This is a genomic window from Bradyrhizobium ingae, assembly GCF_055791185.1.
Map to the genome: position 1 here is coordinate 115,344 of NZ_JBVUBB010000007.1, position 55,910 is coordinate 171,253.

A 55,910-nucleotide genomic window follows, 5' to 3' on the forward strand; every position below is an offset into this window, starting at 1 on the left:
GTTGAGAACCACCTGCTGAAGCTGGACCCGGTCCGCCTGGACGGGCGGCAAGGCTTCGGTGAGCTGCGTCCGCACCGTGACGCCGTTTTTCAGAACTTCGCTGCGGGTCAGTGTCATGACTTCGCGCACCAGCTGATTGATCTCCAGCTCCTCTTTCTGCGGCGGTGCATTCTTGATGAGAGCGCGGATCCGGCCGATGATTTCGCTGGCGCGCATGCCGTCGCTGATGATCCAGCCCAGCGTCTGCTCGACCTCCTCGAAATTCGGCGGCCGGGCGCCGAGCCAGTTCAATCCGGCCCGCGCGTTCGCAACGGTGGCGGCGATCGGCTGGCTGATTTCATGAGCGATCGAGGCGGTCAGCTCGCCCATTGTCGTGACGCGGTTGGTGTGTGCGAGCTCCATCAGCGCCTCGCGATAGCGCCGCTCGTTCTCACGTGCCTCGGCCTCCACCCGCTTGAGCTCGCTCAGATCGAGAACGAAGCCGACGCCCTGACTTCGGCTTTCTTCCATCATCGCCCCGCCGATCAGGACCGCAACGCGGCTGCCATCCTTGCGGAAGTATTCCTTCTCGAACGGCTGCACGGTTCCGATCCTCTCGAGCTCGGCGACGGTGTGCAGATCGTGGCCATGCCATTCCGACGGCGTCAGGGTCGTGCGATGCAGGCGACCTGCAGCGAGGTCTTCGCGATCGTATCCGACGATGCGAAGAAATGCGTCATTGGCCTCGAAGATGAGCCCGTCGATATCCCAGATGATGATGCCGATGATGTTGGAATCGAACAGACGCCGGATCTTCCTGTCGCGCGCGAGCAGATCGCCCTGAAGCTTGACGTTCTCCTCGGTCGCCATCCGCCGCCGCTTCGCCTCGATGCGCGCCAGCACCAGCGCGGCGCCGGCCAGGGCGATGACGAAAACGACGGCCGCGATGGTGAGCCTGGTCCTGCGCTGCTCGAGCTCGTCGGCGGATTTGTCGAGGTCCACCTGACGGAGCCGTTCGTGATCGACCATCAGGTCTATTTGCGACCGGATGTCCTCCATGCCGCGGATCATCGCCAGCGCCGCCAGCCCGGATTCGCGCGCAGCCGTCTTGACGATGTCGTCGATCTCCTTGAGTTTCGCCGAAAGGGTCAGGGCAAGATGTTCCGCGCGCAGGCTCTGCAACGGGTCCTTCGCGACGAGCGCCTGGAGTGCCTCGGCCTGGCGTCGCACGCTTTCATCCGAGACGCCGTAGGCCTTCAGATAAGCGGGATCGAGGGTGAGAAGATACCCGTGCCGCTCGGCCTCCAGATCGGCGATGATCGCTTTGAGACGATCGAGCGTCTCGAACACGTTGCGGCTGTGCGAGAGCGAAACGTTGAGCGCCTGCCGATCGCGCCAGTAATGCAGGCCGAGAATCCCGGTCACTGCGAGCAGAATGACGAGCCCCGCAACCACTGGGGTCAGCGGCCGCGCAAACCACCGCAAGGTATGGCCCGAAGCAAGGATTGACATTGGCGTTAAGTCTTCCATGCTCGCAGGCGCATTTTCTGGTGCCAATGCCAGGGCATGGCTAGAATATTAGCATGAACCGGCCCGTATTGGGGAGCCGGAAACTCAATATTCTCCGCATGTTACTCCGGCTGTGGAGCTGATCATTCGGCTTTGACGAAGCCGGCGCGCGTCACAGGTTGCGGGTTGTGAACGACCGACCACAACGAGGAGCATCAACATGGCGCCAAACGAAAAACCGCCAATTGAAAAACAGCGACGTGAAAGCTCACGTAACGGGCAAGCGCCGACCAGCCGGCGCGGCTTCATCAAGACATTGGGCGTGGCAGGAGTCGTCATGCCGGCCCTCGCGACGTGGCCGCGGAGCGGCCTCGCCGAGGAGGTCGGCGCGGACTTTGCCAACGCCAAGATCGACTGGAAGCAGTTCGCGGGCCAGACGATCACGCTGATGGGCGCGCTCCATCCGTGGTCGAGCGCGATCACGCCACTGCTGCCGGAATTCACCAAGCTCACAGGCATCAAGGTCGTCACCGACTTCCAGCTTGAAACCACCTATTTGAGCGCGATTCCCGTTCTGCTTGCACGCGGCGGCAATACGCCCGACGTTTTCATGTTCACGACCTACGGCCAGGGCATCTCGGGCGGATGGCTCGAGCCGCTCAACGCCCATTACGCCAACAAGTCCCTGACCGATCTCGCCTGGTACGACGAGAGCGATCTCCTGAAGACCGCGCGTGCCTTTCCGGTGTGGTCCGACGGCGAGCGCTACGCCGTGCCGATCACCTCCGAGGCGATGACCCTGTTCATCAACACCGATGCACTGGCAGCCAAGAACCTGCCGGTGCCGCAGACCTTCGACGAGCTGCTTGCCACCGCCAAGGCGGTCAAGAGCAGCGACATGGCGGGAATTGCGATGCGGGCCCAGGCCGGCGGCAATTCGACCCCGCCGGCGATGGGCTTCGTGTTCTCCTACGGCGGATCCATGGTCAACAAGGACGGCACGGTCGCCTTCGGCAGTCCCGAGGCGATCGAGGCCATCGACATGTATGCGCGGCTGCTCAGCCAAGCAGGACCTGCCAATGTAGGCACCTATGAATGGTATCAGGTGCTCGACGATTTCCTGCAAGCGAGAACCGCAATGGCGATCGACAGCAGCAACTTCGCCACCGACATCTCAAACCCGGGGAAAAGCCGCGTCGCCAAGCAGGCGGGGTTTGCACCCTTCCCGCACCTGCCCGGCAAAACGCCCGTGCCTTTCATGTCGCACTGGCAGGCCTGCGTGAACTCCAAATCGCAGAACAAGCGCGCCGCATTCCTGTTCCTGCTCTGGGCGACGAGCAGGCCGACCTCGCTGCAGTCTGCTGCGGCGGGTCTTGCGACGACACGCGTCTCGGCCTGGTCGAGCAAAGGCTTCAAGGACGCCTTCGGCGCGCAGGCCGCCGAGGCGGCGCTGGCGAACCTGCAAAGCGCCGACGTCGAGCGTGCCAAGGCGATCCTGTTCCATCCGCAGCAGCGGCGGATCCTCGACGCCTTCATGATCGGCGTCAATGAAGTGGTCTCCGGTAACAAGACGGCGAACGTGGTGATGCCCGCCGCCGCCGAACGCGCGAATGCTGCGATCCGCGGGTAGCCGTTGGCAATCATGACGACCGCAATGCGCGGCTAGAGCGCGATGAGGATTAAGCATGATCTCTTCGGAAACCACGCTTTTCCGGATCATCCTTTAGATCTCGCGCGCGTCGCGACGTCGATACACCAGCAGCATTAGCGGCGCGAGCCTGCGCATCAGGCCGTGCGCCGGAATCGGCACTGGATTGGTGAACGGCAGCGCCAACTCGCTGTCCGGCACGCCGCGCACGGCCTTGGCGAGCTGATCGCCCAGCGGGATCGTCAGCGCCACGGCGCGGCCGTTGCAGCCGGTCCAGCCATAGGCATTCGGCCCGAGCTTGTGAATCCGCGGAAGGAAATCCGAGGTCATGCCGACATAGCCGTTCCAGACATAATCGAAACCGACCTCGCCGATCTGCGGCCAGAGCCGCTGCAAACGCGTGGTGACGCGCGCCTTCAGCCGCTCCGCCCTGTTGCCGGGTCCGATCACGGCACCGCCGGTGACGAGACGATTGCGCGCATCGTAGCGGGCGAAATAGAGCTCGCCATGGGTGTCCGACATAGCCTGCCGCGCCGGAATGATCGTCTTCCTGACATCGTCCGACAGAGGCTGCGTCGCCATCTGCCAGGACAGCACCGGCATCACCTCATGCGCGATATCGGGCACAAGCTGCTTGGAAAACTCGGCGCTATACGCATTGGTCGCCATCACCAGCGCACGGCCGGAGATCTCGCCCTTCTCCGTCTTGACCACCCATCTGTCGTTGCGCCGCTCAAAACTCACCGCCGGTGAGCGTTCGTAGATGCGAGCGCCGAGGCCAAGCACGCTGCGCGCCAGTCCGCGCGCCAGCGCCAGCGGATTGATGTGCCCGCCGGTGGTGTTCCAGAAGCCGCCGTACCAAGCGTCCGAGCCGAGCATTTCTCTCAGCTGCTCGCGCGACAGCAGCTCGACGGACGCACCGAATTTCGACCATTGCCGCACGCGCCGCTCCGCAATCTTGATGCGGCCCGGCGAATGCACCGGCTGCACCCAGCCCGCCTGCTCCTGCTCGGCATCAATGCCATAACGCCGCGCCGTGTCGAACAGCGTTGATGCGCTGTCGCGCAACAGCTCAACGAAGCGCTCGCCCACCGCGCCATGGCGCGCGATGATGTCCTCGGGATCGGGGCGCGACAAGGTCGGGATCACCTGACCGTTGTTGCGGCCGGAGGCGCCCCAGCCCGGCTCGGCCGCTTCGACGATTGCGACGTCGACGCCGGCTTCACGCAGGTGCAGCGCTGTCGACAGCCCCGTGAAGCCGCCGCCGACCACGACCACATCGGCCTTCTCGGCTCCAACGAGCTGCGGCAATTTCGGCCCCTGCGGCGTGACAGCAGCCCATAGCGAATTCGGCCAGGTGACGGTTGATTCACTCATCGTCGAACGTCCCAAATTGCCCCAGGCGTCACGAGATACCGCATCTGCGGCTGTCGCAGTTGACAGCCGCATGCAGGTGCGTTGTCGTGCCTTGCAGCCTAATCCACCCATTCATGCCGGGGAAATCAAGTGGCCCTCAAAAACGTCATCGGAATCGACCACGCGGTGGTCATGGTGAAGGATCTCGACAAGGCCGCTGAAAACTACAAGCGGCTCGGCTTCACCATCTCGCCGCGCGGCACCCACAGCGCGCATATGGGATCGGGCAATTACACCATCATGTTCGACCCTGACTACATGGAATTGCTCGGCGTATTGGCGCCGACAGAACATAATGCCCCGGCGCGCGCCTTTCTCGAGAAGCACGGCGAGGGCATCGAGCGCATCGCCTTCACCGCGGTCGATTCGACGGCAGGTGCGGAGGAGATCCGCGCGCACGGATTTCCGCCGGGCGGTCCGGTCGATTTCGAACGGCCGGTGACGCTGCCAAACGGCACCGTGTCGGCGGCGAAATTCCGCGTCTTCCATTGGCCGGTCGCGGAGGCGCCAGGCGGCGTGCGCATCTTCGCCTGCCAGCACAAGACGCGCGAGACGGTATGGATTCCCGAGCTCATGACGCACGCCAACGGCGCGAAGCGGCTGAAGCAGATCCTGATCGCGAGCCCCGAGCCGGCAAAGGAAGCCGCGCACCTGTCACGCCTGATCGATCGCGAGGCAAAAGAGCAATCCGACGGCGCCGTCATGGTGCCCTCCGGCGGCGACCGCGCCGATTTCGTATTCCTCACGCTCGACCAACTCGGCAAGCGCTATCCCGGCGTCTCACTCGGAGGCCTTGCCGAGCGTGGTGGTGCGGCACTCGTGCTGGTGAGCCGCGATCTCGCCGCGACCGAGAAGGCGCTCGGTACAGCGGCTTCGCGCAGCGGTGCTGCAATCTGCGTGGCGCCGGCCACCGCGAACGGCACGTTGCTGGCCTTCGTTGCCGCCTGATTTTAGCTAATTTTTTAACGGGCATTTACCCCTTCGCCATAGGATCCCGGGCAGACCAAGTCTGCCTGGGGCCGAATGCATGTTCAGAGAAAGCTCGCCGATCGCGTATGACGCGCCGGCCGAACTGAAGAAGTGGCCCTCGCTGAAGGGCCAGCGCCTCAAGGACAGAGGTCCGCCCTATCTCGTCTACAACGGCACCCTCGCCGAATGCGTTCGCGAGCTGATGGCAAAACCGATCAAGGGCATCTCGCTCTACGATATCATGACGAAACCGCAGCCGGCCTTCGACCAGACCGTGCTGTCGCCGGGCGACGCCGCCGAGATCGCAATGCGCAAGGACTTTCCCCAGGGCTAACCGCGCGCCTGTCCGAAGACGACGATCATCTTGCAGGCAAGCTACATTCGCGAGCTCTTTGCGATCGGCCGGTTCTGCGCGGGCGCCACCCCTTCTCCCGGCCGATCCAGGAACATCACCGGCGTTCCTCGCTTGAGGTTCGCGCCGAGTACCAGCGCATCCCAGTTGGTCAGGCGGACGCAACCGTGCGAGGCCGACTTGCTCACCTTGCCGGGATCGGGAGTCCCGTGAATGCCATAGCCTTCGGCTGACAGGTTGATCCAGATGGAGCCGACAGGGTTGTTCGGACCAGGCCTGATCGTGAACGGTCGTCTCGATTTGACGCCCTTGAACCTGTATTCGGGGTTGTAACGATAGGTCGGGTTCTGGTGGACGGCCGTCACTTTCAACGTTCCGCTAGGCGTCGGCTTCTCTGAACTGCCGACCGTCGCGGGATAGAACGCGAGGAGCTTTCCGTCAGCATCGAACGCCTTCAGCGTCTGCCGTGCCTTGTCGATTTCGACGCGCGCGATCGGCATCGCATTCTGCGGCCCATTGACGTTTGCAACGGCGATTGTCTCGCCCGCCTTGTCGAACGTCTTTCCGGGATTGATCGCGCTGAGCAACGACTCACTCATGTGGAATTTCTCGGCGAGCGCTTCGCGCGGGCTGGTGTAACTCAGCGCCTCCAGGCTCTTCATATCCTCCATCTTCGCGGGCAGCTTCCTGAGGAACGGCCCCTTCACGTCCGCATCCGTGATCTTGTAATCGACGATGACCGGACCTTCGCTCGTAGCCGCGAGCTTATCCCAGAGATCCGGCGTGATCGCCTTGTCGAGATTCAGCTCATTTGCTTCGGCAAACGCAGACAAGGCCTTTTGCGCATTCTCGCCGAGCTTGCCGTCGATCTCGCCTGGTGAGAAGCGCGCGCGGTCAAGCAGAATCTGAAGCTTGACGATGGAGCCGCTGAGCTTGTCGGATCCCGTCGGCTTCGCGGGCATCGCCGCATCATTGATGGCAGCGGCGTCGAGGCCGGCTGCGGTGACAGGCGTCACCGCAAGAAACGAGAGCACCACGGCGGCAAGAGTTCGCAACATGCAACAGCCTCAGCCCGAATATTCTCCGTAAAGTCACGGGACGCGACGAAGTTCCACGGCGATGAAAATACGGTGTTCCTGCAGGGAACACCAAAGATCGCAGCTTCGCCGCAATCGACTCGTCAAAAAGTCCCTATCGGAAGCGCATTTGCAGCCAACTCACCCACAATTGAGGCTCACACAAGCAATGCGATTCGTCTTCGCGGCGCTCGCCGCGTTCCTCGTCCTGATGCTCGACCTCGATGGACCCGTCAGTCCGGCATCGAGCGCCAACAATCTTCTCCTCGCAGCCAGCCCATCCGAGAAAATCTCTTCCGCCTTCGCGGCGCTGTTTGAAAGCGCCAAGGCCAACGAACAGTCGAACGCGACGCCCACACAAGATAGCCCTCCCCCGTCAGACGCGCCGGCGGAGACCACCACCGAACATAAGGCGGAGGAGTCGCCGCACGACGCTTTCTGCCACGCTCTCCGCGAGGCCGCCGAGAACAGCGAGATCCCGGTCGCCTTCTTTGCACGGCTGATCTGGCAGGAGAGCCGCTTCCGCTCCAATGAGGTCAGCCATGCCGGCGCGCGAGGTGTCGCGCAATTCATGCCGGAAACCGCAGCCGAAGTCGGGCTCGACGATCCCTTCGATCCGTTCAAGGCGCTGCCCGCGTCCGCCAAGCTGCTGCGCAAGCTGCGTGATGACTTCGGCAATCTCGGCCTCGCTGCAGCCGCCTACAATGCCGGCAGCGGCCGCATTCAGAAATGGCTGGCGAAGCAGAGCACACTTCCGCGCGAGACACGCGATTACGTCCGGATCATCACCGGCACCAAGGCGGAAGACTGGATCGAGGACGCCGACATGCTCGCGATCCGCATTGATCTGCCAAGCGAAGCGCCGTGCGAAGGCGTCGGCGGACTCTCAAAGACCAAGGAGATCGCGTTCGTCTCGGCCGCGCCTGCGGCAAGCGTCACAGCGCTGATTCAGAAGGCGCAGGCCGCGGAAGCCACGGTAAAGCTCGCCGCGCACCGCGTGCGCAAGCGGCTGGCTCTGCTGATCAAGAGGAGCACGTCGTCAGCTGCCGCGCGGACCGGCAAGGCACGCAGCATGATCGCAGCGCGCGCGGCCAGGGGCGCAAAGGCGCGCGGGGTTCGCGTCGCATCGCGTTAGCTAGCGGTCGTCGAACTGAGACGTGAACCGGGAAGCCGCTCGATGGAACGGCTCCCGGTCATCTTTTGCCGGGTCCCGGCCTGTGCTGAAATGCACTCGATACGGGTGCGGCACGAAACCAGCGGAACCTGCGATGCCATTGATGAGCGCCGGGATCATCGCTTATCGGACGCGGCCATCGGGCATCGAGATCCTGCTCGTGCATCCCGGCGGGCCATTCTGGCGCAACAAGGATCTCGGCGCGTGGTCCATCCCGAAGGGCGAATATCCCGAACGACAGGACGCCGAGGCAGCCGCGCGTCGGGAATTTGCCGAGGAGGTCGGGTTCGAGCTGACGGTGCCGCTGATCGAGGTGGGTCAGGTCAAGCAACGCGGCGGCAAGATTGTCACGGCCTTCGCCGCCGAGATCGACATCGATCCGCGGTCCATTTCCAGCAACATGTTCGAGATCGAATGGCCGCCGCATAGCGGCAAGCGGCAAAGCTTTCCCGAGGTCGGTCGCGCCGAATGGTTCACGCTCGATGCGGCGCGGGAGAAGATCAATCAAGGCCAGCGTCCGTTGCTCGATCGGTTGGCGCGGCTCGTCGGCGGCGACGGATAGATCGCGAACGTCGCGCTCGCCTATTCAAAACTCTCGAAAACAACCCCATGCACAGTAGCGGGTAACCGCCTGCGGTGCACGGCAAGACGCGGTGCCGCATGCACGGCGACGCAGAGGGATCGGGTGCCCCACGAGGAAATCGCAATGCACGGAAGCATGGGCTGTTCACGAAGAAGGGCATCACCGAGCGGAAGCAAATTCGAGACTTGCTGGGCGAGGCGCGGAGACTGCTCAGGGAGCCGAAGTAGTGCTGCCTTCCTGGTGGCCCGCTTTCAGGCCGGGCCCCCTTTTCTATGTGACCTAGATCATACTCTGTGTCAGCCAAGCAGATTACATTGGTTATCGGTTGAGCGTTCGCTCGCTTTGCCGCGCCCGACGGGCGTTTCCTCCCTGGACTTGGCCGATCGCTTCGAACAAGCGGAGCGATCGGCCCGTTTTGTCATGCGCGGAGCGTTATGGCGGCCTGCCGCTCCCGTGAAGATCGCGGCGGTCAGCAGGGACGACCCCAAATGCGCCTGTCTCGATCCCTATTGCTCAGAAGCGGTAGACCAGCGCGGTGCTGATGGTCTGCACCCAAGGCTTGAACAGGATGTTCGTGCCGGTCGTCCCCGCGACATGGCAGCCAACAACGGTACAGAACGGCGACAAGGTTACACGGTCGTAGAAGGCGGACCGATATTCGGTCTTCATTGTCCAGCCCGGTGCATGGATTCCGAAGATGTCCAGATTGTTCTCGACGCCGCCGCCGACGAAAAAGCCGTCGCGGTGGAACGAAGGTGTCGTCTGCCGAGCAGCACCGTGCACGAAGTTCGGAAGCGTGAGGTCTGGCAGACTGCTGCCGGACCACTCGGATCCTGAATATCCGGCATTCGCATAGGACAGCACGTTCGGCGCAACCAGCCATCCCAGTCGCACGCCGGCGGCGTAGCTCGTGCGCAGCGTCTCCTCGCCCATATCCAGCAAGAAGGTGTTGTCCAGCGATCCGCGGATCTCTCCGGACTGCCCATCGGCAAAGACGCCGGCCACCCAGCGGTTGAACTGCCAGTCATAGCCGAGACCCACAGTGCCGAACCAGCCGCTGCCACCCTGGCGTATGTTGTCAGTCAAAGGAGTCCCTGCGGGCCCATTGGCGGGAAAGCCGCCGGCGAGGCCATCGCTCTCAGTCGAATTGTCCGCAGCCCACAGACCGCCGCCGCCACCACCGAAGACGTAGAATCCGGTCCAGTTCGCGATCGGTAGCGGTGCCGCCTTCGCGTACGCCCTGTCCGCAAAGGCCGATGCAACTGCCGCATCCGCAGGGCCGGTCGAATTGAACCGGTAGACCAGCGAGGCGCTGACGGTCTGGACCCAGGGTTTGAAGTTGATCGCCGTACCGGTCGGCCCGGCCGAGCCGCACAGGATGGTGCAGTCCACAAGCAAGTTGACCCGGCTGTAGAAGGCAGACCGATATTCGGTCTTCATGAACCAGCCCGGAGCATTGATGCCGAAACTGTTCAGATCGTTCTCGACGCCGCCACCGACGAAAAAGCCATCCCGATGAAAGGAACGCGTTGTAAGAACGGTTCCCGCTCCAATGGTCGTTGCGTCCGTCATGTTGCTGCCGGACCACTCCGAACCGGAATACCCTGCGTTCACATAGGAGAGAACATTGGGCGCGACCAACCACCCCAGTCGCGCGCCGGCCGCGTAGCTGGTGCGAAGCGTCTCCGTGCCCTCCGCAAAGACGGCGAATTGCGAGCCGCGAATCTCTCCGAACTGCGCGTCAGCGAAGACGCCAGCCACCCAGCGGCCACCAAACCGCCAATCGTAGCCGAGGCCCACAGTGCCGAACCAGCCCCTGCCGCCGAGACGCTTGTTGCGACTCAAGGGAGCGCCTGCACCCAAGGCGACAGTATCTAAACCGAGATCGAGAGCGAACACGCCAGGCACACCTGTGCTTTCGGCGGAATTTTCAGCAGCCCATAGTCCGCCGCCGCCACCGCCGAAGACATAGAAGCCGGTCCAGTTTGCGGCCGGCGCCCCCGGAGCCTTGGTCGAGGGACCCGCTCCCAGGTCTGCTGCCGAAGCGGCGCCCGTGATCGCCATGGCTGTGGTCACAGCGAGTATCGATGTCTTCATTGCTTAATTCCCGTAGTCCCTGGATGCGTCGTTCTGGAAAATCGTGCTGTCTCAAGCCTCACGCCGAGACGCCTTCAGCTCGATTGTTGATCAATGGATTTGGTAGTTCAGCCCGACGCGCGCGACGTTGAGATTGGTGCGTCCGAAATTTGCATTGAATGACGAAGGCGAAGCGCCCGGCGTGGGACCCAACACGGTCTCGGTTGTCGAGCCGCCGCCCAGGCTCACGTAAAGATATTCAGCCTTGAGCGTCCAATCGTGCGACCAGGCATATTCAAGCCCGCCGCCGACGCTCCACCCCGTGGCAACGCTGCTCGACGATCCGGCAAAGCACGAGGAATTGGTACCCAGGCAATTGACGGTATAGCCGAGACCACCGAACGCGAACGGTGTGTTCGTGTCCCAGCTTCCGCTACGGACGACGCGGCCATAGGCGAATCCCGCAGTGGCAAAGGCAAGGAGATTGTCCGCCGGCAGATAGCCAAGCCTGGCTCTCACGGTGCCGAACCAATCGATCCGCTGCTCAACCGGCGCGTTGAACGGCGCCGTGTAATAGGGCGCGTAGACTCCACTGGTCGAGGCGAAGCCGCGAACGCCGGAGCCATCAAAATCCGCCTCCGCTCCGATAAGCCAATTGCTGTTCAGTTGACGATTGTAACCAGTCTGAACTCCGCCCAGAATGCCGGAATAAGTGAGCGAGGCAGGAGGCGGTTTGCCGTTGCCGTCGCGCACGTCGAACAAGGAGCGCGTCATTGGATCATTCGGCGTGTAGTCGACGCCGTTCCGATCCCAGCCGCCACCGACGTTCGCCCCGATGTAGAAGCCAGTCCAGTTGCCGACCGGCGCCTCGGCCGCGTGAGCCGGCGCTCCAAGGAATACAGCGACGGTGACAGCACATTTTGTCAGCTTATTCATGACGTCCTCTGAAAACAGGCGATCCAACCCCTCGACGATCTCGCCGTACGAGGTCGGCTCGAATCCCTGCTGGGGCATGTGCGGCTCATTGTTCGGCCGACCAGTTTGATCGTCGCATCAGTACCTCGCGACGACCGGGCCGCCGCCAAGGCTGTAGTTGATGCCGACCCTGGCCAGGTCCGTCCTGAAGCTCGCGCGGCTCGTCGACCCTATGGGCGCAAAATTGGTGACAGCCGTGAAACCGATGTTGCCGAAATCAGTGTGCAGATATTCGAGTTTAGCGCTCCAACGCGGAGCAACCGCGTACTCAAAGCCGGCGCCGGCGACCCAGCCCGTCTTCGTCGCGCTCGCGCTGCCCGCGCCGGTGAACCCCTGCCCAAAGGTGGCGGTTTGAGCAAAGCTGACGTCAGAGACGGCGACGCCACCCGTCGCGTAGACAAGGAACCGGTCAAACGCGACGCCGACACGAGGCCTGACCGTCGCCATCCAATTCGACTTCACCGACGTTGCGAAGAAATAGGGAGCAACCCCCGGGAAATTCAGAATGGGCGTGATGTAGGAGCTTTTCAGATCGAGGTATTCGACGTCGGCCTCGAGACCAAATACGAACTGGGAGACCTGCCAATTGTAGCCGGCCTGGCCTCCTGCGGTGGCCCCTGCCGGATGGAAGCTCCGGGAGCCGTCGCTGGCGGCCTGCGCGGGGAAGCCGGCGGGTGCAGCGATGTATTGCGGATTGTAAGCGACCGGATCATTGCCCCAGCCGCCGCCCGCATTTGCGCCGACATAGAAACCCGTCCAATCATAGATAGCGACCGGAGCCGGCGGAGCTTTCATCGGCAGGTCGGCGGCGGAAGCCGCCGTCATCGCGCCCGCCCCGATCGTAGCGGCCAGCAGGGACAACGTGTAAATGCGCATATCTCGATTCCCAACCCTTGAGGTGGGAAGAATCTAGCGAGCCCGACACATCCGGTCGTCAACCGACTGATCTAACCTGCGACAGAATTTATCAACCGATCGGTTGAGGAACGCAAAATGAACAGCTCCAGCTCGAAGAGCGGCACCCGCGCGCTGATCCTTGCGCTGATCGCGCTCGCCTGCGGGCACATGCTCTCGACCCTGCTGCGCACGATTCCAGCGGTCAGCCTCGACTTGATGGCGACCGATTTCCGCATCGAATCCCAAGCGCTGGCGAGCCTTACCTCGGTCTATCATTTCGCCTTTGCCGCGGCACAAATCCCGGTCGGCGCGGCGATGGATCGCTTTGGCGTACGTCCGGTCTCGCTCGGCCTGCTCGCGGGGACCGTGATCGGCGCGGTCGCGTCGGGCTTCGCGACGGGGCCGGAAAGTTTTGCGTTCGGGCAATTGCTGCTCGGCGTTGCCACCTCAGGCATGCTGATGTGCCCGATGACGCTGGCTGCCAAGCAATTGTCGGCCGCGCGGTTCGGCCTGTGGTCCGGAGCGATCCTGTCGATCGGCAATATCGGCATGCTGTTGTCGTCGAGCCCGCTCGCCTTCGTGGTCGATCATTACGGCTGGCGCGCCGGGTTCTGGATCTCGGGCCTCGCAGGCGTCCTGGTGGCGCTCGCCGTCTTCGCGCTGGTGCCGAACCAGCCGGCCGAGCACAAGGACGATTCCTCACCCCTGTCGCAGATGATCGAGGTGCTGCGGCTCGGCTTCTCACGTCCGCTCCGCGGCCTGATTGCGCTCGCGCTCGTGTCGCTTGCGACCTCGCTGGTGTTGCGCGGCCTATGGGGCGGGCCGTGGCTGATGCAAGTCAAGGGATTGTCGCGGGTCGAGGCCGGCAATCAACTCGGCGCGTTCACGATCGCGATGATCGTAGGCCCGCTTTGCATCGGCATGATCGATCGCAGGCTCGGCCAACGCCGCGAGCTGGTTGCCGGCGCGCATCTCATCGCGGCAATTCTGCTCGCGCTGATGGCGCTCGGCGCGCCGCATTATGCGGTTTCCCGGCTGCTCGGCGTTCCCATGATGCCACCGCAATACGACCTCGCGCTGTTCGTGCTCATCGGCCTTGCAACCTCCGCGCAACCGCTGCTGTTCGGCATGTCACGGCAACTGGTCGACGCGCAGGTTGCAGGCAAGGCACTCGCCGCAGTGAACCTCGCCTTCTTCCTCGGAGCGGCCCTGATGCAGTCGACCACCGGCGCAGTGGCGGCGCTCGCGGGTTTGCCGGCAGTGCTGCTGTTCATGGCCGCGGCGCTCCTCATCGGCACGCTGGTTTTTCTGGCCTATACGTCGCCAAGCGCATCATCGCCGCGAACGACTTGACGGGTCACATGGGAGAACACGCCGGAGCTTTCGTATCCGGCTGCCCACGATCCAAAAGCGCGCGCTGGCACACAAACCTTCCTGGCGCAGCTTTGCATGTTTTCGGCGAGACGAATTGTCGCGGGCGTTGGCAAATTCGCTGCTGCATGTGAAATCGCTCACAGTGGGACCTGCCGCTGCGAGCTAGGATCGTTGACGGAAGTCCGCTTGCGAAATTTTCTGCGCAGGAGATTTCCATCAGAAAACTGTCTGGATCGGTGCTATCGCGGTTGCCGTCGACGTAACCGTCGCAGCGGCTGCGCCTGCTTGCCTCAGACAGAAATGTTGGCTGCGCGCTCCCGAATGATAGCGAAGCCGACCATGTTTCGATTACAGCCGATTTTGAAGACTGCCCGCTAGCGAGGCGGCGGCGGCGATGCGCGGGCCGGCCGAATTTGGAATCCGGAGATTGCGCCATGAGCACGACCTACAATGCAACACGACTGGACCGACGGCTCGCTTCCGCCCGGCGCGTCGTCAGATTCCTGGAGAGATATTGGGAGGCGTTTCAGGAGCGGCGCAAACGCGCGCGGCTGCACACCGCCTTGTGCGATCTGAGCGACCGGGAACTGATCGACATCGGCATTTCGCGCGGAGAGATCGACTACGTCGCCTCGAACCCGAATATCGACCCGCGCGGCGTTCGATCGATCCCGCCGACGATTTGACATCCACAGCGTACGATCGCGCGGTCGTGCGTAGCCGAGCGAGCATGGAGTTGTTCGTGCTGCTGCCGTTGAGGCTCTGGCGAGTTCCCGCAACTACGGCATTGCCGGGCGGCGCCCGACGGCCTAGCCTGCAAAGAAAAATGCGGGATGGACGCATGGCACGCATCGCAACGACGGAGACAGGGCTCTACCGGATCCCACTCCCCGTCACCCTTTCCGACAGCACGCATGGCGAGATCAGGGCGTTCGAGCTCGTGACCTGCCGCGTGCGCGACGCCGATGGCGCGGAAGGAGCAGGCTACACCTACACCGTGGGCCGCAATGGCGGCGCGATCGCCGATATCTTGCAGCGCGAAGTCCCTGCACTGATCGAAGGCTTTGAGGCCGACGACACCGAAGCGATCTGGCATCACGTCTGGTGGGGCTTGCATTATGGCGGCCGCGGCGGCGCCGCGGTGCTCGCGCTCTCCGCGCTCGACATCGCGCTGTGGGACCTGAAGGCACGACGCGCGAACCTGCCGCTATTCCGCCTGCTCGGCGGCTTCGATGCCCGCGTGCCCTGCTACGCAGGCGGCATCGACCTCGATCTTTCGATCGAGGCGCTTCTCAAGCAGACCGACGACAATCTCGCCAAGGGTTTTCGCGCCATCAAGATGAAAGTCGGCCGGCCCGATCTCAAATCCGACGTTCCGCGCGTCGCGGCGATCCGCAAGCATCTCGGCGACGGCTTTCCGTTGATGGCGGACGCCAACATGAAATGGAGCGTCGAGGAGGCGATTCGCGCCGCTCGTGCATTTCAGCCGTACGATCTCACCTGGCTCGAAGAGCCGATCATCCCCGACGACGTCGCCGGCCATGCCCGCATCCTCAGCACCGGCGGCGTTCCGATTGCAGCTGGCGAGAATTTGCGTTCGCTGTGGGAGTTCAAGAACTACATCGCCGCGGGCGCGGTGTCCTATCCCGAGCCCGACGTCACCAATTGCGGTGGCGTCACCGCCTTCATGAAGATCGCGCGGCTGGCGGAGGCCTTCAACCTCCCCATCACCAGCCATGGCGCGCACGACATCACCGTGCACCTGCTCGCGGCCTGCCCGAACCGCTCCTATCTCGAGGCGCACGGTTTCGGGCTCGACCGCTATATCGAGAATCCGCTGGTGCTCGATCAGGGCATGGCGCTGGCGCCAGTGCGCCCCGGTCACGGCATCTCCTTCGACTGGAAGGGGCTGGCACAGCTTTCGCCCTAGTGGAAAGCGCTTTGTTGCACGCGAGCCATTCCCGCGCGCCGGATGTGCGATGCTCAAATTCGGTTATGGTGGCGAGGCCGGCACCATCCGAAAGACGTGAACTTGACACCTGAACTTCACCAGAAACTGACCGCATGGCGCCAACACCTGCATGCCCATCCCGAGCTGTCCCTGCAGGAGAAAGCAACGTCGGCCTTCGTGCAGGAGAAGCTTGCCGAGCTCGGTATCCCCTTCGAGGCGGGCATCGGCGGCCACGGCATCGTCGCGACACTGACGCGCGGAGCTGCGCAAGGGCGCGTCGGCCTGCGCGCCGACATGGATGCGCTGCCGATCCATGAGGAGACGGGGCTGGCCTACGCATCGCGCCAGCGTGGCGTCATGCATGCCTGCGGACATGACGGCCACACGGCTTCGCTGCTCGGCGCGGCGGCGCTGCTTGCTGGGGATACGAGCTGGAGCGGCACGATCGATTTCATCTTTCAACCGGCCGAGGAAGGTTTTGGCGGCTCGCGCGCGATGGTCGCGGAGGGCCTCTTCGAGCGCTTTCCGATGACGCGGATTTTCGGTTTCCACAACTGGCCCGGGCTGAACGCCGGCACCATCGCGGTCCATGACGGCGTCGTCATGGCTTCGGGCGGCCGCGTCACGCTCACGATCGACGGGCATGCCGGACACGCCGGCATGCCGCATCTGACGCGCGATCCGCTCGTCGCCGCCGGCCACCTCATCGTGGCACTGCAATCGATCGTGGCGCGCAACATCGACCCGCTCGACACCGCCGTGCTCTCGCTATGCACGATCGAGGGCGGCACGGCGGCGAACCAGATTGCCGGGCGCGTGGTGATCCGCGGCACGCTGCGCCATCATCGCGGCGCGGTGCGCAATACCATCGTCGAAGGCATCGAGCGGACCTGCGCCGGGATCGCGACCAGCTTTGGCGTCAAGGTCACGCCCGACATCACCTTCGGCGTTGGCGCGGTCGTCAATACGCCGGCGGAGGCGGGCCTTGCGCGCATCGCTGCCGAGAAAGCCCAGGCCCCCCTGCGCCGCGACCTCGCCCCCAGCATGGCCGGCGAGGATTTCGCCTTCTATCTCCAGCATCGCCCCGGCGCCTTCGTCTGGATCGGCAACGGGCCCCTGCGCGACGGCGCCGAGCTTCACAGCCCGCGCTACGATTTCAACGACGCGATCTTGCCGGTGGCATCAAGCTGGATGGCCGAGGTCGCCAAGATGGCGCTGTCCGCAAATTAGCAATCGACGGCTGACAGGACCCGTTAAATGATCCCACCTTGCCGAAGCGCCGCTATCCCAGCCGTGTCATAGCCGAGTTCAGCCAGGACAAGGTCGGTATGCTCGCCGAGCGTCGGCGGACGCGTCGCGATTTCACCCGGCGTTTCCGACAACCGAACGGCGGCTCGTGCGACCGGTGCGCGTTTCGGCAAGCCCGGGTAATCGACGTCCTGCATGAAGCCGGCGGCCCGAATGTGCGGATGATCCAGCGCCTGTTGCGGGCTCAGGACAGGCCCGGCCGGAATCATCGCACTCCCCAGCGTATCGACGGCCTCCTGTGTGGTGCGTTCGGCGCACCAGCGCGCCATCCGCTCGCTGATGATGGGGCCGTTATTGCCGCGGCTGATATCGTCGGCAAAGCGCGGATCGTTCAGCCACTGGTCCGCCTCGCCCATCAGCTTCGCCCAGCGCTTGAACAGCGGATGGCCCGTGACCTGGCACAGCACCCAGCCGTCCCTGGTGCGGTAGATGTCGGCGGGCGCTGCGGTCTGGCCGAGATTGCCGGTCGGCACGCGATTGACATCGATGACGGCCTGCTCGATCAGCGTCGCGTTCGTGAAGGACAGCGCGGTCGCGAGCAGCGCGCCCTCGACGATCTGCCCGCGCCCGGATTTGCCGCGCTCGATCAGCGCGGCGAGAGTTCCGAACGCGCAGTGCAGGGCCGTTCAGAAGTCGACCCAGTTCACCGCGGCCCGGTAGGGCGGATCGCCGGCGCCCGTCATGTACACCGAACCCGACATGACCTGTCCGACCCCGTCGAAGCCGACGCGGTCGGACCAGGGTCCCGGCCCGCCGAACGCGGTTGCCGTCGTCAGGATGATATCGGGCTTGATCGCCTTCAACGAGTCGTAGTCGAGCTTCATCGCGCGCAGGGTTTGTGGAGGCAGGTTGGCGACGACAACGTCCGCTGTCGCAATCAGGCGGCGCATCACCTCCTGCCCTTCGCCCTTCATCGGATCGAGCGTGACGCACTTCTTGTTGCGGTTGATCTGCAGAAACAGCGCGCCTTCGCCGCCTTCGCCGACCGGTGCCACGAAGCGATCCTCGCTGCCATCGCGCTTTTCCACGCGAATGACCTCGGCGCCGAATTCGGCCAGCAATGTCGCGCAATACGGTCCCGCGATATAGCGCCCGAAATCGAGGACGCGCACGCCCTGCAGAACTCCTCCCATCGATTTCTTTCCTTGTCGTCTTTTGCCCCGAGTTTTTGCCAGATTACAGGGACTGGCTGCGGCGGCAAGGTCGCAACGTGCACCGCGCTTGCTCTTAAGATGTGATCGGCTGACAGTTTCGGCCGGCGGAAATTCTGCTCTAGTATGGCCTGTCCGTCCCCCAAGCCAGAGCGCGATCCATGCCTCAACAATTCGATCGATCCACCGAAGATCTCGGCAACGCCATTCATCTCGAGCACGTCAACGTGCAGGTGCCGGATCAGCGCCTCGCCACGTTGTTTTACGTCACGGGGCTCGGGCTCACCCGCGACCCCTATCTGATGGTGTCCGACACCAACATGTGGATCAATGCCGGTCAGAGCCAGTTTCACCTGCCGAGCGGCAGGCCGCAGGTGCTGCGCGGTCACATCGGGCTGGTCATCGCGGGCCGCGAGGCGCTGCTGCAGCGCCTCGCAGCAGTCGCCAAAAAGCTCGAGGGCACGGCGTTCGCCTACGCCGAGCACAACGACTACGTCGAGGCGACCTGTCCGTGGGGCAACCGCCTGCGCTGCCATGAACCGGATGCCGCGCGCTTCGGGCGCATCGCGCTCGGTATCCCCTATGTCGAATTCGATGTGCCGGTCGGAGCCGCACCTGGAATTAGCGCCTTCTATCCCGAGATCATGGGCATGCCCGCTAGCTTGCGGAGCGGCGACGGCCAGGTTGCTGCCGTGAAGACGGGCCGCGGCCAGCATCTGTTGTTCCGCGAGACCGATCGCCCTCAGGGCGACTATGACGGCCACCATGTGCAGATGTACATCACGGATTTCTCCGGGCCTTACCGAAGACTGTCGGCGCGCAAGCTGATCTCCCGCGAGGACAATCAATACCAGTACCGGTTTTGCGACATCGTCGATCTCGGCAGCGGCAAGCATCTCTTCACGGTCGAGCACGAGGTGCGCAGCGCGACCCATCCGATGTTCATGCGGCCGATGGTCAACCGCAATCCGGCGCTGACCAATCGCAACTATGCGTTCGGCCACGATCAATCGCTCTGGGCGATGGGGCCTGACCAATACGAGGGATGATGTACACGCGCGGAGACCACCCGTAGATTTCCCAAGTGCTGGCCACTTCGCACACCGGTTAACTGGTGCCGGTCGAGATCCGCACCATGAAAGCACCCAAGCCAAAGCAGTGGACCGAGCAGGAAATCCGGCAAATGGTCAGGCTCGCCCGCCAGGGCGTTAGCGCATCGAAGATCGCCGCCGAACTGGGCCGTCACGCCGGCTCGGTGAGGCGAATGGCGCGGACAGTGGGAATACTGTTGAAGAAGTAGCTGCCTTAACGCAGGCGCGAAGGTTCTGGTGCGCGACGAGCTTGGTCGCCCGTCTGCACGTGCGAATGTGCCGGGCGCAGATGTGCTGGCGGGATTCGGGTCGAAGGGGCGCGCTCGTCCAAAGCCATTCGACACCGAAAGAACGCGCGATCTGTTGCGGCGCAGCGCCACGTCAAGCACCGCTAACTCTTTATATCCATGGCTTTCTCACCGCAAAGGCTCAGACTGCCGGAAGCCAATTCCTTCTGGCGGAGGCCCCATGAGTCGCTCACCCTCTATCGTGCCGCATGCCTCAGTCCACCATGACATCTATCTCGTGCTTGAAGACTTCGGCGGCCGACTCGGGTGTGCCTGGTGCGAGACTGCCGAAGAGGACGCAAATCGCGCGACGCTTCTGCGGCACCTGGTCGAGGGCCAATACGAACATCCCATCCGCATCGTTGCCTTCAATCCGATAGAAGGATGGTCACGCGACGTGACGACGGACATCGCTGATGAGATCCGCCGCCGTTTCGTCGAACTCGACGACGTGGCGCCATCTCTGCTGGAGTTTCTGGATAGAGCGGCCGGCCACTGATCCGTGAGTCCGCGCGTCTGCAATCCAGCGTAGCACCGAACCGCCGGGCGACGGCATCGGGTGCACCAAGCCGAGCGCCCCAAGAGCGGTCCGCGATTTGGTTCAGACAACCCGCGCCGCACGACTTGATCAAACCTCTTGCCGCGCTCGCGAACTTGTCAAACAAGAATCGTGCATGCGGACTTCCTCAAGAGCCGTGGAGCGGTATACTGACCCAATTGGCAGTATCATTTTTCTGTAGGGGGCAATCATGTTGGACGATGAATTCAACAAGCAGCGCGCGAAGATATTGCGTGATCTCGCCGACCAAGCCGATCCCTTCATCAAGAGACGTCTTCTGAAGTTGGTGGAGCGCTACGAGCCCAAGCGTCGCGGCGCGCCAATTGATCAACAATTTCAAGCCAGGCTTCAGTGGGATACCGAACATCGCGACATCACTTCTGACTGATATTGAGGTCGCTCTCTCTTGAAGCCGGTCAAGAAAGAACTGGCTTTCGAGCGCGAGAGGGTAGACACTGCGATCGACCAGCATCACGTCAGCCGTAAATTGGAAAGTCGCGATTTCGCCATCCACGCGCTGGAGCAGCGTCATGCGATATGCTTTTGGGCAGACCGTCTCTCTTCAGGACCAGCTTTCGAAAGTCGCGCAGGAGAGCCGTAAGCAGGCAAAAACGATGCCTGCCGGCAAGGAGAGAGAGGAGCTTGAGAGAACGGCCAGCCAGGCCGACACGGCAGCCCGCATAGATGAGTGGATCAATTCTCCCGGACTCCGACGCCCAACTTAGCAAGATCCAGATCGTACCACGTCTGCCGGCCGCTGGCGTCTAAAGGCCCCCGCCATTGCCGGAGCCTTTTGCGCGATCAAGGACGTGAGCTTATTGGCCACGCGGATAGCGATGCCGAGCGGGAATGGATTGCTCAGGCGTAGGAAAGCGACCTTCCTCACATAGCCCTCGACATGCCATTTGGCGTGCGCCCCCTTGCGGAAGTGGATCACGTCACCGACGCCATATCGCTTTGGCGGCATACCCTTGCCTTCAAGCACGATCGATCCTTCCAGAATCACGATGGTCTCGTCGAGATCATAGTACCAGTTGAACTTTCCTTCGGTGCACGACCAGATCATGGTCCTGGCAGTGTTGCACGCACTCATCGACAGCATGCGCGAGCGGGCTTCCGGATTGCCTTCGATAACCCAAGATGCCTCGATCGGCGACGGATCGAGGTCTACTTCGCAATGAGCCGTCTCAATAAGTTCACGCAACATTGGTCCATCTCCAACAAAACAATTTCGTACGCTTTGACGAGCATCCTGGTCGCGCCCGTGCGTCACTCTTCTCTTGAAGCGGCATCATCAAATCGTCGTCGACAGGCGTGAAGATGCTAGATTGTCGCAAGAGGGACTTAGCCGCCACTTTGAAGTGGTACTCCTTTCGGGACGCGAAACGGCAGCAAGTTACAACTTGTGTACCGGCGTCCGCTCTGAGCTGAAAAGCCGACACGGTCGTATCGATGAAATCAAAGAGGCCGCCAAATTGATCGGCGCACGCTTTGCGATCCGAAGCGGCGTGATCATCATTCTCAAAAAAGGACCGACGTCGGGCGAAACGCGAACGATCCCGGGACCTGAGCCGGGCTCTGCCACGAGACCGACATCATCAATGCGGTCTAGAAGTTCAACGATCGTCGCAGGTTACAGACCGCCGCCGATCCAAGGCCGCTCAAGGCTGGTTGTTCGGCGGCCTTTCGATGAACCTGCGACTGCCGTTGAGAAGCTCGAGATTATTGGCAATGACGGGGTTACCTGGATCGAGCGAATAGGCCTTCTCGAACTTCCGCCGCGCCGCGCTGAGATTGCCGCGCAGCATGTAGGAATATCCCTGATCGTTCAGGACCTGAACCGTTTCGCCTCCAAGCTTGATCGCCTGGGCATAAGCCTGGTCCGCAAGATCGAACCGGCGGATCCGATCATAGCTCGCGGCGAGCCCGATCCAGGCCGTCAAGTCCTTCGGCGATTTCTCGACTGCGTCCTTGAAATAGCGCTGGGCGAGTCCGTAGCTGCCGCGGTTGAAATGCTCGAGCCCCACCCGGACGGGCTCATCCGACGGATAATATTTGACGTCGGTCGGCTCCTGCACGGGGTCCCCGCCCGGCGGATCCACGGGGGCCACGATTGCAGCCTCCCTCGTTGTGTAGTCACAACCCGCTAGGCCTGGCGCCAACCAGCAACAGGTCAGCATTACAATGGCACGTCGCATAACCCTTGTCCCCCGCCCGGCCCGACGGTCTCACCGCACCGAGCGCAAAATATCGTCGCTTAGTCTCACTTACCAAAAACTGCTACCTGGCCCCCGCCGCTGGCGCGCCGACCGGCACCGATACTCCGGCGTTCGCTCCAGGCGGCAATCCTTCGATGTTGACATTCTGGGTGACGGGAGGCCGCTGGCCCATTTGTCTCGTCGGATCGCCCATGTCAGGAAGCTGATCCACCTGCTGCGTCGTGTTGCCATAGCGTGTCACGGCGGCGCCCACGCGCCTTGCGTCATATGCGATCCTGCGATCACCGACGTAGCGCGGCCAGGGATGGATTGTGTGAGTGACGGCGTTGACCTCTTTGGCATCGCCGGCGCTCGTCGTGATGGTATCGGACCGCTGGAAGTAGCGGTCCACCTCGTCATGACCGGCGAGCCCGTAACATCCGCCGAGCAGCAAGGGTGCGAACAGAGCCAGATACCTGACGGTCATCTCTCGCTTCCTCTAGTTGAGGGTTTTCACGACCGGCTGGTCGACAGCAGCGGCCGGAGCCACAACGGGCGCCCTAACTTCAGGAGCGATGATGTGGCCGTAAGGACCCTTCACGTCGCCACCCGAATTGACATAATCATCGTAACGCTTGCGGACTTCCATCTGGCCGTTGAGGAAGAAATCGACGTCGTTGGCCGGCAGACGCGAATCGAGCGGCGACGCCAGTCGCTGGCCGGGTGCAGCCGGCGCGACCAGACGCGGCGTGACGATAATCACCAGATCGGTTTCCTGCTGCTGGTACGACTTGCTGCTGAACAAGCTTCCGATCACCGGCACGGAGCCGATCCAGGGCAATTGCGAAACATCCTGCCGGTTGCGCGTCTGGAGCAGGCCGGCAATCGCAAAGCTCTGGCCGTCACGCAGTTCGACTGTGGTCCGCGCGTCGCGGCGGGTCAACGCCGGAATGACCGTCCCCGCGATCTGCACCGCATTGGAGAAATCGAGCTCGCTGACCGACGGCTCGACGCGAAGGTTGATTACGCCTCGTGACAACACGGTAGGAACGAAAGCCAGCTCGACACCGAATTTCTTGAACTCGATGGTCACTGTCGGTACGAGGCCAGCGGTACCGGCCGTGGACGCTACAGGCACCGGAAATTCACCGCCGGCCAGGAAGCGAGCGGCATCGCCGGACAGCGTGGTCAAGTTCGGCTCCGCCAACCGGCGAGCCAATCCTTTGGTTTCCAATGCAGAGATCAGCAGATCGATCGAGCCGCCGTTGGACGTCCGAACGATGCTGGTCAACAAGCTTCCGAACGGCGCAGGCGCCAGACCACCCGCGGTGCCGACGAGCGTCCCTAAAGTTCCGAGGACCGGCAGGCTCCCCGATCCCGTGGGCGTGCCGATCGGTGTTCGACCGGCCGCGGTGACTACGCCTACCCCGGTATTCCCAACATTCGTCCCATTGGCATTCGCCGCATAAAGGTTGACGCCCAGGTCACGACCGGCATCTCGATTCACCTCGAGGAAGCGCACCTCCAGCATCACCTGCTGCGGCGCCGCGACGCTCATGGCGTTGACGACGACGCCCCCTTTCGCAACGGTGCTGGTGGCGATCGCCATGGCCCGTTCGGCCGCGACCGCGTCGGTCGCGGTTCCGCTGAGGACCACCTGTCCCTCGGAGGCCGAGACGCGAATCCCCTGCATGCCGGTGCTGGACCGGATGTTCTGCTGCAGATTGCCGGTATCGATCACGACCTCGACGTCGAGGATCCCGATCTGCTGCATCGTCGAATCAAACAGGATCACGTTGGTGGTGCCGGTCTGCTTGCCCTGGACATAGATCAGACGGTCGCTCAGCGACTTGACGTCGACGATGTCGGGCGAGCCCGCGACAATCGTCGAAAAAGGCTTGTCGACCTTGAAGGTGCGTGACTTGTTGACGACTACCTTGACCCGTTGGACGTCGTTCATTTCGCTGACAAACACGCCACCGCCGGAGGAACTCCGATCTGCAGCTTTCGCGCGGTCAGCGGACCCGCACAAGGCGAGCGCCGCGCCCAGGCCCATCGCACCGAACGCGAGTAGCTTCCCTACCCTATTACCCGAAACGCGACCGCCACCCATTCGAGTCCCCCCGCTGCGATCCACGGCTATCCCGCGAATCTACGCACTCGATGTCCCCAAGAGTTCCCCTCTGCGCACCACGTCGCAGAGTTTACAATCCGTCCCACTACAAATCGTTACTTCGTATTTCCAACATCATCCTCCCTCATGCGGCCTCCTTGCAAGAAGAGACGCTTACTGCACCGCGGCAAGTACAGAGAAAACTTTGCAATGTTGCCAGCGAGCACCACTTCTCCGCCTGCCTGGAACTATCCTGCAGCGGAACCGCGCACGAGTTCTTGCACCCACTCCGCCCCAGCGAGCTCTCTATCGATTTTCGGAAAATCTGTTTGGACAAACCGGAGCTCGCCCCTCCCGTTTGGCGAAATCCAGAACGCAGTCCGAAATGGTTGCCTGTTACCCCTAGAATGGAATCGTGGTGGACGCGCTGGGCGCGTTCAATGTCGTGCCCCATATCGGCATCACCATGGTGAAGCCAGCCTGAGAAGCCGTCACAGTCAGTGCAGATGCTCCTGCAGAGGTGCTGACGGTCGGTGCGGAACTGCCATTTCTGTACAGGAAGGGGGCAGCAGCCTGCTTCTGCGTGGCAGACAGGTAGTCGCCGGTGCAACTCGAGGGAGACGCGTTAGGCGTCAAACCAGTGACGGCGGGCGCGTAGCATTGGATCATCATCGCCCGCGCGCTGGCGCCCGAAAGCGTGCGCAACGACTGCATGGTGATCGCATAGCGCGCTAAATCGAAAATAGCGAAGATCAATGTGAAAAGCGGCACGAACACGAGGATCAATTCGAACGACGCCATGCCGCGATTGTCGAGCTTTTTCATCACGGCACCAAAGTGACAACTTGGGTGTAGGCGATGGTAGAGGGGACACATGAATCCGTACTCAAGTATGCACTGCCGGTCATGTTGAGCGTCTTGGCAATCATCTGCGAGCAAGTCGTATTGGTGGGCTGGGTTGTCCCGCCGAACGACACATCTGCTTTAGGGAAGTACATCGCGCCCCCAAGCTGAACCGTGCCGTTGCCGTTGATAGTGATGTTCCCGGTCGCTTGAGGCGCGTCGATCAGAACGCCATTCAGAGCAGAAGAGAAAGTATTTGTCGTAGGGGCGGAAAGGCTGACCGTACCGCCAGTGATTTTCAGGCTCGTAGACCCGAGCAATACGAGGGTTACGTCTGTGCCTTTGATTTGTCCGCCGGTAATTTGTATCGTTCCCGCATTATAGAAAATGTATGTGCCTGGGTCCAAAACGTACTTGTCCGAACCGTTCACGTTAGGAAAATTACCATAGGCTCCAGTCCCACTGCTGTTAGGCGTGCAATGCTTCCACCCGTCCGCCTGAACAGGGCATGACGGGTTGGTGTTTCCGGTCCTTGTGTTGAAGGACGCATTCTGCAACCCACGCAGTGGATCCGTCGCGGGGGGCATGAAGTAGTTGTGCGTTGCGCTTACGTTGTTGCAGGTGTTGGTTGGACTGCAGCCAGTTGCACCATAGACGCCCCACCCCGAACCGGTGAACGATGGAGTACTAGCCAACTGGACAGTCCCATCTGACATCAGGGGGCAACCCGTTCCGTTGTTTGTGACGTTACCGCCGATTTTTAGCGCGCCCCCACCGTTCGGATCGGGTCCAAGCGCCAAGCCGCAAACTTTGCTCGGGTTCTGAACCATAGCGATGGCCTGAGCGGGGATTGGGATGGGGCTGCCTATACCCAGTACTGCCGCCAGGTAGGCCGGCTGTTGCTGGCTGACCCTGACGCGAACGGCGTTGCCGGTGCCGACAGCCGGCGTCGTGAACGTGCCCCCGCTGAAGTCCCCGCTGTAATTGCCGACATCGACCTGCACGGTTCGCGAGACCTGGCTCGGAAGGCTGGCCGCACAGCCTGCATAGCTGTCGCCGGCGTTGCAGAACGCGTTCTGCGCCGCGAATACCCTGCTCTGATTATCCACTGACGTAGGGCAGTTCGCCGCACCAGCAATATCGCATGAGAGCCGCAAGGCGCCCGCGTAGGCCGCTGCGTCGGCGGCGTTCTGCCCTTGCTGCCTGGTGACGTACCACGATCCGGCCTCGGCCCCGAGCGCAACCGCTCCTATGAGCGGCACGAGGGCGATGACTGTTGCGAATGCGGCCGAGCCTCGTTGGGAACGGAGCAGACTACGCATGGGCACACCTACTGGAAGCGTTCTGAGTAAGACAGCGTGTACGTACAAGAGTTGGGACAGAGTACCGGTCTCCACACGATCGGAGCCAGAGTGACAGTCGTCGAAAATGTGAAGTACTTGGGAATCTGGGTAAGGTTGCTGGAGGAGCACACACTGCTTCCGCACCAAACCTGGATGTTGCTGATCGTATAACCGTTGACTGTTGTTTGTAGGCCAGCCCCCCAGCTCACGGTGCCGTCGGGACCAAGCGGAGTCTTGTACTGGATGTATTGCCCGAAGGAACGCAACGCCGACCACCCGGCGATAAAGCCGAAGCCCGCGGCGGCCACGTCGGCAAGAGGCATCAGCAGAAACGCTATCATCAAGGCATAGACGAACATTGTCTCGAACGCGACGGCGCCGCGTTGGTCGGCGATGACAGATTTTTTATGGCTCGCGCGCACGCCTCGACGGACACTCACCACGTCCGGATGCCGTCTCCGAGCCCGAGCAATTTGCACAACGTCCATGACAGTTCGGCCACGCATAGCTGCTCACCAAACATAAGGAGCCAATCTCCACCGCGAGGCTTCGTAATTGGAATATTCTGGGCAAGTGCGCCGAAGCAGGTCTTCTTCGTATAGGATTCGGCACACCTGAACGCCCATATGCAGGATCAGCACGATCACCGTGAGCGGTGTCAGATATTGCAGCACCACGCCCACGATCACGATCTCTTCCGCCAAATAGAGCGGATGCTTGATCCAGCGATAAGGACCGGTTTGCACCACTGAACGCGCCTGCGGCACCAGGCTGAACGACCGCCCCAGGTGCCGGATGGTAACAAGCATCATGGCCAGGCCGATCAGCACGCAGGCGGTCGACAGCAAGTTCGGTAACGCCTCGTCGGTCTTGCCGAAGAAGGAGATCGTCCACGGCAAATAGGAGCCAATGAACGCAGCTATTCTCGGCATGACCCCGTCCGCATGCGCCTTTGCCGGTGATCTGCTCAGGATCAACACCGCCAGAAGCATGTAGAAGATGGCAAGACAAAAACTCGACAGAAGCGACGGCCAGGGATCGGTAAATGACCCAATTCTGACGGCGACGCAAAGTGCCAACAACAAGAACCACATGCTGCCGAGCAGCTGCATCATCCATTCGTAAGACCGGCTTTTCGACAGGGCAATCGTATTCATGGCCTACTTCACGCTAATGCTGGAGAATGTACGCACGAGGTGCAGAAACGGACTTCCGCCCAAAATGATGAACATGGCTGGAAGCATGAACAACACCATCGGAATGGTCAGCTTGGCGCCCAGTTTGTGCGCTCTTTCTTCCAGGTTGGTAATACGTTCTCGCCGGAGATCGATAGCGATGCTGCGCAGTGCCTGGCTCAGTGGCGTGCCATATTGCAGGCTTTGACTGACCATGGTGCCGAACCGGCGAAGGCCCTCTGACGTCGATCCCAGTTTCTCAAAAGCCTCGCTGCGATTCGGCAATATCCGGAGATCATCGAGAAGGCCGTACAAAACACGGGCCATGGCGGGATTCGTCTGGGTCATTTCCTCCGCTACCCGTTCCAGCGCGCTCTCCAGACCCATTCCCGCTTCGCTGCAGACGACCAGCAGATCGATCATGTCCGGCGTGCCAAGTCGGATGGCGGCGTTGAAGCGCCGTGCTAGCACCAACAAGATCAGCCGCGGCCCCATAATTCCAATCACCACGCCAACGAGGCTGAAGACCAGTACGTCGGTCAGTGGCTTCCCAAGAAGCTGCGCAACAAACAGGGCAATGATCGGGAACAGGAACATGCTGACGGTTTTGACACCGATCCAGATCGACAAGGCTCGATGAGGATTCAAACCCGACGATTGAACGATCGTTCGAAGCTGGTCCAGATTCTCCGAGGAGTAGAAGCGCCGATACCTTGCGCCAAGCGACGATAGCCAGCCGGTGATGTTCTGGAGAGGCGCGGACCGGCCAGGAACGCCCAACACCGCGTTTGACACCCGCACATTCAACGCACGAATGTGCAGTTCGTGGATAATCAACACGAAAGTCGCAGTCGCAAGTGCTATGGCAAGGGCGACCAAGCTGAGACCAAAAGTCATAGCGCGGTTTCCCTTCTGACCATCCAACGTATCACGAGCGACCCGACAATCACCGAGGCAACTGCGTAAGCCAGGAGCCTGTTTCCGGTCGGATCATAGAGCAGCAGATCGACCGTCTGCGCATTGATCAGATAGAGCAACCCACCGACGATAACGGGCGACACTGAAAGCGCGCGTGAGGAAAAGATCACCTCTCCGGCCAGGGCCTTCGCGCGAGCCGCGAGCGCAACCCGCTGCCTCACGGTATCTCCCAATGTTTGCAAGGTTTCGGTCAAACTGCCACCCGACTTCAGCTGGACTGCAAGTGTGACCGCAAAGATCCCATACTCTGCCACTTGCGTTCGCCGATAGACAGCTTCGACGGCCTCCTCCGGAGGTCTCCCCATACTCACTTCGGTGCACACGATGGCAAACTGCCCGGCTGTTGGTTCCGGCATCTCGCGCGCTATGGTGCGAAATGCTTCGGTCACTGGTAGCCCGGATCGAACGGTGCTCGTCACCAGTTGGATCGCGTCGGGCAGCTGCCGAAAAAGTTGACTGGAGAGACGATGCCGCTGCCATCCAAACAGACCCCGCACCACCAGGATTGCTACAATTGCAGCCACCGGACAGGCATAGACGTTGGAGAATTGCAGCACGCTATTGGCGTACAGAATTGCTGTCGCGGCGATCGCGCCGGCAAGCAGCACATACCCGGGATGTAAGGCATAGACGATCCCGGGCTTGTAATCGACCAGGCGGAAGAGATACGGCCATCGGGATCCGGCCTCCAAACGACGAATGGAAGGCAGTGCCCCCGGATCTGAAGCCGGCAGAGCTTTCGCCACCTGTCGATCGACGCGTCGTTGTCGTGCATCGAGCCACAACGTCACGGCTGCTGCGCAAATCAGCAGCACCAAGTCACTGGTAGTCAGAAAATCCAGCATTATAGCTGCCTCATAGCCTCGGCCCAGGCTCGATCGAGCCCATAATAGGCAAGACGGCTCTTGAATTTCGGGACTGCGTTGGTGGACCTGTAGGTGCCCGATATCCGCCCGTGGACATCCTCGTGCTCGTACTCGAACGCCGCGATGTCATTGGTGGTGATCACGTCACCTTCCAGCCCGATCACCTCACTGATCTGGATAACGCGACGCTGGCCATCCCGCATGCGCTCGACCTGCACGATGAGATCCAGCGCAGCGACAATCTGAGATCGAATTGCCCGCAGCGGCAGATTTGGCTGCCCCATCTGCACCATGTTTTCGATGCGGGTCATTGCGTCGCGGGCGCTATTGGCATGCACCGTGGAAATCGAACCGTCATGGCCGGTGTTCATCGCCTGCAGCATGTCAAACGCTTCGGCGCCGCGCACTTCGCCGACGACGATCCGGTCAGGACGCATTCGCAGCGCATTCCACACCAGATCGCGCTGTGTCACCTGACCGGTGCCTTCCAGGCTCGGAGGCCGGGTTTCCAGGCTGATCACGTGCGGCTGTTGAAGCTGCAACTCTGCTGCGTCCTCGATGGTGACGATGCGCTCGCTGTGATCGATGAACTGGCTCATCGCGTTGAGCAACGTCGTCTTGCCCGAACCGGTGCCGCCGGAGACCAGAACATTGAGCCGCGACCGCGCGGCAATCTCCAGCAATTCTCCGATAGCCGCGGACACGGAGCCGTTCTGGACCATGCCGGCCATGTCCAAACGGCGACTTGGAAATTTTCGGATGGAGATGCAGGGGCTGTGGATCGCCAACGGCGGGAGGATGATGTTGACGCGGCTGCCGTCGGGCAAACGGCAATCCACCATCGGACTGGATTCATCGACGCGGCGCCCGACTTGCGCGGCGATTTTCTGCGCCACCGATGCGATGTGATCATTGTCGCGGAATCGCACCGCGATCCGCTCCAGCTTCCCGCTTCGCTCGACATAGATGTTGCTCGGCCCGTTGACCATGATGTCGTTGATCGATTGATCCAGCAGAAGCGGACGGAGCGGACCGTAGCCGGTCATGTCGTCGGCAATCTCGTCCGCCAGCTGAAGCTGCTCGCGGCCCGACAGCTCGAGCCGCTCCTCGTTGGCAATTCCGTGGATGATTTCCTCGATCTGCCGGCGAAGGACATCGCGCGAAACAGTCGCAGCCACCGATGGTTCAATCTGCTCGATGACCCTTTCACGCAGCGACGCCGGCATCACCGGCCGCTGGATCGACGGTTCGTCGCGCCTTGGCGTAGATGCGGACGCGCCCGGCATGGGCGGGGTTGCCGTCAACGCAGGCAAACGAGCTGGCGTATCGTCTTCGCGCCTACCAAACTTTTTCATAGCCCGAGCAGCCTCCTCAGCCGTCCCTTCGGCGCGGCGCCGAGCCCCGTGATCTCCCTTACGATCGGGGCGAGGTGACGCCGCAGTCCCGATACGTGCTTCAGCGCCGGAATTCCGAGATTGACCGCCTGGGTCATCCCCTTCCCGAGTTCGGGAACCACCATGTCCGGTTCGGCCCCCAAGGCCTTGACAATCGTGGCCTTGGGAAGGCCGCCGGCGCGGCCGGCACGGTTGAGCAAGGTAAACACCCGATCCTTGCCGGCGATGTTGGTGACGGCGGTGCGCAGTGCATGGGCATTGCGAAGTCCGGTCACCTCTGCTTCCAGCAACACCAGCACGTGACGTGAAAGAGTGATCACCGGATAGATGGATGGCGGGAACGGGACCGGCACGTCGACGACGATGTAGTTGAACCGCTGGCGGAGCAAACCCAGCACGTGTCTGACACCCGCTTCGGTGATGTCGAGCTGCGCATCCAGTTCCTCATCGGCGGAAATCAGGCAAACCCGTTCGTTCACCTCGATTGCCGCGCGCTCGAGGAACAACGTGTCGGCGCGCATCGGATTTTCCAAGGCAATCCGCAGCCCCGGCCCGGGCTGAACACCCAACATGACAGCGGCTTCGCCGCCTTGCAGATGAAGATCCAGCAAAGCGACCTTGGCCTTGGTGGTTTCGGCCAGTTGTAGTGCGAGATTGATGGCAATGCTCGTTGCGCCGGCCCCGCCCTGCGCACCGCAGATCGAGATCACGTGACCGCCACGATCGGCCGGACCGGGGGCTACGTCCCCGAGCAGCTTCGGACGCAGCTGGTCCAGCACCATATCGCGCGTGAGCGGCCGCGGAAGATACTCCGTCAAGCCGATCTCCATGAGCTCGCGGTAGAAGGTGATCTCCCTGCTCTCTCCGATCAGAGCCACCCGAACGTCGGGTGGGCAGACGCCGGCCAGCCTTTCCAGTTCGGTGAAGGGGTCGTCAATTCCACTGATGTCGGTCACCAGAGCGAACAGCTCGGTGTCGGTTTCGAGCATCCGTATGGCATTGCGGATCGTGCCGCGCCGGATCGACAAGTTGCTACCGTCGAGGCCCTTGCGCAGCGCCGCCGCACTAAGCTCGTCATTGACGAAACAGACGATTCTGTCGCGCGCCACGACGGACGCAGCTTGTTCAGGCGGACTTGCTACTGCTGTGTTGGCGATCATCGCTGCCTCCCCTTACCGACGTGACGACACGGCCGAAGCGACCGGCGTCGACAGAGCAATTGCCCGCGACGCATCGTCAATCAACGCCGTGCGCGTGGTTCCTGCATCGTCTCTCTTGACCGAGTATTTCGTGCCGCTATTGCGCGCATAAATCACGACCGTTGCGCTCGTATCCGCGATATCCTGTCGGTCGATCGCAGACCGCACGGCCAGCGAAAGCTTTCCGAGCTGCGCTGCGAGGACGACTGTCTTGACCTGCTCCGGCGCGAGCTCCAGCGATACAGTATGCGCCACCTTGCCTGCCGAGGCGTTGCTGGCCGAGCCGCCTTGAACGATCTCCTGGTCGATCGCGACAATCCGAACATTATGAGCGACGGTTTCGCTCAACGTGCCGTGCTGGTTGTCAGGATTCTGCTTCTCGCCCGCCGTCGTCGACTCCTGGATCAACACGACATCCACATAGTCGCCTGGCCAGATCAGGCCCGAGACACCGGACGCAGCGTCAACGTTGATGCTGATCGCGCGGCTATCCGGAGCCAGGACGCTGGCGAGAAAACCGCGTTCGCGCGGGCGCAAGATGTCTTTCGATGTAATCGGACTGCCAGTGTCGAGGAAGTTGCGAACCAGAGACCCGCGAAGTCCGATTTTGGCATCCGGCGTATCAAGGATTGCCCCGGCAGGAACGCCATCCGACGACGACACCGAACGTACCGTGAAATCTTCATCGCGGGCCAGCGTCCCTCTCGGTAGCGGGTGTACCGCGACGAAGTATCCGATACTTGGAGCTGGCGGAGCAGTCTCCGCGACCTGTGCGACCGGGGCCTGTGCTTTCGGCAGGTTCATGTTGTAGGCGATGAGCCCGAGCGCAACGGCCGCGAGCATGAACACCATGATGATCGAGAGGCGCAAAGCGGATGACATGTCAAAATCCTCTGCTGAAAATGGCCCAGATACCGCCGCAGGCTATGGCAACCCCGTAAGGCAGCGGTGCGCGTCGCAGATGGCGCCAACGCTCGACCGCGTAGAGGCGGCGCACGAGCGACGAACCGGCGGGCGCTAACCTGGGATATGGAAGGAGGCGCATCATCAGATGCACCAGAGCAAGAACGCCGCCGGCCAGCGCCGTGACGGTCAACAACTGGATGATGCCCGTCAGCGGAAGACCAATCGCCAAGGCGGCCAGCAGCTTGACGTCGCCGCCACCAACGAGTCCCCGCTGGTAGATCATGAACAGCAGCAGGAACAGGATTGTCGCTGATATCAGGGATTCGACGAGTTGCATCGGGCTAGCCAATTGACCAACGATCCCGAGGAGCGCCAGCGCCAGACATATCTCATTTCGGATCAATCGTGTCGCAACGTCGATCGTTGCGACATATAGCAACAACAGGATTTCGAAAAACGATGCTACGGAAACGATCCAACTCATCGACTGCAGCCTCAAAAAAGCGAGGGCACATCAAAAAACTTAAAGTGAGGTCACATAAAAATTTCGAGACGCGGAGGGGCACATTCCGATGCCCCTTCCGGCGTCAGACGCCCGTATTACACGGCCGCAGTGAACGCAGCGGTGATAGTGGTGATCCCGCCAGTCAGCGCCGTCCCGATAGCACCACCTGCCCCCGTACCGAACGCAGCAGCCACCGCGCCGATGATACAAGCGGCAACGATGATGTACTCGAACGACACCACGCCGTCCTGATCCGCGCGCAGGTTTTTCAAGGCCTCGGTGGTCTTGATGTAATTGTTCAACATAGGAGAGATCCTTCTTGCAAGATGAACCACCACGACCAACCCTAAGCGGGAGGCATATTCCGATGCCCCCCTCCGGGTTAGGCGCCGAACTTACACGGCCGCCGTGAAGGCCGCGGTGATCTTGGTGATCCCGCCGGTCAGCGCCGTCGCGATGGCACCACCTGTTCCCGTACCGAACGCTGCAGACACTGCGCCGATGATGCAAGCCGCGACGATGATGTACTCGAACGACACCACGCCGTCCTGGTCCGCGCGCAGCTGCTTGAACGCTTCCGTGGTCTTGACGTAATAACGCAGCATAGGAAAATCCCTTCTTTGAAGATGAATTTGCACATCGACGGCAAAGAAAAAGCCGGTGCCGACGAATTGATCTATAGCGTGACGATGATCACGGCGGCTGTGATCTCCGGGAGTAGCCCGAAATTGCCAACTCTTCCCGGCTCTGATTCTTTACTATGTTTGCGCCGAACGACTCGAGCTCACGGCGCCTCGCTGAACGTGCGTAAAGCCTTCACGGAATAGCGAAAACTTCACTCCGGGTGGAGCGCGAATGGAGATTGCAAATCTCGATGAATACGCCTCTGAAGCGATTAACCAAAGGCACAGAACGGTCTTTTCGCCCCGTAAACATACGGGCGCCGTGTAGCGACGTTCGGCAGGAGAAAGCGGCAAGCACAAAGTAAACGACGCTCGTTACACTTCGATCTATTGCAACGGTGAAGGACATTGCAGCGCAAAGCGGAGTGGCTATGCAGAGCGACCTTCCCTGCGGCGCGCAGCAAACCGCGAGGGCACGCATGCAGTCATGCACACTGTGTCACCAGCATGCTTGCTGATCGGCGACGCCGTGCAGGCGTCCGCAGGGGGGATGCCCGAGCGATCGTCTAGTGCACGCACTGGCGGACGTAATAGCCGTTCACCCGTATCCACTGGCAGGGGCTCGGTGGCGGCTCCTTGATGATGAAGTAGCCGTGATAATCGATGTTCGTTGGCGCGGTCAGGCCGCGCCAGAACACCGCATTCGCACTCGACGAGCTCAGGGTCATCGCGGCTGAGAAATAGGCCAGGGCGGCACAGAGCGGAAAGAATGTTCGCATCATCATCTTCCGGTTTTGCATTCCTTGCCGTAGCACGCTCATCCTGCTGGGTCCCAGCAAAACCCGCAAGTCCCATCACACCATCAAAAGGCCAGCGACGGGAAGCAGTTCCGATATATGATCGCGCCCCATCCCCTGCCGATATCGTTCGGCATCTCTCTCACGCCGCAAGTTTTGCCGCGTGTGCGAAATCCCAATATAACTTTCGTGCACGCGCAAAAAAGCGCCCCGGCGTGAGCTGCCGGTCGTCGATGCGGATCACGGGCGCAACCTTGGCGAAATTGCCGGTCGAAAAGATCTCGTCCGCACCGACGAAATCGGCATAGCGCAGCGTCGCCTCTATGACCGTGACGCCGTCACCGCGCAAAAGTTCGATCACGCGCTGCCGCGTGATCCCGTTCAGGAAGGTGCCGTTCGGCGCCGGCGTATAGACCACGCCGGCTTTCGCCATGAACACGTTGGAATTGCCGAACTCTGCAACATTGCCGAGCATGTCCAGCATCAGGCAATTCTGGAAACCGCGCGAGGCGGCCTCCCTGAGCGCACGAGAGCTGTTCGGGTAAAGGCAGGACGCCTTGACATCGGCCGGCGCGCATTCGGCGGTCGGCCTGCGGAACGGCGACAGCGTAATCGCGCTGCCGACAGGCTCCGGGATCGGCGACTCGTAGATGCAAAGGCACCAGTCCGTCGTTTCCGGATCGAACAGCACGCCGCCGCCGACCCCGTTCTGCGGCCAGTACATCGGTCGGATATAGAGTTCGGCATTGGCCGGAAACCGGGCGATACCCTCGCGCGCCAGCCCAAGCCACGTGCCGACATCGACCACCGGCTTGAGCCCGAAGTTGACCGCAGATTGATTGACGCGGGCGCAATGACGATCGAGGTCGGGCATGACGCCTTCGAAGGCGCGCCCGCCATCAAACACGGTCGAGGCAAGCCAGAGCCCATGGGTGCGCGGCCCCATGATCGGCATATTGCCTTCGTGCCACTGGTTTCGGAAGAATGTCCATGTCTTCGAATGACTGACGGGCTTGGTTTCGGGAACCATGACGAACCTCCATTCCGGCACGACTGCGCTATGGTCCGTAGATCACCAGCTCGGAGTCCGACAGATCGGCAAGCCGTGGGCAATGCGGACCCTTGAAGTACTTGCAGCCCATCTTCTCCCTGTAGAAGCCGACCAGGCCACTCACGGGGCCATTGGCGTCGAATGCAATCGATATCCGGCCGCGCCGGAGCACGAAACGACCGATGGCGCCTGCACACCTGATATAATCGGCCACGTCGGGGCAATAAATCATCTGCAGCGCCGGCAGCCGGATGCCTCGGGCGTGCATCGACTGCAGGACGAACGGAGAGGCCCGGCCATTGGCGGCGCGGCATACCAGGCTGAGGCAGCCGTAGGCTGCGTGACGTGCAAGCAGCGCGGCGTCGGCCTCGGACAAGCCATCGATCGCCCGCGCGTCCTGCCGGACGACTTCGACGCGCATAGCCTTGGCCGGACGTGACAGCACCGGAAAGGAGAAGAACAGGCCGCCGCAGTAGCGGCGGAATCCCTGTGCTTCGATGGCTCGCCAGGTCCATTGCGCCGGGCTGATATTGACGTAGGTGACGTCCTTGTGGCGCTGCGCGACCTTGGTCAGCATCGGCGCATAGCTGCGAAAGGCAGGTTCCACGTACCAGCTGGAGAGATTGCAGCGGATCGAGATGCGGCCGCCATCGCTACGTGCCGTGTGGATCAACAGCAGAGCACCGACGGGCGTCCGATCGCGCACGAGCATGTAGCCGAAGCGCGGGAAGCTGTCGGGCGTCTCGCGCACGGCCAGGCGCCGGAGTCCGTCAATCCAGTAGTTGCGCGAACGGATCGGAAAGCCGCGTGTCAGAAGATCGGCGATGGCGCCAAGATCGGCTGGTCCTATCTCGCGGCACCGGATCATGGTCGGGACTCTCACTCGTGATATCCGAGCCGCGTCCCGTTGTTGGTCTTCAGGTTTGGCAAGCGGGCCCGGCGAGCCGACCGCACGGCAACCAATTTGCGTCCATGGCGCCGCGCCGGTACGCCGGCCGCGGAGAGCGCCGCTTCTCGCGCCCCCACCGGCTTTGAGCGTCCGGCTCGCTGCGACACCATGTACAGCAACCAGTTGCGGTATATGCGCTTGGCCGGGAGATGCCAGACGTTGTTCAGGTCCCTCGTCACGCGATCGGCTGGAAAGTCGGCGAAAAGCTCCGGGCATCTGTTGGAAAGCGCCTTCTGCCGGAAAGCGACCAGTATCTCCTCCGCCTCCTCGTCCAGATAGCCCGTTGGTATCGTCGGACAGACTTCGTTCTCGCCCCGGAGGAAGCGACCTAGGTCTCTTCTATATTCGCCCAACAGGCTCAGGGATTCGTATTCCGGGTGGCCCTGGAAATGGACGAAGAGGCTCTGCTTCTGCTGCTTGACGAAGCAGTCGACCCCCGCCTCCTCCGATCCGGAGAGAACCGAATACCCGCAGTTCGCGAGATCCCTCTCCTGCACCTCGTTCCACCGGGCGTGCGGTATTCTGAAGGTCGTCGGCACATCTTGCATCAGGGAATGATGTCTCCTCTTTGTTTGAGCGAAGACACCGAAGCATTTGTTGGGCAGCTTGTGGCGCGCAACACCGTCCATGTGCAGGACGGCCCCATGGACGGCCAGACATGAAAACACCGACGACACGGTATTCTCGCCGGCCCAGTCGGCGATCTGGGCGAAGGTGGTCCAATACGGCTCTTCCGTCAGGCTGGCGGCCCTGGGTTCGGCGCCGGTCACGATCACGCCGTCCAGCCTCCTGTTCAGGAGATCGTCGATACCGCGATAGTATCGGCGCACGTAATCGCGCCCCCATTCCGAACGGGGGGTCGCTTCCATCGTATAGAAATGCAACCTGACGAGAAGTCGTCCCGCAGCCGCATCGAGCAGGTCGAACAGCTGGCGCTCGGTCGACATCAAGGCGGCATCCGACATGTTGTTGATGAGCCCGATATCGAGGCACTCGACGTGGTTTCCCGGTGACGTCTTTGCACAATCACTTCCGCGCGATGCTCTCGATAAGAGGTGGTGTTCGTACGAATCAACGTCGATTAAAACAGCCATCCGGATGCCTTCATGGTTGCCGAAACATCAGTTCGCAGCGCGCAGGGCCTGGTCGAGGTCTGCGATGATGTCGTCGACGTGCTCGATTCCGACGCTCAGCCTGATCATCTCCGGCCGCACGCCGGCTTTGTCCTGCTCTTGGGGCGACATTTGCCGATGCGTGGTCGATGCGGGGTGGCAAGCGAGCGATTTCGCGTCGCCGATATTGACCAGCCGTTTGCACAGCTTCAGCGCGTCGTAGAACCGCTTGCCCGCCTCGAAGCCTCCGGCCACACCAAAAGTCAGCAGCGAACATGCCCGGCCGCCCAGATATTTCTGGGTCAGCGCGTAATAGGGACTGTCATCAAAGCCGGCATAGTTCACCCACCCGACACCGCGGTTATTGCGCAAGAACTTCGCAACCTTCTCGCCGTTGTCGACGTGTCGCTCGATCCGCAGCGCGACGGTCTCAATGCCCTGGAGCAGCAGGAAAGCGTTCATCGGCGCCAGGACGGCGCCGGTGGTTCTCTGCGAGACGGCGCGGCAGCGCGCGATGTAGGCAGCAGCGCCGTAGCGCTCGCTGAAAACCAGCCCGTGATAAGACTTCTCCGGCTCGTTCATCATCGGGAAGCGCCGGCGATGCTCCGCCCATGGGAACTTGCCGCCGTCGACGATAATTCCGCCGAGCGTGGTGCCATGCCCGCCCATGAATTTCGTCAGCGATTCCACGACGATGTCTGCGCCGTATTCGATCGGCCGGAGCAGGATCGGTGTCGGTACCGTGTTGTCGACGATCAGCGGGACACCGTGCCGGTGCGCGACCTCGGCCATCGCTTCGATGTCGCAGATGTTTCCGGCCGGATTCCCGACGCTCTCGCAGAACACCGCCCGCGTATCGTCGTCGATCAGTTTTTCCACGCTCGCCGGCCGGTCGTCTTCCGAAAACCGCACCGTAATGCCCTGCCTCGGCAGGATGTGTGCGAACAGCGTATGCGTGGTTCCGTAGAGCTGCGGAACCGAGACGATATTGGTACCCATCTCGGCGATATTGACCACCGCATAGTTCACCGCGGCCTGACCACAGGCCACGCTGAGTGCGTCGATGCCTCCTTCCAAAGCGGCGACCCGGCTCTCGAGTACCGCATTGGTCGGATTGCCGATCCGTGTATAGCGGAAGCCGTCCACTTCAAGGTTGAACAGTGCGGCGCCATGGTCGGCACTGTCGAATGCGTAAGAAGCGGTCTGATAGATCGGCACGGCGACGGCCTTGGTGACCGGATCGTCTTTGAAGCCGCCGTGGACCGCGATGGTCTCTCTCCTCATTGAGGAGGGTCCCTCGGCTCTTCGATCCCGAGCGATCTCGGGATGTCCCTGGCGCATCGCACGTCCTCCAGTTCAGACGCCGCCTACCGGTCGTTCCGCGGGAAGCCGAGCAGGTCCCGCACTGCTGTCGGCCAGCGGGTCGTGTTGACGCCATGGGTGTGGAACATGGCGACCGCGAGTCGGTCCATTCCGAACGCCACGCAGGCGGTATGAGCCGGCTCACCCGCCGCATCCACGATGCCCCAGGTGGCACCGAAATGTTCGCGATGATAGTTGAAGCTCATGCACGCCGTCGGCTGTTCCTCCGAGCGCAGAGGCACAAGCAGTTCGAATTTCAGCGACATTTGCTTTTGGCTCAGGGCCATCATCTGGCCCACGCGGCCGAAGAACGGATCGCTGGCGTAGTCGACCCTGAAGGGCAGCCCGAGATCGCGAGCGATCTCCTGAGCCCGCTCGATCCAACGCTCGCGGAACGCGAAGGTCAGGTCAGGGCTGCCTATGCAGACGAATTCGCGCATCCTGAAGGACTGCAGCCGGTCGAGATGGTGCGAGGGCTCGCGGCGGAAGCAATCGGCGGCTACGTCGAAACGCCAACCGCCTGCCGGTACGGGGCCGCGGCTCGCCGCGATCGGATAGACTGGGTAGCAGGCTGCCGGCGACAGCACGAGGTCGGCCGGTGAAAGCGACTCCGTCCAGTCGCCGCCGTTCTCGAAGCGGCTGACCGCGGCGTGGATCTCGCCATCCGTGCCGTGCAAGCCGCAAACGCAACCCAACAGGTTCGGAAAACTTTTCAGATAGCCCGACCGCTCGAGCTGCGCGCGATTCATGACGGGAGGGAAGCGCATCACCTCGGTGTCCGCTTCGCGATGCCGCGAGATCAGCAGCGCAAGCCGCTCAACGACGTCTTCATAGAGCGCGGTGCGACCATAGACCCCCGGCGAGCCCATCTCGTGGAACAGCAGATCGGAAAGATGGTCCAGCGGATCGGACGGACGGGAAGCCGAATCCGGCGTTGTTGCAAACATGGCCACGTTCATGTCGAGCCCCATTTCCTTTTCGAGGACCAAATATCAATCGCGCAGGGATTCCGGGACGGCGCTCATCAGCGTAGCGGTACCCATGCTGGCAAGGATGCGATCGTTGTTGATCATGATCGGAGCGGAAAGCACGTCGCGCAGGTGGCGACCGATGCTTACGTCGGTATCGTTGCGATAACCGGACAGGCCGCAGGCGCGCATCGCGTGCATGACGGTCGCGACCGCGAGCTCGGAGGCCTCCACCTTGAGAAGATTGATCGAAGACTGGAAGTCCATCGACGACAGCGCGCGCTCGTCCCGTTCGCGAGCCTCATAGAACTGGAGATTCGCGGCGATGATGGCGCGCAGTTTCGACAGCGTCATTCTGGCGGCGGTGAAATGGGCCGCGCCGGGAGGCATATTGCCGCCTGCCCCGCGGGCAGCCTTACGAATGAAGCGCTGCGCTCGGTCCGCAGCCGCAGCCGCGATTCCCGCCCAGACCGAGGACCAGCACAGGTGGGCGACGGGCGTCATCGTCTGCGCGTGAATCCTTTCGTATGCCACGGGGAATATCTGTTCCGCGGCGCCTCTGAAATTCAGCTTGAACCCGGCGCTGCAGGTCCCACGCATGCCGAGCGTCTCCCACGCGAGAGTGGGTTCCAGCGTATAGTCGTCGCGGGTGATGGCCAGGAGCACCTGATCGGATCCGGCCGCGGAGTCGGAGCGACGAGCGACGGTGATGATGCCGTCCGCCTCCGCGCCGTACGAAATCACCGTCGCGTCGCGCGCCAGCGAAATCTCGCCGCCGGCGCGCTCCACTGCCGCCGAACTGAACCGTATGTTTCCACCGTTCTGGCCTTCCGTCGTCGACGATGCCAGCAGCAACTGCTCGGCGGCCACGCGGCGCATGAGTCTTTCGTGCCAGGCGCTGCCCGCGCCGTGGTGAACCAGACACGCGACCTTGGTCTGATGCATCGCGAAGATCATCCCGACCGAGGAGCAGGCGCGGCCGAGCGCGTAACACATATCGGCCACCTCGGAGATGGACGCACCGTCTCCGCCGAACTCGATCGGTATCTGGGCGCCGAGAAGCCTTTCCTTGCGCGCCGCGTCGATCGCCTCGCGCGGAAAGCGCGCCTCACGATCGACCGCCTCGGCCTCCGTCGCAGCGACCTCCGCGACATTTGCCGTCCGCTGCCGGAACGACGAGCCGTCAGGAGAGAATGCTACACGGCCGATTTCCGTGGCGATATCACGGAACTGGACTTCCTGCACACTCATGAGCCAAAGCCTCGCGTTTCATGGTTGGACGACGCGAACCACGTCGAGAGCCGCTTGAAATCGACAACTAACCCACTTCCCCGGCTGCGTCGTTGGCGCAAAAGTGGGTGTCGCAGAGCTGCCACTCCCTAGCGAGGTACCCCCGAAGCAGAGCTATTGACCGGAAGAGCAGTTGGGTATCGTCGCCCCCCGTGTGATCAAACCTGGTCACGGCGAGGGCCGTCGAAATGCATGACCTTACCGTCAACGTTCAGAACCGTGTTCTATCCGTCGTCAGGAGCGTTCTCGAGCAAAACGCGATCACTGCAGACGTCCACCCGGAGTCTCGCTTGGTGGATATCGGGCTGAGCTCAATGGGCATGGTGGAGCTGATGCTCAAGGTTGAGGCCGAGTTCGATCTCACCCTTCCCCAACTCGCGATTACGCCGGAAAATTTTCAATCGGTGAAGACGATGGAGCGGATGATCCTCAACCAGCTCGGACCCGGGCCGGGATGAATCCGGTTGAACAGGGATTCTGCCTCGACAACCGAGCCGGCCGTATCGATGATGATTGCACGGCCGCTATGGCCGCGCCCCTGCCGACCAGCGAGCAGGATGTCGCTCCAACCCAATTGAATGATCAGATCGTGAAGACGGACGTGATCGAGCCGGCGAGCAGACGCGACGCGACGCAGCGCAGACGCTCCGCCGCCAAGACCTGGCTGCAGGCCTTCGCGCTAACCGCGCAGGTCGAAGCGCAGCCGCATCGCTTGTTCGCTGACATCGTAGAAGAATGGGCTCAGCGTCAGCCCGGACAACCTGCCCTGGTCTCGGATGACCAATCGTTCACCTACGGAGAACTCGCCGCCCGGATCAACCGGTATGCGCGCTGGGCGCGCAGCCTCGGCCTCCATGCAGACAGCACCGTCTGTCTGCTGATGCCGAACCGGCCGGACTATCTCGCCTGCTGGCTCGGCATCAGCAGCGTCGGCTGCACGGTGGCGCTGATCAATACCAGGCTCGTAGGCCAGTCCCTCGCCCACTGCATCGACGTTGCGTGTGCCGATCACATCATCCTGGCAGCCGATTGCGCGGATGCATTCGAGACCGCGCGTCCGCATCTGCGCCGCGTGCCGCAGAGTTGGAGCCTCGGCGGCGGCGAGCCCAACGGCGATCTGGAGGCGGCGCTCGCCGTTTTCGAGCCGCGCCCGCTGTCGCTCGCCGAACGTGGCGACGTCACGATCGATCGACGCGCCCTGCTCATCTACACGTCGGGCACCACGGGGCTACCGAAGGCGGCGAACGTCAGTCACCGCCGAATTCTCACCTGGGGCGGATGGTTTGCCGGACTGACCGACGCATCCACCAGCGATCGCCTGTACGACTGCCTGCCGCTGTACCACTCCGTGGGTGGCGTCGCGGCTCCCTGCAGCATGCTCCGCGCGGGCGGCTCGGTCGCGATTGCCGAGAAATTCTCCGCCGGCAGCTTCTGGGACGACATCGTGCGTTTCGACTGCACCATCTTCCAATATATTGGCGAACTCTGCCGCTATCTGCTGAAGGCGCCGGCGGCCGAACGAGAGGCGCGACACGGGCTGCGGCTGGCCGTCGGCAACGGACTGCGCGGCGACATCTGGGAGAGGTTCGCCGGCCGGTTCGCGATTCCGCAGATCCTCGAATTCTATGCCGCCACGGAAGGCAATTTTTCGCTGTTCAACGTCGAAGGAAAACCCGGCGCGATCGGCCGGATTCCGCCAGTGCTGGCGCATCGCTTTCCCGCCTCGATCGTCAAGATCGATGCTGACAGCGGCAGTCCACTCCGCACCGATGCAGGGCTCTGCATCGCCTGCGCGCCTGGCGAGACGGGCGAGGCGGTCGGGCGCATCGGCAGAGCCGGTCGCGACGGCGCACCTTTCGAGGGCTACACGGATCCCGCCGAGACAGAGAAGAAGATTCTTCGCGACGTCTTTACCGATGGCGATGTCTGGTTCCGCACCGGTGATCTGATGCTGCGCGACGAGCAGGGCTACCTGCACTTCGTCGACCGCGTCGGCGACACCTTCCGCTGGAAGGGCGAGAACGTCGCGACCAGCGAAGTGAACGACGCAATCAGGGAATGCCCGGGCGTTCTCGACGCCTCGACCTATGGAGTTGCTGTTTCCGGGGCCGATGGCCGCGCGGGCATGGCGGCTTTGGTGGTGGACCGCGGTTTCGATCTCGCGATATTCCGAGAACACTTGTCGCGTCGGCTTCCGCCCTATGCAGTTCCCCTCTTCGTCAGGCTATGCCGGGCGCTCGATGCGACCGATACCTTCAAGCAGAAGAAGCAACGGCTGGTCCGCGAGGGGTTCGATCCGTCGGTCGTCGACGATCCGCTGTTCCTGCGCGATCCGGCGACCGGCGACTACCGCTCGATCGACCGGGCCGTCTACGCAAGCATCGCTGACAGCGAAATCAGACTTTAACATCGGACCTGAAAGCCGAGAAGTGAGGTGTACCATGTCGGTCAAGTCGAAGATTTTCTCCGCGATGAAGCAGATCGCCGAGGAACAGAAGGTTGCGCTTCCTCCGCTCGAGGACGATCTGGCGCTGAACGAAACCGGTTTCGATTCGCTGGCATTCGCAATCCTGGTTGCGCGGCTGGAGGACGAGCTCGGTATCGATCCCTTCACTGTCGCCGAGGATGCGGCCTTCCCGTCAACCCTCGGCGAGTTTGTCCGAGCCTACGAGAATGTCCCCGCCTGACATCTTCGCGCTGCGCCAATATCTCGGCCCGGAGCTGAAGGGCCGCACGATTTCCGATGCCAGGCACAGCGTATCGCTGACCGACATTGTCGAGCACAGTTGCCTGACCGGCAGATCCTGCGAGCTGGCCGACCGTTCGGTACTGCTTGCGAGGTCCGGACAGCTGCTGTCCGGGCTTGCAATGATCGAGATCGACGGCGTCGCCCGCCGGATACTTCTATGCCCGCCCGAATTCGATTGGGATCGCCTGCAGGTCCTGCTCAAGCAGGCCGAGATCGACACCATCGTCACCGATCGGCCGTTACAGCGATGTCATGCCGGCAACCACACGATTATCGGCATCGACCTGCCCGAAGGCAGGACCGCAGGATCGAAGGTCGAGCGCGCAAGCGAGTGGCTGATGCTGACCTCCGGGACGTCAGGGCTGCCGAAGATGGTTCGGCATACGCTTGATGGACTCGCGGGCGACGTCACGGCAGCAGGGAAACTGGCACGAACCGATGCGTAACATTCTCGTCACCGGCGGCAGCCGCGGTATCGGTCTTGCCGTTGCACGCAGGCTCGCCGCATCCGGCGACTACAATGTGGTCGCGGTAGCGCGCCGCGAGAGCGGCGAGCTCGCAGCTGCAGTCCGCGAAGCACCGCGGCGCCTGCATTTCCGCGCCTGCGATCTTGCGGCGACCGATGCGATCCCGGCCTTCGCAAAATCGGTGCGGGACGAATTCGGCGCGATCTACGGCCTCGTCAACAATGCCGGGATCGGCACCGACGGGCTGCTGGCCACCATGCACAATTCGGAAATCGAGGCCTTGATCCGCCTCAACGTATTATCGCCGATCATCCTGACCAAATACGTCGCGCGCCATATGATGGCCGACGGCGCTGGGCGGATCGTCAACATCTCCTCTATCATCGCCTCGACCGGCTACAGCGGCCTGTCCGTGTATGCGGCGTCCAAGGCCGCGGTTGCCGGCTTCACCCGTTCGCTGGCCCGGGAAGTCGGCAAGGTCGGCATTACCGTGAACGCGGTCGCGCCAGGCTTCATCGACACGGAATTGACCAGCTCCTTGGACAACGAAGGCCGACGGCGCATCACCGGCCGCAGCGCATTGCGCCGCCTGCCCGAAGCCGACGACGTCGCTTCCATGGTCGAATTCCTTCTCGGCGAAGGCGGCCGGAACATCACCGGCACCGTGGTCACGGTCGACGCCGGCAACACCGCCTGACCGCCGAGATCCAGCTATTTACGGGTAGCGGCCGGCAGGCTGCGCACTTCATTCCGGCGCAGGTCCCTTTAGGTGCTCCAGCATCGTGTTGCAGGCTTCCGCGGCCTCCGTGAAAGTCGCAAACGCCGAACCGCCGATCTTGATCGCGCCGTTGTTCCGATAGAGCGGTCGCCACGACGCCACAAAACCGGCACGTCCATGAAAGCCGGACCCGGCAGGGCTCTCATACGTGATCACAAAGGAAAAGCCGTCGCCGGTCGCGCTCCAAATTTCCATGTCGTGGACGGCACGGTGAAACTGAAGGGACATCAGGATGCGCCCGCGTGCGCTCGCAGCTCGACCACAGAGTTCAGTCCTGTTGGCTGGCCGCCTGTGGAGAAACGGCCCTGACCGTAGGGGGCAGCAGGGAGGGCCAGGGCCGCCGCTCCAGATGTGCCCACGTCCATCCAGTCGGCACATCTCTGCGATCGCATCTGGAACCGCTCGCTACTGCCCGCGACTTAGTTTTACCTGACAACGGACAAACCGAGATCGACCCAGAGCTGCAGATGACCCAATAAATACACTTCCTGCGCGATATTTTGGCTGCGATTCTGGATCAGCCGCCTGCCCCGACGGGCTACCCCGCCAAGCCCGGGGGACGTGCTGGACTCAATCCGGGATGCGAGCCTTCTCTCGCGGAACGGTACGCTCGTGTTGCGCGATGGCGAGGGCCGCGAGCACCGTCCGATTGCTGATTTCGAGCTTCTGAAAGATGTTGTGCAGGTGCACCTTGATGGTGCCGTCGGCTATGTTCAACCGCCGCCCGATTTCCTTGTTCGACAATCCTTCGGAGACCAGGCGCATGATCTGACGCTCGCGGTCCGTCAGCGCGGTCAGGGCGTTCTCCGAAATCGTGCCCTGCTCCTGCGACACGATCGACTCGGACGGCGTGGCCGGCAGCAGGTTTTGATTGTTGGCGACGTGCCGCAAGGACTGCACCAGCGCTTCGGGCTCCGTGTCCTTCAGGATGATGCTACAAGTCATCGGCGTTGCGGCGAGTACCAGTTCGCAATCTTCACTCGCGGCGAAAAAAACCAAATGCGTCGAACGATTTTCTGAACTAATGACCGAAAGAACTCTCAACGCGCCGAGGTCCGGCATGGCCGCATCGACGATCGCGATGTCCGGCGCCAGATTCCGGATCGCTTCGATGCAGCTCGCAGCGTCGCTACAAGATGCGACGACATTGAAATCGACTGCAGCACCGAGCACGTTGCTCAGGCCCTGCAGGACCACCGGATGCCGGTCTGCAATGACTACACTGGTACGTCGCATTGGGCGCTCCTCAGCGTGTCGCCCCCAGAATATGAACTCCGCGCCCCCGCAACTATTTCGACTACTAATAATACAATCATCCGAAATATCCAAAAACGCAAGCGAATCAACATCGCAGCACAAAACTTAAAGGTTAACGGGCACGCTGGTCTGCTCGCTTCCCGACTCTCTTCCAGCAATTTGGCGAGGCGAGTGCCCCGTAAGATTCCGGTGATCAGATGGCAGCGCGCCTGCCCCTGTTTCGAACGAGCCCGGACAACCGCGAAATCTTCAACGGGGCACCTTCGATAATTCCGCAACGTTCGATACGCGCCGCGTCGTTAACTCGCTTGCAGAATGTGTTCGCGCAGACGTGGCATCGACAAACAAAAACTCCGAGAAGTTCTTCAACGTTGAATCAACATCCCGACCTTATTCGCCCATAGACTGTGCCAGAAGCCGTTTTTAACCACCGCACTCACACGGATATACGCGGGTTCGTTCCTATAACCAACGATATATAGGGCGATCTCAAATTCGCATCTAACATTCATAAACGCTTAAGGAATTTGGAGCAGACGCCGACAACGCTCGGCAAACGACGAAAGAGGAGGAACACGATCGAAGTAACTCGATATTTTTGAAGACTACACGCTTAGGGAGAACGACCAATTTAACAACAACGATTCGTTCGTCCGTCCAAGGACCAAATTGAGTTCAACCGTCCGTCGCTGTTGTGTCATTGCGTAGGCTGGAGGGTAAAATGAGGAGGCGGCAATCTTACGGAATGGTTCTTATTGGAAGAAACGTTCTGATTAGAGAAGGTATTGCTAGAATACTTCACGCAGCAAATTTTCGTATCGCGGTATCGGCGTCGAGCCCCGCGGAATTGCCAAGCTCACTTCAAACAGAGCAACTGATGTTTCTCATCGTCCATACCGGCGATGATTTCGATCTTGCGAAAGAACAAATCGGATATGTGAAAGATCGTTATCCGGACGCGCGCATTGCGATCGTCTCGGACAATTATCGGCCGGCGGAACTCGCTTCTGCATTTCGTGCGGGCGCCAACGGCTACTTCGTCAACGTCATTTCGTGCGATGCCTTCATCAAGTCCGTTGAGCTCGTCACGATGGGTGAGACCGTCTTCCCGCCGGCATTCCTGTCGTTCGCTCTCGACGGCAATCGCGAACACGAAACGGCGCCGCTCAGCGAAAACGAGCACTCGATCCTCGTCACATCGGAGGACACGATCTCGCCGCAACTCTCGCCGCGCGAAAAGGCAATTCTATCCTGCCTTATCGAAGGCGATTCCAACAAGTGCATTGCCCGAAAGATCGATATCGCCGAAGCAACCGTGAAGGTCCACGTCAAGGCGATCCTGCGCAAGATCCGGGTCCAGAACCGGACACAAGCGGCGATCTGGGGAATGAACCATGGGTCGCTGGTACGAGCCACGAGCGGTCGCGCGCTCACAGCCGTCGATCCAGGCAGAGGGATCGCGAAGCCTCTCACGGTGATCTCCGAGATGGAGCAGATCAACGAGCCGGCTTCACTGGCCCCCCAGCCAGGTCACGTCGCGGTCCCCCCTATCGACGGCCTTCTCCGCAAGGGCGTGGAGCGAGGGAATCGCGTAGCGGCACGGCTCTACAAGTAGAAACGACTGCGGCTGCGCGAGCGAGCCCATCGCGAGCAAGGTTGCGAAACTTTCGTCGACTTCTCCAAGTCCAGGCGCCGGGCAGGATGCTCCCTGCTGCTCTTGCGTGAATAGCGCGCAAGATCGAAGCGGACATTCTCCCCGGCCTGGCAACTCGCAGCGCGGGCCGAGGGGGCCCGCTTCCCTATCGCTCTCGCAGTGTTTCCTGCTTGTACCTAGCCAGTCGCGAGAGAGCGGCGAAAAAGAAATCCGGCGCTGTGTCGAGCGCGGCGAGAAATCCGCGTTCATTCGGCATCGAACCACCCCGGCCGATCTCGAGGCGCGGTTCCTCGGCTCGATGGACCATTATAGCTACCCCCCACACCTACCCATTTATAGCAATTCCCCCGTCCGTCCCCCCGGTGCTACCGAGACTGCGGCCGCTCTGGTCAGGACGAACAGAGCTCGGGGTCGTAGGGTGCTATGAGTTGTGCGTCCTTTACCAACTTGCGGATGTCCACCAGGTTTCCGGCGCGTTCGATCGCCGGTAGCAGGGAACTCCCGGCTTACCTCGGCAAGAGGCTACCAACTGTCCTGCGAATATCAGCAGCCATCAGCAAATTCTTATTCGTTGTCATAGCGGCCTACATCGCCGCCGTTCTCTACCACCGGCTGATCCTCGTGCATTCGCCGGATCCGGTCAGATACCTTCCGGAAGTTTTCCTGATCGCCAGCTTGAATCTGCTCGTTGGCGTTCGGCACCGGCAATTTCCCCGAAGTCAGACACAGCGTCGCTATGCCCTCCTGTGGAACGGCATCGCGGGGTCTCGCTCACGTCCCGTCGCGCGAAACGACGCCTTCGCTGAGCTGATGTCATCAATTTCGCGTCGCCACACCGTCAAGCCGGACATTGAAGGCCGGACAATGCAACTGTTAGTGCTGGTAGGAATAACATGCTGCAGACGCCCATTAGATCGAATCATTCGATAAATCGTGACACTGCGTTGCCCGAAGGTTTGCCGGTCGTGTCCCTGGCGGATGTGGCGCACTTCATATTGCGGCGTCTCTGGATCATATCGTTGACGTGTTTGGTAACGTGGAGCATCGCTCTCCTCTACCTCCTCGCTGTCGTACCCACGTACACCGCTGACGCCGATCTCGTCATTGAGTCGAAAGCGCCTTTGGCAGACGCTGCGTCCGTTTCAACGATCGTGGAAAGTCAGATCGGAATCTTGAGATCCGAGAGTATCGCTCGTGCCGTGATGCAGAAACTCGATCTAACCGAGGATCCGGAATTTGTCGGGCGAACCGGCATCGTAGGCGGCATGATCCGCTCGCTCACTCAGTTGCTCGGCTGGAGCAAGCCGGACTCGGAATCTACGGTGATGCGACATGCCCTGGATTCCTTCCAACGCAAGCTTTCAGTTAAGCGCGTGGGTCTCACCTATATCGTCTCGATGAGCTTCGACTCGGCCGACCCTGAGCGAGCTGCGCAGATCTTGAACACGATTCCGGAAATCTATATCGCCCGTCAAATGGACGCAAAATACAATCTCAGTTTGCAGGATGAGGCGTGGATTCAGAATCGACTGACCGAGTTGAGCAATCAAGCATCAGCTGCCCAAAAGGCATTGGAGGACTATCGCAGGAACAAGGATTCAGCGGATGCTGGCAATGCGGGCGCGGAGCGGGCACTGGCTGCAGCTGCCGACTCATCCAAAGGCGCCTATGACAATTTTCAGCGCGTGCTGCGTCGGAATGAGGCGGCGCGACAGCAAGCCACGCCAGTGCTCGAGGCGAGTCTGATCAGCAGGGCCTTGCCTCCCCTAAAGGCCAGTTCGCCGAAGCGCACAATCGTGCTTGGATTGTCGACCATCGCGGGGCTGCTTCTTGGCGTCGCGTTCGGAGTGTGGCGCGATCTATCAGACCAAAGCATCCGTGCAAGTGCCCAGGTCTGGAATGACCTCGATGTCCCCTGTATCGCAACTGTGCCGATGATCACGTCCAACGGCGTCCGCGGAAGGTTGAAAACGTTCTTCGCCGGCTCTGCGCGAAGACTGCCGACGAGCTCCAGCGCAAAGATTCCAGCACGCAATGGCCTGGCCTTCCAATCGCCAGATGGCGAACGGGCTCCTAAGCGTGCAACGTCGACAGATCCACGATCGCAAAACATTGTACGTATGGAGAGTCCAATTTGGACCGTTACGGATGCACCACAGTCCCCGTTTACCGAGTCGCTTCTTGAAATCAAGCTGGCCATCGATTCGATGACCCGTAGCGGCAAGCGAATGCAGGTTATTGGGATTACCTCAACGCGACCCAAAGAGGGAAAGTCCACCATTGCGGCGGCCCTCGCGTTACTCATAGCACGCACCGAGGCTCGAGTTGTCCTGCTGGATTGCAATTTGCGAGATCGATCGCTGTCGGCCGGATTAGCTCCGGCTGCCGCATCTGGCATTCTGGATGCTATGACAGGGTCCGTTTCATTGCCCGCAATAACGTGGACCGATCCATCATCACGGCTGTCCTTTCTACCAGCCGGCAGTAGCTCTCGACCGATTTACGCGAGCGATGCCCTGAGATCGGAGGCCCTCGACGAGCTGTTCAAAAATCTTCGCAACACCTACGAATACATCATTGTCGATCTGCCGGCCGTGGCCCCGTTTGCCGATGTTCGCGCTGCGGCCCACCTATTGGATTCGTTCATCCTTGTTGCCGAATGCGGGCGCACGAATGTCGGTGTCGCCGCGCATGCGCTTAAAGTCTGTAGCGGAATAAACGAACTCATGCTCGGGGTCGCGCTGAACAAGGCGGATACGACTTTCCTGAAAGACTTCGAGTTGGGATCTTGATACGATGCTGCCCACACGTGATGCGCTATATGCTCTAAAGGAACGAACGAGGCTTGGCTCGCCCGCCGGCGCACGCGTCTCATGCGCGTGGTTCGTACTGGCGGCGCGAGCCCGGAGAGAGTCGATAGCGCGAGATCATCATGGTTTCTGATAATGATGGACCATGATCGCAAGATCGTTTCGTTGGTAGTCGCGCCCACCCCGCCAGCCGTGGGGGACTACAAGTGAGGGTGGCCCTCGTATCGTTCCACTACGCGGAGTACGCGTCCCGACTCGCCTTGGCGCTTGATAGGCATCACGAGGTGTTACTGATCCTGGACTCGTCCAATGCCCAGCATGATCTTTCCAAATCTTTGCGGGATGAGCTCGTGAGACGTGGAAATGTTCTGTGGTTTGGACAGCTCAGACGTCGCAGCGCGCTGATCCACGCCATCAGGCTGACGCGTGAGATAAGACGATTTCAACCTGACGTAATTCACGTTCAGGAAGTGACGAGTTGTGTTCCAACGTGGACCAACGACGCCCTGAGGTATTCGACTCCACTCGTCGTCACCGTGCACGATCCGGTCCCGCATAGCGGAGCTGACCGGCGCGTGGCCGAGAAGTCTGCGGACTATCGGATACGTCTGCGTACTCGTGCAGATCGTTTGATAGTACATGGCGAACGAATTCGGGAGGAATGGCGAGGAAGAGAGCCGCAGCGGACCCTTCAACTTGCGTCAGTTCGGCACGGTGTGCTCGGGGACGATCAAGGCCGAACGGAAACCATTCCCGAGAAACCGCCGGTGTTTTTATTCTTTGGACGGATCGAAGCCTATAAGGGCCTTGGATATGCCTTACAGGCCGCAGAGCTTCTGTCTTCGAGAGGCTTACAGTTTCGTTTGGTGGTTGCGGGAACGGGATCCGATCTAGAACAGTATCGCGCCAGGATCGCCCAAATGCCCTGGGTCGAATTGATGGACCGTCATCTTCTCGCCGACGAAATTCCACAGCTCTTCCGCCGGGCGAGTGCGGTTCTACTTCCGTACACGGATGCCACTCAGAGCGGGGTCGCCGCGATGGCTTTCGGGTTCGGGCGGCCCGTCATCGCGACCTGCGTCGGAGGACTGCCCGACGTGGTCATGAATGAGCACAATGGCTTGTTGGTTACGCCGAAAAGCGTAGGTTCTCTGGCTGATGCAATGGAGCGGTTTATCGCGACCGAGACGCTGGACGAGAGACTGCGGCGCGGCGCAACAGAGCATGCTCGCGCGGAACTGAGCTGGGAGGTCATCGCGCGAGAAACTACGGGCGTCTACGAAGATGCTATACGAGCCCACGGTTAGGCTTACTGCGTAGCCTGGCCGCAACACTTCAACCTATAGAGACACTCATGCGGGTGATGTTCGTTCTTAACAGTCTTGGTCCGGGAGGTGCTGAGGTCCACACATTTCAGCTTGCGAATGCGATGGCGACCCACGGTGATGCCTGCACGACAGTGAGCCTCACAAGCACTCATTCGACGGTCCACCTCAGCCAAGACTCCATCAGGATGCTTAACGGCAACCGGATCTACGACATTGGCACGATATTCGGCCTGTCACGCATAATCCGCACCCACAGCCCCGACATAATTGTCGCGATAGACGAGCGACCATTGCTCTTTGCTACTGTTTCACGGCGCCTGGCCAGCTCAAATGCCAAACTCGTATCGGTAATCCACAATCCGGACTTTCAGACTGCCCGAGAGCGGGTATTTCATCCTATCTACCGCTCCGTCGTCGCCCGTGCCGACGCAGTGGTTTATGTTGCCCGAAATCAGCGCAAGCTATGGGAAGATCGAGGATACTCACCTCCGACCGCCATCGTCATTCCGAACGGTGTCGACCTGCGTCGATTCTCGACGCGTTCGGTCAATGAGTGGAGAGATCGGACCCGTTCAATGCTGGGGTTCGGACCGGGCGATTATGTAATCGGCCTGTGCGGCCACTTTCGTCCTCAAAAAAATCATTCGCAGCTGGTCGACGCCATCCGAATACTTCGAGACCGGGGGTATCCGGCCAAAGCCCTGCTTGTAGGAAGTGGTCCTACGCAATCGGCCATTGAGCAGTATGCGAAACAACACGGGATGCTGGAGCATATCGTCTTTTCCGGACTCCAGCAGGACGTACGACCTTACACCAGCGCTTTCGATGTTGGCGTCCTCTGCAGTTTCTTCGAGGCGGCGCCGCTTGCCACATTGGAAATGATGGCAATGGGTCTGCCAGTCGTTGTCAGCAACGTCGGGAATGCTGCCGAAATGGTCATTCCTGGGAAGACCGGCTTTCTATTCCCGGCCGGAGATACAACATCCCTGGTAGACTTTCTCCAGATGCTGAGCGAGCCGGTCAAGCGAGAAACCGTTGGACGTGCAGCATCCCAATTTGTTGCCGCAAATTTTGCAGCCGACCGCATGCTTGACCACTATAGAGACTTTTTGACCGGGCTTTTGGTGGAGAACGGCGGATGAGATCCCTGACGAGCTCAAATGTACACCCCCAGATATCCGGCCTCATCTACTCGAAAGTCGCCGAACTGCTTCTCATCGGCCTGCTGCTAATCTTCGTATACCCGTTCTTTTATCTGATTTCGGGTGTCGATCCGACCGTTCCGATCGAAGGGCAAGTGGAGAACAAACTAGTCTACTTTCTCCAGATGGCATTTCCTTTCTTTTGCCTCGCAATTGCCCTCCTGTATCGGGGTTCAGACATATGCCTTCCGGCAGTCACAATCATCTACCCGCTTTTTTGCCTCGCATCGACCATGTGGTCCGTGAATCCATACGACACGTTTAAAGAGGCTTCCCTACTGCTTCTATATATCGTTGCCATTGCTGCCATCTGTCAGATTCTGGATATCGAGGTCTTCTGCAAAACCATAGTCAGAGTATTAGCGTTTCTGATACTCGCGAGCGTGGTGATGGCAGTCGCTCTTCCGCAGTATGGAACGCATCAACTGGATGATGCCCTCGGAGACGCTCGCGCCGGCCTGTGGCGCGGCGTATTCGGGCATAAGAATCAACTGGGCGCCGCAGCATCCACCAGCTTGTTCATCTTCCTGTCTTTCCGGCGCCTGATAGGCGCGTCCGTCGGTTTTCAGGTGATATGTATTATCGCGGCGATTGCGTGCCTGGTATTCGCCCAATCGGTTGGCTCATGGGTCGCTCTGTGCATGCTGGCCGTCTACTATTTTCTCTTACGATCTGCTCCCGTTTCGCGAACCCTTCTTCTGCTGATTGTCATTGGGGTAAGCGCTTTGGCGTTTACACTCTTCTCTCTTTACAGCGCGGACCTCGTGGTCATGGTTGGGCGCGATGCGACCTTCACTGGACGCGCCGACATCTGGCGCGTCGTGCTTGACGCAATCTGGCAGAAGCCCTTGCTCGGGTACGGCTACTACGCCGGAACGCACGATTACATCAAGCCGCTCCTCCAGGGCCAACTCTTTTCGGCCGCCGTCGATCCCCACAATGGATATTTAGATGTAATTCTCGGAACAGGGATCGTTGGATTGATCCTATTGCTAGGTTGCATTGCGTCGGTCCTAGCAACAGGTATTGACCGCGCGAAGACCTCTGCCGGTCGCGAACGCGATTTCTTTTGGCTGCTTCTGGCTTTTCCAATCTTGAGCTTGCTGTTTTCATTCTTCGAGACGGCCGGAATATCCGGAGTTCATGACCTGCTCGATGCGCTGACTTTCTTGTCTTTGACCGCGATCCCATTGTATTTGCGGCTCGAACGCGGCGCTCGCCGGTCGCCGACGCCCGCCACACACGCAGGATCGGCAGTGCGACCTTTTCCGGATCACAGGCGAGATGCGGCACGCTGGAGGTCCCCAACGCTCGGCGGCTGACGGCGGCACGTCTGAGCGACTAACAACCGGTTTGATACCAAGCCATTTCTGGATCGGAAGGCTTTGTCGCGGCAGCAGGATTTCGTTGCTCCTTGTGACGTCGACGGGTCCGCGGCCATCGCGTCCGAACATAACGATCATCTGAGAAACTGAGGGCGGGCTAATCCCTTTTGGGTAGGCACGATATCCCTATGGCCGGCTGTATCAGGCGTCACCCAGTTGGCAATATTGCCTGAGCCGAGGCTCGGCAATCACCGAGGGTGGCGACCGCTGCAATGCGTGCGCGCACTTGAAGC

Annotated in this window: 55 protein-coding genes and 3 pseudogenes (1 of these 58 only partly in view); 23 read left to right on the forward strand and 35 right to left on the reverse strand. The window is 61.2% G+C overall.

The features are described 5' to 3' along the window. A pseudogene (locus tag ACV1FX_RS13265) lies at positions 1 to 837 on the reverse strand (sensor histidine kinase) (its annotated part extends 348 nt beyond the left edge of the window); the annotation flags it as partial. A 156-nt stretch (positions 838 to 993) separates the two neighbouring features. Further along, positions 994 to 1,509, reverse strand: a pseudogene (locus ACV1FX_RS13270) (CHASE3 domain-containing protein); the annotation flags it as partial. Between the two features lie 199 nt (positions 1,510 to 1,708). Between ACV1FX_RS13270 and ACV1FX_RS13275 the strand changes: the two are divergent. Then, positions 1,709 to 3,118, forward strand: coding sequence for an ABC transporter substrate-binding protein (locus ACV1FX_RS13275; protein ID WP_473118002.1), 1,410 nt, complete (start codon positions 1,709 to 1,711; stop codon positions 3,116 to 3,118). 93 nt (positions 3,119 to 3,211) lie between these two features. Here ACV1FX_RS13275 and ACV1FX_RS13280 read toward each other — a convergent pair whose 3' ends face one another. Next, positions 3,212 to 4,513: an NAD(P)/FAD-dependent oxidoreductase gene (locus tag ACV1FX_RS13280; RefSeq protein WP_473118003.1), complete on the reverse strand. Its 1,302-nt coding sequence runs from the start codon at positions 4,511 to 4,513 to the stop codon at positions 3,212 to 3,214. A gap of 129 nt (positions 4,514 to 4,642) precedes the next feature. On the opposite strand from ACV1FX_RS13280, the gene ACV1FX_RS13285 reads away from it, so the two are divergent. Both ACV1FX_RS13285 and ACV1FX_RS13290 read left to right on the forward strand, forming a co-directional pair. After that, positions 4,643 to 5,500 carry a VOC family protein gene (locus ACV1FX_RS13285; protein ID WP_473118004.1) on the forward strand — a complete coding sequence of 286 codons (858 nt, stop codon included), beginning with the start codon at positions 4,643 to 4,645 and terminating at the stop codon, positions 5,498 to 5,500. 79 nt (positions 5,501 to 5,579) lie between these two features. Next, positions 5,580 to 5,855 carry a hypothetical protein gene (locus ACV1FX_RS13290; RefSeq protein ID WP_473118005.1) on the forward strand — a complete coding sequence of 92 codons (276 nt, stop codon included), beginning with the start codon at positions 5,580 to 5,582 and terminating at the stop codon, positions 5,853 to 5,855. A 41-nt stretch (positions 5,856 to 5,896) separates the two neighbouring features. Here ACV1FX_RS13290 and ACV1FX_RS13295 read toward each other — a convergent pair whose 3' ends face one another. Next, entirely contained in the window at positions 5,897 to 6,931 is a 1,035-nt protein-coding gene (locus ACV1FX_RS13295; RefSeq protein ID WP_473118006.1) for a L,D-transpeptidase, read from the reverse strand. Between the two features lie 187 nt (positions 6,932 to 7,118). Here ACV1FX_RS13295 and ACV1FX_RS13300 point away from each other — a divergent pair, with 187 nt between their 5' ends. Further along, a complete protein-coding gene (locus ACV1FX_RS13300) occupies positions 7,119 to 8,084 on the forward strand; it encodes a lytic transglycosylase domain-containing protein (protein WP_473118007.1) in 966 nt (321 codons plus the stop codon). A 133-nt stretch (positions 8,085 to 8,217) separates the two neighbouring features. Then, entirely contained in the window at positions 8,218 to 8,685 is a 468-nt protein-coding gene (locus ACV1FX_RS13305) for an NUDIX hydrolase (protein ID WP_473118008.1), read from the forward strand. 534 nt (positions 8,686 to 9,219) lie between these two features. Here ACV1FX_RS13305 and ACV1FX_RS13310 read toward each other — a convergent pair. From ACV1FX_RS13310 to ACV1FX_RS13320, 3 genes are all read right to left on the reverse strand, one after another. Next, positions 9,220 to 10,803 (reverse strand): outer membrane protein, encoded by a 1,584-nt coding sequence (locus ACV1FX_RS13310; RefSeq protein ID WP_473118009.1) that lies wholly within the window; start codon positions 10,801 to 10,803, stop codon positions 9,220 to 9,222. Positions 10,804 to 10,893: 90 nt separating this feature from the next. Beyond that, on the reverse strand, positions 10,894 to 11,796 hold the full coding sequence (locus ACV1FX_RS13315) for an outer membrane protein (protein ID WP_473118010.1): 903 nt from the start codon (positions 11,794 to 11,796) through the stop codon (positions 10,894 to 10,896). 39 nt (positions 11,797 to 11,835) lie between these two features. Further along, positions 11,836 to 12,633, reverse strand: a complete 798-nt coding sequence (locus ACV1FX_RS13320) for an outer membrane protein (protein ID WP_473118011.1) — start codon at positions 12,631 to 12,633, stop codon at positions 11,836 to 11,838. A gap of 117 nt (positions 12,634 to 12,750) precedes the next feature. On the opposite strand from ACV1FX_RS13320, the gene ACV1FX_RS13325 reads away from it, so the two are divergent. The 4 genes from ACV1FX_RS13325 (at position 12,751) to ACV1FX_RS13340 (ending at position 17,209) form a co-directional block, all read left to right on the forward strand. Then, on the forward strand, positions 12,751 to 14,007 hold the full coding sequence (locus tag ACV1FX_RS13325; RefSeq protein WP_473118012.1) for an MFS transporter: 1,257 nt from the start codon (positions 12,751 to 12,753) through the stop codon (positions 14,005 to 14,007). Between the two features lie 455 nt (positions 14,008 to 14,462). After that, positions 14,463 to 14,714 (forward strand): DUF1127 domain-containing protein, encoded by a 252-nt coding sequence (locus ACV1FX_RS13330; RefSeq protein WP_473118013.1) that lies wholly within the window; start codon positions 14,463 to 14,465, stop codon positions 14,712 to 14,714. 155 nt (positions 14,715 to 14,869) lie between these two features. Further along, entirely contained in the window at positions 14,870 to 15,958 is a 1,089-nt protein-coding gene (locus tag ACV1FX_RS13335) for a mandelate racemase/muconate lactonizing enzyme family protein (RefSeq protein WP_473118014.1), read from the forward strand. Between the two features lie 102 nt (positions 15,959 to 16,060). Further along, a complete protein-coding gene (locus ACV1FX_RS13340; RefSeq protein WP_473118015.1) occupies positions 16,061 to 17,209 on the forward strand; it encodes an amidohydrolase in 1,149 nt (382 codons plus the stop codon). Positions 17,210 to 17,232: 23 nt separating this feature from the next. Here the strand turns inward: ACV1FX_RS13340 and ACV1FX_RS13345 are convergent. Then, positions 17,233 to 18,420, reverse strand: a pseudogene (locus tag ACV1FX_RS13345) (CaiB/BaiF CoA transferase family protein). A 179-nt stretch (positions 18,421 to 18,599) separates the two neighbouring features. Between ACV1FX_RS13345 and ACV1FX_RS13350 the strand changes: the two are divergent. From ACV1FX_RS13350 to ACV1FX_RS13360, 3 genes are all read left to right on the forward strand, one after another. Beyond that, positions 18,600 to 19,487, forward strand: a complete 888-nt coding sequence (locus tag ACV1FX_RS13350; RefSeq protein WP_473118016.1) for a VOC family protein — start codon at positions 18,600 to 18,602, stop codon at positions 19,485 to 19,487. Between the two features lie 86 nt (positions 19,488 to 19,573). Further along, the gene (locus ACV1FX_RS13355; RefSeq protein WP_473118017.1) at positions 19,574 to 19,738 is read left to right on the forward strand and encodes a helix-turn-helix domain-containing protein; all 165 of its coding nucleotides are present in this window, start codon (positions 19,574 to 19,576) and stop codon (positions 19,736 to 19,738) included. 259 nt (positions 19,739 to 19,997) lie between these two features. Further along, a complete protein-coding gene (locus tag ACV1FX_RS13360) occupies positions 19,998 to 20,315 on the forward strand; it encodes a hypothetical protein (RefSeq protein WP_473118018.1) in 318 nt (105 codons plus the stop codon). 187 nt (positions 20,316 to 20,502) lie between these two features. Here the strand turns inward: ACV1FX_RS13360 and ACV1FX_RS13365 are convergent, their stop codons facing one another. The 17 genes from ACV1FX_RS13365 to ACV1FX_RS13445 form a co-directional block, all read right to left on the reverse strand. Next, positions 20,503 to 20,907, reverse strand: a complete 405-nt coding sequence (locus ACV1FX_RS13365) for a hypothetical protein (protein ID WP_473118019.1) — start codon at positions 20,905 to 20,907, stop codon at positions 20,503 to 20,505. A 189-nt stretch (positions 20,908 to 21,096) separates the two neighbouring features. After that, positions 21,097 to 21,582, reverse strand: coding sequence for a cupin domain-containing protein (locus ACV1FX_RS13370; RefSeq protein ID WP_473118020.1), 486 nt, complete (start codon positions 21,580 to 21,582; stop codon positions 21,097 to 21,099). A 454-nt stretch (positions 21,583 to 22,036) separates the two neighbouring features. Then, the gene (locus ACV1FX_RS13375) at positions 22,037 to 22,486 is read right to left on the reverse strand and encodes a tetratricopeptide repeat protein (protein WP_473118021.1); all 450 of its coding nucleotides are present in this window, start codon (positions 22,484 to 22,486) and stop codon (positions 22,037 to 22,039) included. A gap of 169 nt (positions 22,487 to 22,655) precedes the next feature. Continuing rightward, a complete protein-coding gene (locus tag ACV1FX_RS13380; RefSeq protein ID WP_473118022.1) occupies positions 22,656 to 23,060 on the reverse strand; it encodes a hypothetical protein in 405 nt (134 codons plus the stop codon). 12 nt (positions 23,061 to 23,072) lie between these two features. Further along, positions 23,073 to 24,686, reverse strand: coding sequence for a type II and III secretion system protein family protein (locus ACV1FX_RS13385; RefSeq protein ID WP_473118023.1), 1,614 nt, complete (start codon positions 24,684 to 24,686; stop codon positions 23,073 to 23,075). A gap of 402 nt (positions 24,687 to 25,088) precedes the next feature. Next, positions 25,089 to 25,511 (reverse strand): TadE/TadG family type IV pilus assembly protein, encoded by a 423-nt coding sequence (locus ACV1FX_RS13390; RefSeq protein WP_473118024.1) that lies wholly within the window; start codon positions 25,509 to 25,511, stop codon positions 25,089 to 25,091. Beyond that, a complete protein-coding gene (locus ACV1FX_RS13395; protein WP_473118025.1) occupies positions 25,511 to 26,851 on the reverse strand; it encodes a pilus assembly protein TadG-related protein in 1,341 nt (446 codons plus the stop codon). Before ACV1FX_RS13395 ends, ACV1FX_RS13390 begins: the two co-directional genes overlap by 1 nt. An 8-nt stretch (positions 26,852 to 26,859) precedes the next feature. Continuing rightward, entirely contained in the window at positions 26,860 to 27,360 is a 501-nt protein-coding gene (locus tag ACV1FX_RS13400; RefSeq protein ID WP_473118026.1) for a hypothetical protein, read from the reverse strand. A 24-nt stretch (positions 27,361 to 27,384) separates the two neighbouring features. Next, on the reverse strand, positions 27,385 to 28,029 hold the full coding sequence (locus ACV1FX_RS13405) for a methyltransferase family protein (protein WP_473118027.1): 645 nt from the start codon (positions 28,027 to 28,029) through the stop codon (positions 27,385 to 27,387). 3 nt (positions 28,030 to 28,032) lie between these two features. After that, a complete protein-coding gene (locus ACV1FX_RS13410) occupies positions 28,033 to 28,944 on the reverse strand; it encodes a type II secretion system F family protein (protein ID WP_473118028.1) in 912 nt (303 codons plus the stop codon). Next, positions 28,941 to 29,870 (reverse strand): type II secretion system F family protein, encoded by a 930-nt coding sequence (locus ACV1FX_RS13415; RefSeq protein ID WP_473118029.1) that lies wholly within the window; start codon positions 29,868 to 29,870, stop codon positions 28,941 to 28,943. Before ACV1FX_RS13415 ends, ACV1FX_RS13410 begins: the two co-directional genes overlap by 4 nt. Next, positions 29,870 to 31,246: a CpaF family protein gene (locus tag ACV1FX_RS13420; RefSeq protein WP_473118030.1), complete on the reverse strand. Its 1,377-nt coding sequence runs from the start codon at positions 31,244 to 31,246 to the stop codon at positions 29,870 to 29,872. The genes ACV1FX_RS13415 and ACV1FX_RS13420 overlap by 1 nt, the downstream gene beginning before the upstream one ends. Then, positions 31,243 to 32,445 (reverse strand): CpaE/TadZ family protein, encoded by a 1,203-nt coding sequence (locus ACV1FX_RS13425; RefSeq protein WP_473118031.1) that lies wholly within the window; start codon positions 32,443 to 32,445, stop codon positions 31,243 to 31,245. The genes ACV1FX_RS13420 and ACV1FX_RS13425 overlap by 4 nt, the downstream gene beginning before the upstream one ends. Positions 32,446 to 32,457: 12 nt before the next feature. After that, positions 32,458 to 33,366 carry a Flp pilus assembly protein CpaB gene (gene cpaB / locus ACV1FX_RS13430; RefSeq protein WP_473118032.1) on the reverse strand — a complete coding sequence of 303 codons (909 nt, stop codon included), beginning with the start codon at positions 33,364 to 33,366 and terminating at the stop codon, positions 32,458 to 32,460. Between the two features lies 1 nt (position 33,367). Beyond that, positions 33,368 to 33,874, reverse strand: a complete 507-nt coding sequence (locus tag ACV1FX_RS13435; protein ID WP_473118033.1) for an A24 family peptidase — start codon at positions 33,872 to 33,874, stop codon at positions 33,368 to 33,370. A gap of 116 nt (positions 33,875 to 33,990) precedes the next feature. Further along, positions 33,991 to 34,200 carry a hypothetical protein gene (locus tag ACV1FX_RS13440; protein WP_473118034.1) on the reverse strand — a complete coding sequence of 70 codons (210 nt, stop codon included), beginning with the start codon at positions 34,198 to 34,200 and terminating at the stop codon, positions 33,991 to 33,993. A 90-nt stretch (positions 34,201 to 34,290) separates the two neighbouring features. After that, positions 34,291 to 34,500, reverse strand: coding sequence for a hypothetical protein (locus ACV1FX_RS13445; protein ID WP_473118035.1), 210 nt, complete (start codon positions 34,498 to 34,500; stop codon positions 34,291 to 34,293). Between the two features lie 15 nt (positions 34,501 to 34,515). On the opposite strand from ACV1FX_RS13445, the gene ACV1FX_RS13450 reads away from it, so the two are divergent. Continuing rightward, a complete protein-coding gene (locus tag ACV1FX_RS13450) occupies positions 34,516 to 34,722 on the forward strand; it encodes a hypothetical protein (protein WP_473118036.1) in 207 nt (68 codons plus the stop codon). A gap of 362 nt (positions 34,723 to 35,084) precedes the next feature. Here ACV1FX_RS13450 and ACV1FX_RS13455 read toward each other — a convergent pair whose 3' ends face one another. From ACV1FX_RS13455 to ACV1FX_RS13485, 7 genes are all read right to left on the reverse strand, one after another. Next, a complete protein-coding gene (locus ACV1FX_RS13455; RefSeq protein ID WP_473118037.1) occupies positions 35,085 to 35,297 on the reverse strand; it encodes a hypothetical protein in 213 nt (70 codons plus the stop codon). A 160-nt stretch (positions 35,298 to 35,457) separates the two neighbouring features. After that, positions 35,458 to 36,345: a branched-chain amino acid aminotransferase gene (locus ACV1FX_RS13460; protein WP_473118038.1), complete on the reverse strand. Its 888-nt coding sequence runs from the start codon at positions 36,343 to 36,345 to the stop codon at positions 35,458 to 35,460. A gap of 28 nt (positions 36,346 to 36,373) precedes the next feature. Further along, positions 36,374 to 37,234, reverse strand: a complete 861-nt coding sequence (locus tag ACV1FX_RS13465) for an acyl-CoA acyltransferase (protein WP_473118039.1) — start codon at positions 37,232 to 37,234, stop codon at positions 36,374 to 36,376. Between the two features lie 11 nt (positions 37,235 to 37,245). Then, complete coding sequence (gene metA, locus ACV1FX_RS13470) at positions 37,246 to 38,409, reverse strand: homoserine O-succinyltransferase MetA (protein ID WP_473118040.1); 1,164 nt, start codon at positions 38,407 to 38,409, stop codon at positions 37,246 to 37,248. A 27-nt stretch (positions 38,410 to 38,436) separates the two neighbouring features. After that, the gene (locus tag ACV1FX_RS13475; protein WP_473118041.1) at positions 38,437 to 39,711 is read right to left on the reverse strand and encodes an O-acetylhomoserine aminocarboxypropyltransferase/cysteine synthase family protein; all 1,275 of its coding nucleotides are present in this window, start codon (positions 39,709 to 39,711) and stop codon (positions 38,437 to 38,439) included. A gap of 83 nt (positions 39,712 to 39,794) precedes the next feature. Beyond that, complete coding sequence (locus ACV1FX_RS13480) at positions 39,795 to 40,748, reverse strand: amino acid--[acyl-carrier-protein] ligase (RefSeq protein WP_473118042.1); 954 nt, start codon at positions 40,746 to 40,748, stop codon at positions 39,795 to 39,797. Positions 40,749 to 40,781: 33 nt separating this feature from the next. Further along, positions 40,782 to 42,008, reverse strand: coding sequence for an acyl-CoA dehydrogenase family protein (locus ACV1FX_RS13485; RefSeq protein ID WP_473118043.1), 1,227 nt, complete (start codon positions 42,006 to 42,008; stop codon positions 40,782 to 40,784). A 227-nt stretch (positions 42,009 to 42,235) separates the two neighbouring features. Between ACV1FX_RS13485 and ACV1FX_RS13490 the strand changes: the two genes are divergently transcribed. The 5 genes from ACV1FX_RS13490 to ACV1FX_RS13510 are packed head-to-tail and all read left to right on the forward strand — an operon-like array spanning position 42,236 to position 45,960. Further along, a complete protein-coding gene (locus tag ACV1FX_RS13490) occupies positions 42,236 to 42,505 on the forward strand; it encodes a phosphopantetheine-binding protein (RefSeq protein WP_473118044.1) in 270 nt (89 codons plus the stop codon). Then, positions 42,502 to 44,454 (forward strand): long-chain-acyl-CoA synthetase, encoded by a 1,953-nt coding sequence (locus ACV1FX_RS13495; protein WP_473118045.1) that lies wholly within the window; start codon positions 42,502 to 42,504, stop codon positions 44,452 to 44,454. The genes ACV1FX_RS13490 and ACV1FX_RS13495 overlap by 4 nt, the downstream gene beginning before the upstream one ends. A gap of 34 nt (positions 44,455 to 44,488) precedes the next feature. Next, positions 44,489 to 44,734 (forward strand): acyl carrier protein, encoded by a 246-nt coding sequence (locus tag ACV1FX_RS13500; RefSeq protein ID WP_473118046.1) that lies wholly within the window; start codon positions 44,489 to 44,491, stop codon positions 44,732 to 44,734. Next, entirely contained in the window at positions 44,721 to 45,242 is a 522-nt protein-coding gene (locus ACV1FX_RS13505; protein WP_473118047.1) for a hypothetical protein, read from the forward strand. Before ACV1FX_RS13500 ends, ACV1FX_RS13505 begins: the two co-directional genes overlap by 14 nt. Then, positions 45,235 to 45,960 (forward strand): SDR family NAD(P)-dependent oxidoreductase, encoded by a 726-nt coding sequence (locus tag ACV1FX_RS13510; RefSeq protein ID WP_473118048.1) that lies wholly within the window; start codon positions 45,235 to 45,237, stop codon positions 45,958 to 45,960. The genes ACV1FX_RS13505 and ACV1FX_RS13510 overlap by 8 nt, the downstream gene beginning before the upstream one ends. A 48-nt stretch (positions 45,961 to 46,008) precedes the next feature. Here ACV1FX_RS13510 and ACV1FX_RS13515 read toward each other — a convergent pair whose 3' ends face one another. Beyond that, positions 46,009 to 46,269, reverse strand: a complete 261-nt coding sequence (locus ACV1FX_RS13515) for a hypothetical protein (protein WP_473118049.1) — start codon at positions 46,267 to 46,269, stop codon at positions 46,009 to 46,011. Between the two features lie 342 nt (positions 46,270 to 46,611). Then, positions 46,612 to 47,370 carry a LuxR C-terminal-related transcriptional regulator gene (locus tag ACV1FX_RS13520; RefSeq protein ID WP_473118050.1) on the reverse strand — a complete coding sequence of 253 codons (759 nt, stop codon included), beginning with the start codon at positions 47,368 to 47,370 and terminating at the stop codon, positions 46,612 to 46,614. A 622-nt stretch (positions 47,371 to 47,992) separates the two neighbouring features. Between ACV1FX_RS13520 and ACV1FX_RS13525 the strand changes: the two genes are divergently transcribed. Then, positions 47,993 to 48,913 (forward strand): LuxR C-terminal-related transcriptional regulator, encoded by a 921-nt coding sequence (locus tag ACV1FX_RS13525; protein ID WP_473118051.1) that lies wholly within the window; start codon positions 47,993 to 47,995, stop codon positions 48,911 to 48,913. A gap of 603 nt (positions 48,914 to 49,516) precedes the next feature. Here the strand turns inward: ACV1FX_RS13525 and ACV1FX_RS13530 are convergent. Next, entirely contained in the window at positions 49,517 to 49,654 is a 138-nt protein-coding gene (locus tag ACV1FX_RS13530; protein ID WP_473118052.1) for a hypothetical protein, read from the reverse strand. A 191-nt stretch (positions 49,655 to 49,845) separates the two neighbouring features. On the opposite strand from ACV1FX_RS13530, the gene ACV1FX_RS13535 reads away from it, so the two are divergent. The 4 genes from ACV1FX_RS13535 (at position 49,846) to ACV1FX_RS13550 (ending at position 55,614) form a co-directional block, all read left to right on the forward strand. After that, positions 49,846 to 51,744: a Wzz/FepE/Etk N-terminal domain-containing protein gene (locus ACV1FX_RS13535; protein WP_473118053.1), complete on the forward strand. Its 1,899-nt coding sequence runs from the start codon at positions 49,846 to 49,848 to the stop codon at positions 51,742 to 51,744. A gap of 230 nt (positions 51,745 to 51,974) precedes the next feature. Further along, positions 51,975 to 53,069 (forward strand): glycosyltransferase family 4 protein, encoded by a 1,095-nt coding sequence (locus ACV1FX_RS13540; protein ID WP_473118054.1) that lies wholly within the window; start codon positions 51,975 to 51,977, stop codon positions 53,067 to 53,069. Positions 53,070 to 53,116: 47 nt separating this feature from the next. Further along, positions 53,117 to 54,232 (forward strand): glycosyltransferase, encoded by a 1,116-nt coding sequence (locus ACV1FX_RS13545; RefSeq protein WP_473118055.1) that lies wholly within the window; start codon positions 53,117 to 53,119, stop codon positions 54,230 to 54,232. Further along, entirely contained in the window at positions 54,229 to 55,614 is a 1,386-nt protein-coding gene (locus tag ACV1FX_RS13550; protein ID WP_473118056.1) for an O-antigen ligase family protein, read from the forward strand. The genes ACV1FX_RS13545 and ACV1FX_RS13550 overlap by 4 nt, the downstream gene beginning before the upstream one ends. Positions 55,615 to 55,910: the final 296 nt, after the last annotated feature.

What these genes read in the sequence shown, in the direction of transcription:
- ACV1FX_RS13275 (WP_473118002.1), top strand. Translation starts at nt 1,709, where the DNA reads ATGGCGCCAAACGAAAAACCGCCAATTGAAAAACAGCGACGTGAAAGC.
- ACV1FX_RS13280 (WP_473118003.1), bottom strand. Translation starts at nt 4,513, where the DNA reads ATGAGTGAATCAACCGTCACCTGGCCGAATTCGCTATGGGCTGCTGTC.
- ACV1FX_RS13290 (WP_473118005.1), top strand. Translation starts at nt 5,580, where the DNA reads ATGTTCAGAGAAAGCTCGCCGATCGCGTATGACGCGCCGGCCGAACTG.
- ACV1FX_RS13295 (WP_473118006.1), bottom strand. Translation starts at nt 6,931, where the DNA reads ATGTTGCGAACTCTTGCCGCCGTGGTGCTCTCGTTTCTTGCGGTGACG.
- ACV1FX_RS13300 (WP_473118007.1), top strand. Translation starts at nt 7,119, where the DNA reads ATGCGATTCGTCTTCGCGGCGCTCGCCGCGTTCCTCGTCCTGATGCTC.
- ACV1FX_RS13305 (WP_473118008.1), top strand. Translation starts at nt 8,218, where the DNA reads ATGCCATTGATGAGCGCCGGGATCATCGCTTATCGGACGCGGCCATCG.
- ACV1FX_RS13310 (WP_473118009.1), bottom strand. Translation starts at nt 10,803, where the DNA reads ATGAAGACATCGATACTCGCTGTGACCACAGCCATGGCGATCACGGGC.
- ACV1FX_RS13315 (WP_473118010.1), bottom strand. Translation starts at nt 11,796, where the DNA reads ATGCCCCAGCAGGGATTCGAGCCGACCTCGTACGGCGAGATCGTCGAG.
- ACV1FX_RS13320 (WP_473118011.1), bottom strand. Translation starts at nt 12,633, where the DNA reads ATGCGCATTTACACGTTGTCCCTGCTGGCCGCTACGATCGGGGCGGGC.
- ACV1FX_RS13325 (WP_473118012.1), top strand. Translation starts at nt 12,751, where the DNA reads ATGAACAGCTCCAGCTCGAAGAGCGGCACCCGCGCGCTGATCCTTGCG.
- ACV1FX_RS13330 (WP_473118013.1), top strand. Translation starts at nt 14,463, where the DNA reads ATGAGCACGACCTACAATGCAACACGACTGGACCGACGGCTCGCTTCC.
- ACV1FX_RS13335 (WP_473118014.1), top strand. Translation starts at nt 14,870, where the DNA reads ATGGCACGCATCGCAACGACGGAGACAGGGCTCTACCGGATCCCACTC.
- ACV1FX_RS13350 (WP_473118016.1), top strand. Translation starts at nt 18,600, where the DNA reads ATGCCTCAACAATTCGATCGATCCACCGAAGATCTCGGCAACGCCATT.
- ACV1FX_RS13355 (WP_473118017.1), top strand. Translation starts at nt 19,574, where the DNA reads ATGAAAGCACCCAAGCCAAAGCAGTGGACCGAGCAGGAAATCCGGCAA.
- ACV1FX_RS13360 (WP_473118018.1), top strand. Translation starts at nt 19,998, where the DNA reads ATGAGTCGCTCACCCTCTATCGTGCCGCATGCCTCAGTCCACCATGAC.
- ACV1FX_RS13365 (WP_473118019.1), bottom strand. Translation starts at nt 20,907, where the DNA reads ATGACGCTGCTCCAGCGCGTGGATGGCGAAATCGCGACTTTCCAATTT.
- ACV1FX_RS13370 (WP_473118020.1), bottom strand. Translation starts at nt 21,582, where the DNA reads ATGTTGCGTGAACTTATTGAGACGGCTCATTGCGAAGTAGACCTCGAT.
- ACV1FX_RS13380 (WP_473118022.1), bottom strand. Translation starts at nt 23,060, where the DNA reads ATGACCGTCAGGTATCTGGCTCTGTTCGCACCCTTGCTGCTCGGCGGA.
- ACV1FX_RS13385 (WP_473118023.1), bottom strand. Translation starts at nt 24,686, where the DNA reads ATGGGTGGCGGTCGCGTTTCGGGTAATAGGGTAGGGAAGCTACTCGCG.
- ACV1FX_RS13390 (WP_473118024.1), bottom strand. Translation starts at nt 25,511, where the DNA reads ATGAAAAAGCTCGACAATCGCGGCATGGCGTCGTTCGAATTGATCCTC.
- ACV1FX_RS13395 (WP_473118025.1), bottom strand. Translation starts at nt 26,851, where the DNA reads ATGCGTAGTCTGCTCCGTTCCCAACGAGGCTCGGCCGCATTCGCAACA.
- ACV1FX_RS13400 (WP_473118026.1), bottom strand. Translation starts at nt 27,360, where the DNA reads ATGGACGTTGTGCAAATTGCTCGGGCTCGGAGACGGCATCCGGACGTG.
- ACV1FX_RS13405 (WP_473118027.1), bottom strand. Translation starts at nt 28,029, where the DNA reads ATGAATACGATTGCCCTGTCGAAAAGCCGGTCTTACGAATGGATGATG.
- ACV1FX_RS13410 (WP_473118028.1), bottom strand. Translation starts at nt 28,944, where the DNA reads ATGACTTTTGGTCTCAGCTTGGTCGCCCTTGCCATAGCACTTGCGACT.
- ACV1FX_RS13415 (WP_473118029.1), bottom strand. Translation starts at nt 29,870, where the DNA reads ATGCTGGATTTTCTGACTACCAGTGACTTGGTGCTGCTGATTTGCGCA.
- ACV1FX_RS13420 (WP_473118030.1), bottom strand. Translation starts at nt 31,246, where the DNA reads ATGAAAAAGTTTGGTAGGCGCGAAGACGATACGCCAGCTCGTTTGCCT.
- ACV1FX_RS13425 (WP_473118031.1), bottom strand. Translation starts at nt 32,445, where the DNA reads ATGATCGCCAACACAGCAGTAGCAAGTCCGCCTGAACAAGCTGCGTCC.
- cpaB (WP_473118032.1), bottom strand. Translation starts at nt 33,366, where the DNA reads ATGTCATCCGCTTTGCGCCTCTCGATCATCATGGTGTTCATGCTCGCG.
- ACV1FX_RS13435 (WP_473118033.1), bottom strand. Translation starts at nt 33,874, where the DNA reads ATGAGTTGGATCGTTTCCGTAGCATCGTTTTTCGAAATCCTGTTGTTG.
- ACV1FX_RS13440 (WP_473118034.1), bottom strand. Translation starts at nt 34,200, where the DNA reads ATGTTGAACAATTACATCAAGACCACCGAGGCCTTGAAAAACCTGCGC.
- ACV1FX_RS13445 (WP_473118035.1), bottom strand. Translation starts at nt 34,500, where the DNA reads ATGCTGCGTTATTACGTCAAGACCACGGAAGCGTTCAAGCAGCTGCGC.
- ACV1FX_RS13455 (WP_473118037.1), bottom strand. Translation starts at nt 35,297, where the DNA reads ATGCGAACATTCTTTCCGCTCTGTGCCGCCCTGGCCTATTTCTCAGCC.
- ACV1FX_RS13460 (WP_473118038.1), bottom strand. Translation starts at nt 36,345, where the DNA reads ATGGTTCCCGAAACCAAGCCCGTCAGTCATTCGAAGACATGGACATTC.
- ACV1FX_RS13465 (WP_473118039.1), bottom strand. Translation starts at nt 37,234, where the DNA reads ATGATCCGGTGCCGCGAGATAGGACCAGCCGATCTTGGCGCCATCGCC.
- metA (WP_473118040.1), bottom strand. Translation starts at nt 38,409, where the DNA reads ATGGCTGTTTTAATCGACGTTGATTCGTACGAACACCACCTCTTATCG.
- ACV1FX_RS13475 (WP_473118041.1), bottom strand. Translation starts at nt 39,711, where the DNA reads ATGAGGAGAGAGACCATCGCGGTCCACGGCGGCTTCAAAGACGATCCG.
- ACV1FX_RS13480 (WP_473118042.1), bottom strand. Translation starts at nt 40,748, where the DNA reads ATGAACGTGGCCATGTTTGCAACAACGCCGGATTCGGCTTCCCGTCCG.
- ACV1FX_RS13485 (WP_473118043.1), bottom strand. Translation starts at nt 42,008, where the DNA reads ATGAGTGTGCAGGAAGTCCAGTTCCGTGATATCGCCACGGAAATCGGC.
- ACV1FX_RS13490 (WP_473118044.1), top strand. Translation starts at nt 42,236, where the DNA reads ATGCATGACCTTACCGTCAACGTTCAGAACCGTGTTCTATCCGTCGTC.
- ACV1FX_RS13495 (WP_473118045.1), top strand. Translation starts at nt 42,502, where the DNA reads ATGAATCCGGTTGAACAGGGATTCTGCCTCGACAACCGAGCCGGCCGT.
- ACV1FX_RS13500 (WP_473118046.1), top strand. Translation starts at nt 44,489, where the DNA reads ATGTCGGTCAAGTCGAAGATTTTCTCCGCGATGAAGCAGATCGCCGAG.
- ACV1FX_RS13505 (WP_473118047.1), top strand. Translation starts at nt 44,721, where the DNA reads ATGTCCCCGCCTGACATCTTCGCGCTGCGCCAATATCTCGGCCCGGAG.
- ACV1FX_RS13510 (WP_473118048.1), top strand. Translation starts at nt 45,235, where the DNA reads ATGCGTAACATTCTCGTCACCGGCGGCAGCCGCGGTATCGGTCTTGCC.
- ACV1FX_RS13515 (WP_473118049.1), bottom strand. Translation starts at nt 46,269, where the DNA reads ATGTCCCTTCAGTTTCACCGTGCCGTCCACGACATGGAAATTTGGAGC.
- ACV1FX_RS13535 (WP_473118053.1), top strand. Translation starts at nt 49,846, where the DNA reads ATGCTGCAGACGCCCATTAGATCGAATCATTCGATAAATCGTGACACT.
- ACV1FX_RS13545 (WP_473118055.1), top strand. Translation starts at nt 53,117, where the DNA reads ATGCGGGTGATGTTCGTTCTTAACAGTCTTGGTCCGGGAGGTGCTGAG.
- ACV1FX_RS13550 (WP_473118056.1), top strand. Translation starts at nt 54,229, where the DNA reads ATGAGATCCCTGACGAGCTCAAATGTACACCCCCAGATATCCGGCCTC.